This window comes from Devosia sp. Root436 (assembly GCF_001426345.1).
Classification (GTDB): domain Bacteria; phylum Pseudomonadota; class Alphaproteobacteria; order Rhizobiales; family Devosiaceae; genus Devosia.
Genome location: NZ_LMEM01000012.1, coordinates 1 through 56,472 on the forward strand (window position 1 = coordinate 1; position 56,472 = coordinate 56,472).

At 63.5% G+C, this 56,472-nt stretch carries 54 protein-coding genes (1 of these 54 only partly in view); 23 read left to right on the top strand and 31 right to left on the bottom strand.

The genetic code is table 11. The features are described from left to right. Positions 1 to 110: 110 nt before the first annotated feature. Complete coding sequence (locus ASD04_RS13035; RefSeq protein WP_156461245.1) at positions 111 to 797, bottom strand: alpha/beta fold hydrolase; 687 nt, start codon at positions 795 to 797, stop codon at positions 111 to 113. A gap of 234 nt (positions 798 to 1,031) precedes the next feature. On the opposite strand from ASD04_RS13035, the gene rpsU reads away from it, so the two are divergent. Beyond that, a complete protein-coding gene (gene rpsU, locus ASD04_RS13040; protein ID WP_056257641.1) occupies positions 1,032 to 1,304 on the top strand; it encodes a 30S ribosomal protein S21 in 273 nt (90 codons plus the stop codon). Positions 1,305 to 1,425: 121 nt separating this feature from the next. Here rpsU and ASD04_RS13045 read toward each other — a convergent pair whose 3' ends face one another. The 3 genes from ASD04_RS13045 to ASD04_RS13055 form a co-directional block, all read right to left on the bottom strand. Next, on the bottom strand, positions 1,426 to 2,235 hold the full coding sequence (locus tag ASD04_RS13045; RefSeq protein ID WP_056257644.1) for an alpha/beta hydrolase: 810 nt from the start codon (positions 2,233 to 2,235) through the stop codon (positions 1,426 to 1,428). 103 nt (positions 2,236 to 2,338) lie between these two features. Next, a complete protein-coding gene (locus ASD04_RS13050; protein ID WP_162245132.1) occupies positions 2,339 to 2,977 on the bottom strand; it encodes a DsbA family oxidoreductase in 639 nt (212 codons plus the stop codon). Between the two features lie 157 nt (positions 2,978 to 3,134). Beyond that, entirely contained in the window at positions 3,135 to 3,677 is a 543-nt protein-coding gene (locus ASD04_RS13055) for a hypothetical protein (protein ID WP_056257645.1), read from the bottom strand. Between the two features lie 135 nt (positions 3,678 to 3,812). Between ASD04_RS13055 and ASD04_RS13060 the strand changes: the two genes are divergently transcribed. After that, positions 3,813 to 4,028, top strand: a complete 216-nt coding sequence (locus ASD04_RS13060; protein ID WP_056257647.1) for a SlyX family protein — start codon at positions 3,813 to 3,815, stop codon at positions 4,026 to 4,028. A gap of 56 nt (positions 4,029 to 4,084) precedes the next feature. Here the strand turns inward: ASD04_RS13060 and ASD04_RS13065 are convergent, their stop codons facing one another. From ASD04_RS13065 to ASD04_RS13090, 7 genes are all read right to left on the bottom strand, one after another. Beyond that, entirely contained in the window at positions 4,085 to 5,488 is a 1,404-nt protein-coding gene (locus ASD04_RS13065) for an NAD(P)(+) transhydrogenase (Re/Si-specific) subunit beta (protein ID WP_056258429.1), read from the bottom strand. A 7-nt stretch (positions 5,489 to 5,495) separates the two neighbouring features. Continuing rightward, positions 5,496 to 5,858: a proton-translocating transhydrogenase family protein gene (locus ASD04_RS13070; protein WP_056235726.1), complete on the bottom strand. Its 363-nt coding sequence runs from the start codon at positions 5,856 to 5,858 to the stop codon at positions 5,496 to 5,498. Then, positions 5,859 to 7,385: a Re/Si-specific NAD(P)(+) transhydrogenase subunit alpha gene (locus ASD04_RS13075; protein WP_056257650.1), complete on the bottom strand. Its 1,527-nt coding sequence runs from the start codon at positions 7,383 to 7,385 to the stop codon at positions 5,859 to 5,861. It abuts the gene before it with no gap. 64 nt (positions 7,386 to 7,449) lie between these two features. Beyond that, entirely contained in the window at positions 7,450 to 7,617 is a 168-nt protein-coding gene (locus ASD04_RS19195) for an aa3-type cytochrome c oxidase subunit IV (protein WP_082531207.1), read from the bottom strand. A gap of 50 nt (positions 7,618 to 7,667) precedes the next feature. Further along, positions 7,668 to 9,470 (bottom strand): M3 family oligoendopeptidase, encoded by a 1,803-nt coding sequence (locus ASD04_RS13080; protein ID WP_056257653.1) that lies wholly within the window; start codon positions 9,468 to 9,470, stop codon positions 7,668 to 7,670. A gap of 78 nt (positions 9,471 to 9,548) precedes the next feature. Further along, positions 9,549 to 10,532: an ABC transporter substrate-binding protein gene (locus ASD04_RS13085; protein ID WP_162245133.1), complete on the bottom strand. Its 984-nt coding sequence runs from the start codon at positions 10,530 to 10,532 to the stop codon at positions 9,549 to 9,551. A gap of 145 nt (positions 10,533 to 10,677) precedes the next feature. After that, complete coding sequence (locus ASD04_RS13090; RefSeq protein ID WP_056257655.1) at positions 10,678 to 10,860, bottom strand: hypothetical protein; 183 nt, start codon at positions 10,858 to 10,860, stop codon at positions 10,678 to 10,680. Between the two features lie 169 nt (positions 10,861 to 11,029). Here ASD04_RS13090 and ASD04_RS13095 point away from each other — a divergent pair, with 169 nt between their 5' ends. From ASD04_RS13095 to dxs, 8 genes are all read left to right on the top strand, one after another. Beyond that, positions 11,030 to 12,514, top strand: coding sequence for a sigma-54 dependent transcriptional regulator (locus ASD04_RS13095; RefSeq protein WP_056257658.1), 1,485 nt, complete (start codon positions 11,030 to 11,032; stop codon positions 12,512 to 12,514). 53 nt (positions 12,515 to 12,567) lie between these two features. Further along, entirely contained in the window at positions 12,568 to 13,569 is a 1,002-nt protein-coding gene (locus tag ASD04_RS13100; protein WP_056257660.1) for an ATP-binding cassette domain-containing protein, read from the top strand. Further along, on the top strand, positions 13,566 to 14,360 hold the full coding sequence (locus ASD04_RS13105; RefSeq protein WP_056257663.1) for an ABC-2 family transporter protein: 795 nt from the start codon (positions 13,566 to 13,568) through the stop codon (positions 14,358 to 14,360). The genes ASD04_RS13100 and ASD04_RS13105 overlap by 4 nt, the downstream gene beginning before the upstream one ends. A 3-nt stretch (positions 14,361 to 14,363) precedes the next feature. Then, positions 14,364 to 15,164 (top strand): ABC-2 family transporter protein, encoded by an 801-nt coding sequence (locus tag ASD04_RS13110; RefSeq protein ID WP_056257667.1) that lies wholly within the window; start codon positions 14,364 to 14,366, stop codon positions 15,162 to 15,164. Between the two features lie 110 nt (positions 15,165 to 15,274). Continuing rightward, the gene (locus ASD04_RS13115) at positions 15,275 to 15,526 is read left to right on the top strand and encodes a hypothetical protein (RefSeq protein WP_156461247.1); all 252 of its coding nucleotides are present in this window, start codon (positions 15,275 to 15,277) and stop codon (positions 15,524 to 15,526) included. 168 nt (positions 15,527 to 15,694) lie between these two features. Next, entirely contained in the window at positions 15,695 to 17,395 is a 1,701-nt protein-coding gene (locus ASD04_RS13120; protein ID WP_056257673.1) for a L,D-transpeptidase family protein, read from the top strand. A 372-nt stretch (positions 17,396 to 17,767) separates the two neighbouring features. Beyond that, the gene (locus ASD04_RS19880) at positions 17,768 to 19,378 is read left to right on the top strand and encodes a DUF882 domain-containing protein (protein ID WP_056257677.1); all 1,611 of its coding nucleotides are present in this window, start codon (positions 17,768 to 17,770) and stop codon (positions 19,376 to 19,378) included. 296 nt (positions 19,379 to 19,674) lie between these two features. Next, positions 19,675 to 21,606 carry a 1-deoxy-D-xylulose-5-phosphate synthase gene (dxs, locus tag ASD04_RS13130; protein WP_082531209.1) on the top strand — a complete coding sequence of 644 codons (1,932 nt, stop codon included), beginning with the start codon at positions 19,675 to 19,677 and terminating at the stop codon, positions 21,604 to 21,606. 135 nt (positions 21,607 to 21,741) lie between these two features. Here the strand turns inward: dxs and ASD04_RS13135 are convergent, their stop codons facing one another. Together ASD04_RS13135 and ASD04_RS13140 are read right to left on the bottom strand one after the other, a co-directional pair. Beyond that, the gene (locus tag ASD04_RS13135) at positions 21,742 to 23,274 is read right to left on the bottom strand and encodes a cache domain-containing protein (protein WP_082531210.1); all 1,533 of its coding nucleotides are present in this window, start codon (positions 23,272 to 23,274) and stop codon (positions 21,742 to 21,744) included. 97 nt (positions 23,275 to 23,371) lie between these two features. Next, the gene (locus ASD04_RS13140; RefSeq protein WP_056258440.1) at positions 23,372 to 23,836 is read right to left on the bottom strand and encodes an Lrp/AsnC family transcriptional regulator; all 465 of its coding nucleotides are present in this window, start codon (positions 23,834 to 23,836) and stop codon (positions 23,372 to 23,374) included. 158 nt (positions 23,837 to 23,994) lie between these two features. Between ASD04_RS13140 and ASD04_RS13145 the strand changes: the two genes are divergently transcribed. After that, complete coding sequence (locus ASD04_RS13145) at positions 23,995 to 24,705, top strand: aspartate/glutamate racemase family protein (RefSeq protein ID WP_056257682.1); 711 nt, start codon at positions 23,995 to 23,997, stop codon at positions 24,703 to 24,705. A 1-nt stretch (position 24,706) separates the two neighbouring features. Beyond that, positions 24,707 to 25,477 (top strand): class II glutamine amidotransferase, encoded by a 771-nt coding sequence (locus tag ASD04_RS13150; protein WP_056257685.1) that lies wholly within the window; start codon positions 24,707 to 24,709, stop codon positions 25,475 to 25,477. A gap of 23 nt (positions 25,478 to 25,500) precedes the next feature. Here ASD04_RS13150 and ASD04_RS13155 read toward each other — a convergent pair whose 3' ends face one another. Together ASD04_RS13155 and ugpC are read right to left on the bottom strand one after the other, a co-directional pair. Continuing rightward, positions 25,501 to 26,244, bottom strand: a complete 744-nt coding sequence (locus tag ASD04_RS13155; protein WP_056257689.1) for an aminoglycoside phosphotransferase family protein — start codon at positions 26,242 to 26,244, stop codon at positions 25,501 to 25,503. Between the two features lie 47 nt (positions 26,245 to 26,291). Next, entirely contained in the window at positions 26,292 to 27,350 is a 1,059-nt protein-coding gene (ugpC, locus tag ASD04_RS13160; protein WP_056257692.1) for a sn-glycerol-3-phosphate ABC transporter ATP-binding protein UgpC, read from the bottom strand. Positions 27,351 to 27,650: 300 nt separating this feature from the next. Here ugpC and ASD04_RS13165 point away from each other — a divergent pair, with 300 nt between their 5' ends. From ASD04_RS13165 to ASD04_RS13180, 4 genes are all read left to right on the top strand, one after another. Then, complete coding sequence (locus tag ASD04_RS13165) at positions 27,651 to 29,051, top strand: extracellular solute-binding protein (RefSeq protein WP_082531211.1); 1,401 nt, start codon at positions 27,651 to 27,653, stop codon at positions 29,049 to 29,051. Positions 29,052 to 29,176: 125 nt separating this feature from the next. Continuing rightward, entirely contained in the window at positions 29,177 to 31,129 is a 1,953-nt protein-coding gene (locus ASD04_RS13170) for an ABC transporter permease subunit (protein WP_056257698.1), read from the top strand. 32 nt (positions 31,130 to 31,161) lie between these two features. Continuing rightward, entirely contained in the window at positions 31,162 to 31,875 is a 714-nt protein-coding gene (locus tag ASD04_RS13175; protein ID WP_162245134.1) for an FCD domain-containing protein, read from the top strand. 78 nt (positions 31,876 to 31,953) lie between these two features. Continuing rightward, positions 31,954 to 33,108 carry a mandelate racemase/muconate lactonizing enzyme family protein gene (locus ASD04_RS13180; protein ID WP_056257700.1) on the top strand — a complete coding sequence of 385 codons (1,155 nt, stop codon included), beginning with the start codon at positions 31,954 to 31,956 and terminating at the stop codon, positions 33,106 to 33,108. 106 nt (positions 33,109 to 33,214) lie between these two features. Here ASD04_RS13180 and ASD04_RS13185 read toward each other — a convergent pair whose 3' ends face one another. Further along, on the bottom strand, positions 33,215 to 33,478 hold the full coding sequence (locus ASD04_RS13185) for a DUF2312 domain-containing protein (protein WP_056257703.1): 264 nt from the start codon (positions 33,476 to 33,478) through the stop codon (positions 33,215 to 33,217). A 174-nt stretch (positions 33,479 to 33,652) separates the two neighbouring features. Between ASD04_RS13185 and ASD04_RS13190 the strand changes: the two genes are divergently transcribed. Both ASD04_RS13190 and pyk read left to right on the top strand, forming a co-directional pair. After that, on the top strand, positions 33,653 to 34,222 hold the full coding sequence (locus ASD04_RS13190) for a DUF1036 domain-containing protein (protein ID WP_156461249.1): 570 nt from the start codon (positions 33,653 to 33,655) through the stop codon (positions 34,220 to 34,222). Beyond that, positions 34,219 to 35,658 (top strand): pyruvate kinase, encoded by a 1,440-nt coding sequence (pyk, locus tag ASD04_RS13195; RefSeq protein ID WP_056257706.1) that lies wholly within the window; start codon positions 34,219 to 34,221, stop codon positions 35,656 to 35,658. The genes ASD04_RS13190 and pyk overlap by 4 nt, the downstream gene beginning before the upstream one ends. 61 nt (positions 35,659 to 35,719) lie before the next feature. Here pyk and ASD04_RS13200 read toward each other — a convergent pair whose 3' ends face one another. Further along, entirely contained in the window at positions 35,720 to 37,111 is a 1,392-nt protein-coding gene (locus ASD04_RS13200) for a PLP-dependent aminotransferase family protein (RefSeq protein WP_056257709.1), read from the bottom strand. 87 nt (positions 37,112 to 37,198) lie between these two features. On the opposite strand from ASD04_RS13200, the gene ASD04_RS13205 reads away from it, so the two are divergent. Then, on the top strand, positions 37,199 to 37,435 hold the full coding sequence (locus ASD04_RS13205; RefSeq protein ID WP_056257711.1) for a hypothetical protein: 237 nt from the start codon (positions 37,199 to 37,201) through the stop codon (positions 37,433 to 37,435). A 63-nt stretch (positions 37,436 to 37,498) separates the two neighbouring features. Beyond that, entirely contained in the window at positions 37,499 to 37,861 is a 363-nt protein-coding gene (locus tag ASD04_RS13210; protein WP_056257713.1) for an antibiotic biosynthesis monooxygenase family protein, read from the top strand. A 52-nt stretch (positions 37,862 to 37,913) separates the two neighbouring features. Here ASD04_RS13210 and ASD04_RS13215 read toward each other — a convergent pair whose 3' ends face one another. From ASD04_RS13215 to ykgO, 3 genes are all read right to left on the bottom strand, one after another. After that, positions 37,914 to 38,312, bottom strand: coding sequence for an SRPBCC family protein (locus ASD04_RS13215; RefSeq protein WP_056257715.1), 399 nt, complete (start codon positions 38,310 to 38,312; stop codon positions 37,914 to 37,916). A gap of 85 nt (positions 38,313 to 38,397) precedes the next feature. Further along, positions 38,398 to 38,805: a hypothetical protein gene (locus ASD04_RS13220; protein ID WP_056257718.1), complete on the bottom strand. Its 408-nt coding sequence runs from the start codon at positions 38,803 to 38,805 to the stop codon at positions 38,398 to 38,400. 87 nt (positions 38,806 to 38,892) lie between these two features. Next, positions 38,893 to 39,018, bottom strand: coding sequence for a type B 50S ribosomal protein L36 (gene ykgO / locus ASD04_RS13225; protein ID WP_046105532.1), 126 nt, complete (start codon positions 39,016 to 39,018; stop codon positions 38,893 to 38,895). A gap of 226 nt (positions 39,019 to 39,244) precedes the next feature. On the opposite strand from ykgO, the gene ASD04_RS13230 reads away from it, so the two are divergent. Further along, positions 39,245 to 39,745, top strand: a complete 501-nt coding sequence (locus ASD04_RS13230; RefSeq protein ID WP_056257721.1) for a response regulator — start codon at positions 39,245 to 39,247, stop codon at positions 39,743 to 39,745. A gap of 188 nt (positions 39,746 to 39,933) precedes the next feature. Here ASD04_RS13230 and ASD04_RS13235 read toward each other — a convergent pair whose 3' ends face one another. From ASD04_RS13235 to ASD04_RS13270, 9 genes are all read right to left on the bottom strand, one after another. Continuing rightward, positions 39,934 to 40,950, bottom strand: coding sequence for a dipeptide ABC transporter ATP-binding protein (locus ASD04_RS13235; protein WP_056257724.1), 1,017 nt, complete (start codon positions 40,948 to 40,950; stop codon positions 39,934 to 39,936). Continuing rightward, entirely contained in the window at positions 40,950 to 41,933 is a 984-nt protein-coding gene (locus ASD04_RS13240) for an ABC transporter ATP-binding protein (protein WP_056257727.1), read from the bottom strand. Before ASD04_RS13240 ends, ASD04_RS13235 begins: the two co-directional genes overlap by 1 nt. Position 41,934: 1 nt before the next feature. Further along, positions 41,935 to 42,855, bottom strand: coding sequence for an ABC transporter permease subunit (locus tag ASD04_RS13245; RefSeq protein ID WP_056257731.1), 921 nt, complete (start codon positions 42,853 to 42,855; stop codon positions 41,935 to 41,937). After that, positions 42,855 to 43,778 (bottom strand): ABC transporter permease subunit, encoded by a 924-nt coding sequence (locus ASD04_RS13250; protein WP_056257733.1) that lies wholly within the window; start codon positions 43,776 to 43,778, stop codon positions 42,855 to 42,857. The genes ASD04_RS13245 and ASD04_RS13250 overlap by 1 nt, the downstream gene beginning before the upstream one ends. Before the next feature lie 107 nt (positions 43,779 to 43,885). Next, on the bottom strand, positions 43,886 to 45,502 hold the full coding sequence (locus ASD04_RS13255) for a peptide ABC transporter substrate-binding protein (protein WP_056257737.1): 1,617 nt from the start codon (positions 45,500 to 45,502) through the stop codon (positions 43,886 to 43,888). Between the two features lie 255 nt (positions 45,503 to 45,757). Further along, complete coding sequence (locus tag ASD04_RS19460) at positions 45,758 to 45,913, bottom strand: hypothetical protein (RefSeq protein WP_156461250.1); 156 nt, start codon at positions 45,911 to 45,913, stop codon at positions 45,758 to 45,760. After that, positions 45,910 to 47,193, bottom strand: a complete 1,284-nt coding sequence (locus tag ASD04_RS13260) for an acetyl-CoA C-acetyltransferase (protein ID WP_056257740.1) — start codon at positions 47,191 to 47,193, stop codon at positions 45,910 to 45,912. The genes ASD04_RS19460 and ASD04_RS13260 overlap by 4 nt, the downstream gene beginning before the upstream one ends. Before the next feature lies 1 nt (position 47,194). Further along, on the bottom strand, positions 47,195 to 49,156 hold the full coding sequence (locus tag ASD04_RS13265; protein WP_056257743.1) for a 3-hydroxyacyl-CoA dehydrogenase NAD-binding domain-containing protein: 1,962 nt from the start codon (positions 49,154 to 49,156) through the stop codon (positions 47,195 to 47,197). A gap of 145 nt (positions 49,157 to 49,301) precedes the next feature. Next, entirely contained in the window at positions 49,302 to 51,770 is a 2,469-nt protein-coding gene (locus ASD04_RS13270; protein ID WP_056257747.1) for an acyl-CoA dehydrogenase, read from the bottom strand. Between the two features lie 466 nt (positions 51,771 to 52,236). Between ASD04_RS13270 and ASD04_RS13275 the strand changes: the two genes are divergently transcribed. Further along, on the top strand, positions 52,237 to 53,949 hold the full coding sequence (locus tag ASD04_RS13275) for a long-chain fatty acid--CoA ligase (RefSeq protein WP_056257750.1): 1,713 nt from the start codon (positions 52,237 to 52,239) through the stop codon (positions 53,947 to 53,949). Further along, a complete protein-coding gene (locus ASD04_RS13280) occupies positions 53,946 to 54,338 on the top strand; it encodes a MerR family DNA-binding protein (RefSeq protein ID WP_056257753.1) in 393 nt (130 codons plus the stop codon). The genes ASD04_RS13275 and ASD04_RS13280 overlap by 4 nt, the downstream gene beginning before the upstream one ends. Before the next feature lie 139 nt (positions 54,339 to 54,477). On the opposite strand, the gene ASD04_RS13285 is transcribed toward ASD04_RS13280, so the two are convergent. Together ASD04_RS13285 and ASD04_RS13290 are read right to left on the bottom strand one after the other, a co-directional pair. Then, complete coding sequence (locus tag ASD04_RS13285; RefSeq protein ID WP_082531214.1) at positions 54,478 to 54,765, bottom strand: UvrB/UvrC motif-containing protein; 288 nt, start codon at positions 54,763 to 54,765, stop codon at positions 54,478 to 54,480. Positions 54,766 to 54,905: 140 nt separating this feature from the next. Beyond that, positions 54,906 to 56,472: the 3' portion of a cisplatin damage response ATP-dependent DNA ligase gene (locus ASD04_RS13290; protein WP_056257755.1), read on the bottom strand. Its footprint extends 8 nt past the window's final position; the window shows 1,567 of its 1,575 coding nt (coding positions 9-1,575); the start codon falls outside the window, past its right edge; the stop codon is at positions 54,906 to 54,908.

Genomic DNA, 56,472 nt, shown 5'->3' on the forward strand with positions numbered 1-56,472 from the left:
ACACGGTCCTGCAAAGAGACAAGCCATGGACCGCATCACTTAATGGTTGCTCATGGTGAGGTGCGAGTTCTTCACGAGCCTCGAACCACGAGGGCGTGGCACAACCGCCCCTACCTTCCCAGCCACCTCACCATCGCCGCCACCACCGCCCTCGGATTCTCCATCGTCGGCAAATGCGCACTGTCGGCAAACCGCACCAGTTCCGCACCCGCAATCCCGGCCGCCATCTCCTCGGCCAGTTCCGGCGGCGTCATCTTGTCCATCTCGCCCACGCCCACCAGCACCGGCACCTTGATCGCGCCAAGGCCCGGCCGCGAATCCACGCGCCCCATGATCGCCACCTGCTGCCGGACATAGGCCGCCTGGCCCACGCGCTCGGACATGGCCTGCACGTCCCTCGCCACCTCGGTTCCCATATGCTGCGGCGCGATCAGGCTCCCCAGCAATCCGCGCGACACGCCGATGAACTTGCCCTGCCCCACCATCTCGATACCCTTGCGCCGCGTCTCCCGGCGCGCTTCGTCATCGGCCCGCGCCGAGGTATCGAGCAGCGCCAGATGCGTCACCCGCTCGGGCGCCTGCCGCATGATCTCCAGCGCCACATAGCCGCCCATGGAGAGCCCGGCCAGCGCGAATCGGGCCGGCGCCGCGGCCAGCGCGCGCGCCGCCATGGCTGCGATCGAGTCGTCCTGCGTCAGGTCGGCCACCGAGCATCGCGCGGTGAGCCCAGTTATCACGTCGCGCCACAGCCGCGCGTCGCAGATCAGCCCCGGCAACAGCACCAGCTCGCTTGTCATTCTCATCTCCCGGCGGCAAAATCATCGAGCGCGACTGTTTCGCCCGGCACGCCCGAGGGCAAGGCCGCACCGGCCAAATCCGCGGTTTTTCTCATCGGCACAGTGGACAAGCCTACGGCGCTGGGCTATAGAGCGGCCCACGGTGACTGGCTCTGCTGGTCGGCGACGGTGTTTTTTGGCTCCGGCGCTCTCATCCAAACCCACATGTCTAAGCTTCGAAAGGGCGGTTGACCTTTGCAAGTAGTCGTTCGCGATAACAATGTTGACCAGGCGCTGCGCGCGCTCAAGAAAAAGCTGCAGCGCGAAGGCGTCTTCCGCGAGATGAAGCTGCGCAATTACTACGAGAAGCCCTCTGAGAAGAAGGCTCGCCAGAAGGCCGAGGCCGTTCGTCGCGCCCGCAAGCTGGCTCGCAAGCGCGCCCAGCGCGAAGGCGGCCTGCCCGCTCCGACGCCGACCGCGCGTCCCGGCCAGCCCGGTCGTCCTGCAGCCGCTACTCCGCGCACCTGAGCGCCGGCTGCCATCAGTTTCGAAAACGCCGTCCTTCGGGGCGGCGTTTTTGTTTAGCTTATAGGCTCAGTGGATTCACGCGAGCCAAGCGTCAATGCTAACAGTCTGCTAACCAATTTCGTCAGTCCGCCATGGCCCGCTCGAAGAACGGCTCGGCATGGCTCCAGATCCCGCGATCCCACAGATCGCTATGCCCGGCCCCCGGTTCGATCCACAATTCATCCTTGTTGGGCACGAGCTGGTAGAGCCGTTCACCATTGCTGACATCGATGGTCACATCGCCAGTGCCATGCGCCACCAGCACCGGCTCGCTCACATCGACGATCCATTCATTCACCGGAAACTGGTCCTGCATCACCAGCCCCACCGGCAGGAAAGGATAGCGTTCCCACGCCACTGTCACCGCGGACAGGAACGGCGTTTCGAGCAGCAGCGCCTCGGCATCGCGCACGCTGGCGACATAGGTGCTCGGCCCCGAACCCAGCGAGCGGCCCCAGATCACCAGCGGAAAGCCCTTGGCCGCCGCCCAGTCGAACATGGTGGTGGCGTCGTCCAGGATGCCCTGCTGGCTGATCACCCCCGGCGAGGCGGGAAAGCCGCGATAGTCGAAGGCCACGAAGCCATAGCCATCGGCCACGAACTGCTCGTAGCGCTCATGTTCCTTGGTGAAACTGCCCGAATTGCCCTTGTAGTAGACGATGACAGGTTTGCCGGCGCGCGGCGCCTGATACCAACCATTGACCACCCCATCGCCCGACGGCACGGCAATATCCTCGGCCCCGCTCAACGCCGTGTCGGCCAGAGCGGTCACCTCGCCCTGCGCATCATATTGCAGCGCGCGCTGGTTGAAATACATGTAGCCGACCGCCCCGGCATAGGCGAAGGCCACGAGGACGACAAGGGCAAGCAGAACACGACGCAGGAGCTTCACGGGACTGACCTCGGCAGGGGATTCGAGGTGAGACTACACCACATCTCCATCCGCCGCGTCATTCCCGCGAAAGCGGGAATGATGGCGTGGGTAATGAAACCGATCAGAGCTCCCCGATCGTCTGCGCCAGCGCCCGTTCGAACACCTCGTCCGGCTGCGCGCCGGACAGCGCATATTTCTCGCCGAACACGAAGAACGGCACGCCGCGAATACCCTGCGCTGCCGCATCGTTGGCCAGCTGTTCGGTAATCGCCAACTCGTTCTCGTCGTTCATCGCATCGATGGCGTCGCCGCGGTCGAACCCGAACTCGGCCGCGATATCGGCCAGCACGTTGTCGTCGTTGATCTGGCGGTGTTCGAGGAAATAGGCATTGGCGATGGCATTGGCCAACTCGTGCTGGATGCCCAGGGGCTTGGCCAGCCGGGTAATCGTATGCGCCTTCTTGGTCGGGAACATGCGCGGCTGCCGGCTGAGATCGAGCTCCACCCCGGCCTTCCTGGCCTCGCCCTCGACGCGAGCCCACATCTCGCTGGGCTCCTTGCCATATTTTTCGCGCAGCATGTCGGCCACCACAACGCCTTCGGCAGGCGTATTGGGATCGAGATAGAAGGGATGGTTTTCCACCACCACCTCCACGTCATCGGGCAGCTCGGCGAGAGCCTTATCGAGCCGCGCCGACCCCACCAGGCACCACGGGCACACGACATCGGTGAACACGTCGATCTTGAGCAATTTGGTCATGCCAAAGTCCTTGGGCAATTGTCTTGCCCCTGACATGGCGTGGAAACGCCCGGCCCGCAAGGACGCACGTCGAGGTAACTAGGGCATGTCTCCCAAAAGTGGCTCCGGTTTTGGGACAAAGACATGCCGAAAACGAAAGCCTAAAGCGCGTCGTGCTTTAGGCCCCGCCCTGGCTGTTGGTTACCGCAAAGGGCGGCGACCAGCCAGCGGCAAAGCTCAGGCCGACAAAGGCGCTGAACCCCATCCAGGCCATGCCCGGCGCCATTACCATCGCCGCCTTGGGATAGACCGTGCCGGCCCGCGCCATGGCGCCCAGCCCGACCACGAGCAGGGCAAGCGCCACAAGGCTCAGCAGCAGGGAATCGAGCGGCGCCACCACGAAGGGGAAGGCGATCGTCCCGGCCATTAGCGCCACGATCCACCAGCCGGCGCGCCGTCCGGCATCGCCGCGCCCCGCCACCATCCAGCGCGCCGCGCCAAACAGCGGCAAGGCGCCCAGATGCAGCGCCGCACCCACCCAGCCCGGCAGGCTGAGCGGCGAAAAGAACAGCGGCAGCATGCCATTGATCTCGGCCACGCCATTGGCGATGACGAATACGGCCAGCGGCAGCGCGGCGCTCAGCACCAGGCCGAGCCCATCGTGCCGATCCACGTCGAAAACCGAAAAAGCAGATTTTGAAACCGCCGAAATGGTCGCCATTTTCTGGCTCCCGTTCTTGTCATTGCCTGCCAGAGCAACAGCGCAAACGGCAAAAGGGTTCCGTTTACGTCAACAAGCGGGACGCTGTGCTTTGCCGCCGCCTTGCGCTAGAACCGACCAAAAATGGAGCCCGTCATGCCCATAATGCCCGATCTGGCCGCCCGAATCGAAGCCCTGGAAACCCGTATCGCCTTCCAGGATCAGACCATCGAAGAGCTGAACACCACCATCACTGCGCAATGGCGCCAGATCGACCTGCTGACCCGCAAGCTCGACACGGTCGAAGAACAGGTGCGCTCAGGCGTCCATATCGCCGACCCGGCGACGGAACCACCGCCACCGCATTATTGAGCGGATACCCCACCAAAACAAAGGCCCGCCGAAGCGGGCCTTTCCATTCTCCAGCCTCAGTGCCCGAGCGCCTTGACGATATCCTCGGTCATCTTCTTGGCGTCGCCAAACAGCATCATCGTATTGTCCCGGTAGAACAACTCGTTCTGCACACCCGCATAGCCGGCCGCCATGCCGCGCTTGATGAACAGCACCGTGCCGGCGTCTTCGACGTTCAGCACCGGCATGCCGTAGATCGGCGAGGTCTTGTCGGTCTTGGCCGAGGGGTTGGTCACGTCGTTGGCGCCGATGACGAAGGCCACGTCGGACTGGGCGAATTCGGAATTGATATCCTCCAGCTCGAACACTTCGTCATAGGGCACATTGGCCTCGGCCAAGAGCACGTTCATATGCCCCGGCATGCGGCCGGCCACCGGATGGATGGCGTATTTGACCGTTACGCCTTCCTTCTTCAGCAGGTCGGCCATTTCGCGCAAAGCGTGCTGCGCCTGTGCCACAGCCATGCCATAGCCCGGCACGATGATGACCTTGCCGGCATTCTTCATCAGGAACGCCGCGTCTTCGGCTGCACCCTGCTTGACCGGACGGTCGTCTTCCGCCGCGGCGCTCGAAGCACCGCTGTCGCCGCCGAACCCACCCAGGATCACCGAGATGAAGCTACGATTCATCGCCTTGCACATGATGTAGCTCAGGATCGCGCCCGAGCTGCCCACCAATGCGCCGGTGATGATCAGCGCCGTATTGCCCAGCGTGAAGCCGATGCCCGCCGCCGCCCAGCCCGAATAGGAGTTGAGCATGGACACCACGACCGGCATGTCCGCGCCGCCGATCGGGATGATCATCAGCCCGCCCAGCACGAGGGCCAGGATGGTGATGGCCCAGAACAACCAAGGCTCTGCGGACGTGGTGAAGGCCCAGACCAGCAGCACGATGGCCACGCCCATCACGATATGGATGGCATGGCGCGCCGGCAATATGATCGGCTTGCCGCTCATATTGCCGTTGAGCTTGGCAAAGGCGATGACCGAACCGGTGAAGGTGAAGGCGCCGATGGCCACGCCGATCGACATTTCGACCAGCGCCTGCGCATGGATATCGCCCGGAATGCCGATGCCGAAAGCTTCCGGCGCATAGAGCGCCGCTGCCGCCACGAATACGGCCGCAAGGCCCACCAGTGAGTGGAACGCGGCCACCAACTGGGGCATGTCGGTCATCTTGACGGTACGGGCCATATAGGCGCCGATGCCGCCGCCAACGCCGATGCCGCCGACGATCAATGCCCAGCTGATCCAGTCGCTCGGCGCTGCCACGGCCAGAGTGGTGAGGATGGCGATGCCCATGCCCACCATGCCGAAGGTGTTGCCCCGGCGCGACGAGCTCGGGCTCGACAACCCGCGCAGTGCCAGGATGAACAGCACGCCCGAGACGAGATAGAGAAGGGCTGCAATATCTGCAGAAATCATCGGATCAACCCTTCTTCTTGTACATGGCCAGCATGCGCTGGGTGACGAGGAACCCGCCGAATATGTTGACGCTGGCAAAGACCAGCGCGATGAAGCCGAACACCTTGCTGACCCAGTTGGCATCGGCCGCCAGTTGCACGCCCACCGCGAGCAGTGCCCCCACCACGATCACCGAGGAGATCGCGTTGGTGACGCTCATCAGCGGGGTATGCAGCGCCGGGGTCACCGACCACACCACGAAATAGCCCACGAAGATCGCCAGCACGAAAATGGCGAGGCGGAAGGTGAAGGGGTCGATGGCGCCACCGATGGCCGCATGGGCCACCGCGCCGATCACATCGGCGGTCTGTTCTGCCGTTGCTTCCATTTACTTGGCTCCCTTGGGTGCTGCCGGCTTCTTGGCGGCGGGTTTCTTGGTGGCCGCCGGTTTTGGCGCCGCCGGCTTCCGGGCGGCAGGCGCCTTGGCAGCAGCAGGAACCGCAGCAGTGGCATCGATCACGGCAGCCGCCTTCCTGGTAGCGGCGCGCTTGGCCGGCGCCGCCGCTTCGGCAGCGGCAGGAACAGACTGCGCCACGCCCGGAGCGGCCTCCTTCGTCGCGTCGGCCATGGCCGCCACCACGGGCTTTTTGGCCGCCGGCTTCTTGGCAGGCGCTGCCTTGGTACTGGCGCCGGTCTTGGCCGGAGCAGCCTTGGCTTCGACAGTCTTGGCCTGTGCCTTGGGCGCGGCCTTGGCCGCCGCGGCCGGCTTAGCTTCTGCCGGAGCAGGCGCCGCAAAGTTCGGATGCACCACCTTGCCGTCGCGCGTCAGCACCGTCGCCTTGACCAGTTCGTCATCCCAGTTGATGGCGAGCCTCTTTTCCTTGGCATCGATCAGGGTGGTGAGGAAGGCCAGCAGGTTACGCGCATAGAGCTGGCTGGCCGTGGTCGGGATGCGGCCCTGCATATTGGTATAGCCGATGATCTTGACGCCGTTATGCTCGACGACCTTGCCCGGCACCGTCAGCTCGACATTGCCGCCGCGCTCGGCCGCCAGGTCGACGATCACCGAACCCGGCGCCATAGATTCGACCATCGCCTTGGTGATCAGCCGCGGCGCCGGGCGCCCCGGGATCAGCGCGGTGGTGATAACGATATCCTGCTTGGCGATATGGGTAGCGGTTAGTTCGGCCTGCTTGGCCTGGTATGCCGCGCTCATCTGCTTGGCATAGCCGCCGGCGGTTTCCGCCTGCTTGAATTCCTCGTCCTCGACGGCAATGAACTTGCCGCCCAGTGACTCGACCTGCTCCTTGGCCGCCGGCCGCACGTCGGTCGCCGATACCACGGCACCAAGGCGCTTGGCGGTGGCGATGGCCTGCAAGCCCGCTACGCCGGCACCCATCACGAACGCCTTTGCCGGCCGCACCGTGCCGGCCGCCGTCATCATCATCGGCAGCGCACGGTCGAATTCGGCCGCCGCTTCGACGACGCCCTGGTAGCCGGCGAGATTGGCCTGCGAGGAGAGGATATCCATCACCTGCGCGCGGGTGATGCGCGGCATGAACTCCATGGAAACCGCGGTGACGCCCGCCTTGGCGAGGGCCGCCACATCCTTGTCATTGCCGTAGGGATCGAGCGCGCCGATCACCAGCGCGCCCTTGGCCACGCCACCCAGCGAGGCCGCGGTGGGGCGGCGAACCGTCAGCACCACATCGGCGCCCTTGAGCGTCGCATCGGCGCTGGCCGCGATGGTCGCGCCAGCCGCCGTATAGTCCTTGTCGAGAATACGCGAGCCGAGGCCCGCGCCTTTTTCCACCGCAACGCTGGCACCCAGCGCAATCAGCTTGCCCACCGTTTCCGGGGTCGCCGCAACGCGGTTCTCTCCCTCGAAGCGTTCGCGGACGATCGCAATTTTCATGAAAGTCTCCTGCCCGCCTGCCCGACGGACAGGCTCGATTCAAGTGCCTGAATGCGTGTTTGCGTCAGGGTTTGACGAGGAAGTAGAGGATGATGGCGGTCACCGCCAGGCCGATGATCGACCATTTGATAGCGGTGAGGAAGCCATTGTAGGTGGCTTCGTGCTGGGCGTAGTCCATCGGCGATTCCAACTGCAGCTCGGCGTGGTGTTCGGGGCGGTGCTTAGTGGCCATATCGTCCTCTTCAGTCCAGTTATCTCAAAGTCTTATCGCCGAAAGTCGACTTAAGGCGAAGTCGCTTCCAGCTCGTCGATCAGCCCTTCGATCATCGACAGGCCCAGCGACCAGAATTGCGGGTCCTTGGCGTCCAGCCCGAAGGGCGCCAGCAACTCGGAATGGTGCTTGCTCCCCCCGGCCTTGAGCAGCTCGAAATAGCGCTCCGCAAAGCCCTCGCTGGACTTCTCATACTGTGCGTAGAGCGAGTTCACAAGGCAATCGCCGAAGGCATAGGCATAGACATAGAAAGGCGAATGGATGAAGTGGGGAATGTAGGCCCAGAAGATGTCGTAGCCCTCATTGGCGATGATGGCATCGCCCAGGGATTCCTTCTGCACATCGAGCCAGATCCGGTTGATTTCCTCGGTCCTGAGCTCCCCCTGCCGGCGCGCCGTATGGACCCGGCGTTCGAACGTATAGAAGGCGATCTGCCGCACCACCGTATTGAGCATGTCTTCCACCTTGGAAGACAGCAGTGCAAAGCGCTGCCTGGGGTCGGTGGTGGTGTTGAGCAGGTGCCGGAAGGTCAGCATTTCCCCGAACACGCTCGCCGTCTCGGCCAGTGTCAGCGGCGTATTGCTGAGGATCGGGCCCTGGTCCGCCGCCAGCCGCTGATGCACGCCATGGCCCAGCTCATGCGCCAGCGTCATGATATCGCGCGAACGCCCGAGATAGTTGAGCATGAGATAGGGATGCGCACTCGGCACCGTCGGATGGGCAAAGGCGCCCGATAGCTTGCCGTCTCCGGTGGGCGCATCGATCCAGCCCGAATTGAAGAACGGCGCGGCGACCTCCGCCAGCTTGGGCGAGAACTTGCCATAGGCCTCCATCACCGTCGAGACTGCTGTATCCCAGTCCCAGGTCCGCTCGTCGCTGGTCGGCAGCGGTGCATTGCGGTCCCAGGCATTGAGCCGGTCCTTGCCGAACCACTTGGCCTTCATCTTGTAGTAGCGGTGGCTGAGCCGCGGGTAGGCGTCCTCGACCGCCTTTTGCAGCGCATCGACCACCTCGCGCTCCACCGAATTGGCCATATGCCTGGAATCGGCAATATCTTCATAGCCGCGCCAGCGGTCCGAGATTTCCTTGTCCTTGGCCAGGACATTGGTGATGTGCGTGAACAGGCGGCTATTGGCCGCCAGCGTCTTGCCCAGCGCCTTGAACGCGCTTTCGCGCTTCTTCTCGTCCTTTTCGCTGAGCAGGTGCAGCGTCGATTCCATGTTGAGCGTCTCGCCATCCACCTCGAATTGCAGGCTCGACAGCGTCTCGTCGAACAGCCGGTTCCACGCCGAATAGGCGGTGACCGACTTGTCGTGGAACAGTTCCTCCAGCTTGTCGTCGAGCTGGTATGGCTTGGCCTTGCGCAGTTCGGCAAACCAGGTGCGATAGCGCGCCAGCTCGGCATCCCTGGCGAAGGCGGCTTCGAGGTCTTCATCCTCGATCCGGTTCAGCTCCAGCTCGAAGAACAATACCTTGGTCGAGAGGTTGGTCAGCGCCTCATTGGTATCGCCCATGAACTTGGCGCGGTCCGGATCGGTCGATTTCTGCGCATATTGCAGGAATGCGAACGAACCGATGCGGCCGCTGAGATCGCCCAGCTTTTCGCTGTCCTTGATCGCCTCGACCAGTTGCCCGGCCTTGGTCAGCGCCACCAGCTTGCCCTTGTAGTCGGCCTCGAATTTGCTCGCCAGCGCCTTGGCTTCCTCCAGCCCCGCTTTGAATTGGGGGCTGTCCTTGCCGGGATAAAGGTCCGAAAGATCCCATACCGGGAGCGCCCCGAATTCGTTGTGGCCCTTCTGTGCGGCGGCGGTCATGGCATGTCTCCGGCTGGTCAAGTGCGGCGGACCTTAGCCAGACAGGATCGCCCTGTGAAGGACGATCCTCTCATTTCGTCAGTCCAGCAGACCGGCTGCGGCCGAGGTTTCGACCACGGTCGAAGGATCGCCATCCACTGCCACTTCGATCAGTGGCACCAGCCGGTCCAGCATGTAGTTGAGGCTCAATGGCGTCGCGAAGGAGAACGCGCCCGAAAGCAGGAAGTCCGCCACCACTTCGCGGCCCTGCGCGGCCGCGTCCAGATGGTCGCGCATGGGCATGCCGGCGATTCTCGCCGGGTCGCCCGCGCCGACGATCCACACCACCAGGTCGGTATCCAGCAGCGCCATCTGTTCTTCCGATAGTGGCACCCAGAACGCGTCGGGCTCGCCCGTCGCATCGATCGCAGCCGGCGTCTTGAAACCGAGCTGGCCGAGAATTTGTGCCCGCGTGTCGATAGAGTGATAGACGCCGAACTCGGTGACATTGAACGCCACCGCCGCTTCCATCCCGGCCCAGTCGGGATGGCTGGCCGCCACATCGGTAAAGCGCTGTTCCAGTGCCGAAACAATGGCATCGGCTCTGTCTGCCTCCCCGACAATGCGGCCAACAGTACGCGCCCGCACGGCCCAGGGCGTGCTGTAGTCGGTATATTGCGCTTCCGCCGCTATGGTCGGCGCGATCTTGGACAGTTCGACATACTGCTCCTCGGTCATCCCCGAACCGATGCCCTCGATGACGTCGGGTTCCAGCGCCGCAATCTGTTCATAGGAGATATCCTTGAACAGCACCGGCTGGCCGTCGCCCAGCACTTCCTGCGCCCATGGCCAGGCAGCATAGGGGAAATCGCCGTACCAGTCGCGCGTTCCGACCGGCTTCACGCCCAACGCCAGGTAATGATCCTGCCCGCTGAATGTGAGGGTGACGACCCGTTCCGGTCTGGTTTCCAGCGTGGTTGAGCCGAAACGGTGCTCGAAGACCTGCGGAAACTCCTGGGCAAACACGCTGCCCACGCCCCCCAGCATGGCGATCAGCACGGTCATACCGCGAAGCAATGACATCGAATTCTCCATCAACAGCGGCGCTGCCCTCCAGCCCGCTGTCGATGCCGATATCTAATATGACACAGATTATCAAGTTATATCGACGCCAAATCGCCGGGAGACCGCGCTGTCCGGCGCGGCCTCCCCTAAACCTGTCGCCGGCCTATTGCGTCGCCGACGCCTCCACGGCCGGCGCCTGGTCGGCTGCCGGGGCAGCGTTTGCCAGCCGTCCATTGCCCATCATCACCAGCCCGCCGACCAGCAGCGCCCCGATGATCCACAATGCCCCCGCCAGCAGCGAAAAGCCCTCCATGAATTCCAGTCCCGTATAGGCGCGATGCTCCATAGGCAGGGTCCTCCTTTGCCCTCTGAAACCCAGACTCCTCCGCCCGGGTTCCCCATCCTACCGCTTCTTGCGGATTTCCCTATGATTAATCCCCCCTTAACACCCCCCGCGCATGCTCTTCCCAAAACGGCACACGATTCGATGCCGCACCAAAAAGACTGGAGCTGGGATGACGCGTGTTCTGGTAGTGGATGATGATCCGGTTCAGTTGCGCCTCACGGCCGAGGTTGCCAACCGCGCCGGTTTCAAGCCGCTGACCGCCACCGGTGGCGAACAGGCGCTCTCCATCCTGCGCGAGGATCGCAATATCGGCGCCATGATCCTCGATCTGGTCATGCCCGATCTCGACGGTATGGGCGTGATGGACGCCATGCGCCGCGAGGGCCTCACCACCCCGGTCATCATCCAGACCGCCAATGCCTCGCTCGAAACCGTCATCTCGGCCATGCGCAACGGCGCCGCCGACTATTTCGTCAAGCCCGTCGCGCCCGAACGTCTCATCATCTCCCTGCGCAATGCCATGAAGCTCGATGCGCTCGAAGCCGCTATCCGCTCCGAACGCGCCCGCAAGGCCGGCACATTCGCCGTCAGCGACATGATCGCCAAGGCCCCCGCCATGGCCCGCGTGCTGGCGCTATGCGGCAAAGCCGGCAAATCGACCATTCCGGTGCTGATCGAAGGCGAGACCGGGGTCGGCAAGGAGCTGATCGCCCGCATCATCCAGGGCTCAGGCGATCGCGCCGGCAAGCCCTTCGTCACCGTCAATTGCGGCGCCATCCCGCCCAATCTCGTCGAATCCGTCCTCTTCGGGCACAAGAAGGGTGCCTTTACCGGCGCCGTGGCCGACCAGCCGGGCAAATTCGCCGAGGCCCATAACGGCACCCTGTTCCTCGACGAGGTCGGCGAACTACCGCTCGACACCCAGGTAAAGCTCCTCCGCGCCCTGCAGGAAGGCGAGATCGAGCCCGTCGGTGCGTCGAAACCCGAACGCGTCAATGTCCGCGTCATCTCCGCCACCAATCGCCGCCTGCTCAACCTGGCCAAGACGGGCGAATTCCGCGAGGACCTCTACTACCGCCTCAATGTCTTCCCCATCTACGTGCCGCCTTTGCGCGAGCGCATGGAAGACGTGGCCGAACTGGTCGCCATGTTCATCGCCCGCTTCTCGGCCGAAGCCGGCAAGCGCGTGCTCGGGATATCGCCCGCCGCCCTGGATCTGCTGATGGCCTATGATTGGCCCGGCAATGTCCGCCAGCTTGAAAACGCCGTCTATCGCGCCATCGTCCTGACCGACGGCGCCTTCCTCGAATCGGTGGATTTCCCGCAGATCGTCGCCCAGTCGGCCGGTCGCGACAGCGCCATCCGGGCCATCGAGCAGGTTCCGGTGCCATCCGCACCCACCCATATCGACACCGCCCCGGCCCGCCAGCGCGCTGCCACGGAGCAACCTTCGGCACCGGACCGCTTCCTCGACACATCCGGGGAAGTGGCCGCCCTCGCCGAGATCGAGCGCGCCGCCATCGTCTTCGCCATCGCCCATCATGGCGGCCGCATGTCGCGCGTCGCCAGGGCGCTGAAGATCGGCCGCTCCACGCTCTACCGCAAGCTGCACGAATATGGCCTCGCCGAAGAGCTGATCAACGACGCCGCCTGATCGGCATTCATGACGAATCGGCTACTCTCCCCTTCCGGGGGTAGGAGCCTTTCATGACAGCGTTGATCGAGGCACGGGGCGTTTCCAAGCGCTTCCGGCAACACAAGCGGTTTCCTGGTCTCCTGGGCGCCTTCAAGACGTTGGTGACCTCCGAATATACCGAAGTCACCGCCGTCTCCGATATCAGCTTCGACATCGCCGCCGGCGAGGCGGTAGGGTATCTCGGCCCCAATGGTGCCGGCAAATCCACCATGATCAAGATGATGACCGGTATCCTGGTGCCGTCAGCCGGCACACTTTCTGTGCTCGGCCGCACGCCGCACGAGCAGCGCATGGCCAATGCCCGCCAGATCGGCGTCGTCTTCGGCCAGCGCAGCCAGCTCTGGTGGGATTTGCCTGTCATCGACAGCTTCACCCTGCATCAGCGCATCTACGACATTCCCCAGGCCCGCTACGCCGACAACCTCAAGCGGTTCAGCGCCCTGCTCGACCTGACGCCGTTCCTCGACCGCGCCGTGCGCCAGCTCAGCCTGGGCCAGCGCATGCGCGCCGAGATCGTCATGTCGCTGCTGCACGATCCCAAAATCCTGTTCCTCGACGAACCCACCATCGGCCTGGACGTTGTCGCCAAGGATGCGGTGCGCAAATTCCTCGCCGAGATCAACCGCGAGCGTGGTGTCACCATCATCCTCACCACCCATGACCTGCAGGATATCGAGACCATCTGTCCGCGCCTCATCATGGTCGATCACAGCCGGCTGATCTTCGACGGCGAACTGGGCCGCCTGCGCGCCGCGCTCGGCTCGGCCCGCCGGCTGACCCTCGAATTTTCCGCCGATCCGGGGCCCATGGCCCTGGATAGCGCTACGCTGACCGCCGACGAAGGCTTGCGCAAGCACTACCTGCTCGAGCGCGAGGACGTATCGCTGGTGCAAATCCTGGGCGAAGTCGGCAGCGATCGCGGCCTCAAGGATGTCGCCCTGCACGAGCCCGATATCGAGGAGGTCATCCGCACCTTCTACCAGCGGCGCAACGCCGCCCCGGTCGCGCCATGATGGCCTATGCCGCCTTCGCCCGCAGCGGCTTTCTCACCAGCCTGGCCTATCGCAACGAGGTCTGGGCCAACATCTTCGGCAAGCTGGTGCAGGTCTTTGCCCGCGTCGCCATCTGGCTGGCCGTCTATGCCGGCGTTACAGCGGTGGACGGTATCGGCATCAAGGATATGATCACCTATGCCCTGCTGGGCGGCGTGGTCATGGGGACCACGCGCTACGAGCGCATCGTCCATCAGGTGGGCAAGGCCCTCAAGACCGGCGATGTCGCCATATGGCTGCTCAAGCCGGTCCACTATCCGCTCTACCTGCTGGCGGTCGAGGCCGGCATGTCGCTCTACACCTTCCTGCTTGCCGTCGTGCCGACTATCATCGTCGTGGCGTCGGTTTACGGCATGCTGCCGCCGGCCAGCCTGTTCCACGGCGTCATGTTCCTTCCCTTCTGCCTGCTGGGCTTCACCATCCACTTCCTCTGCGCGGCCATATTCGGCGTGCTGGCCTTCTGGCTGATGACCATCTTTTCGCTGGAATGGCTGCTGCAGAGCCTGATCACCCTGCTGTCCGGCCTGCTGGTGCCATTCTGGTTCTTCCCCGAGCCGTTCGGCACAATTGCCAGCCACCAGCCGCTCGCCTGGCTGGTTTACTACCCGTCCGCGGTGTGGCTGGGCCAGCTGGATGTCGGCGGAACCCTGCTCCATTTCGGCCTCGGCCTGGCCTGGGCGGCCCTGCTCGCGCTGGCCCTGGCACTGCTCTGGCGGCGTGCGTCCTCCCGCATCACCGTGCAGGGAGGCTGATCGATGCGGAACCGCCTCGCCATTCTGCCGCTGCTGATCCGGATGCATGTCAAGTCGCAGATGGAATATCGCGGCGCCTTCTGGCTCGATCGGCTGGCCCAGATCATCTCCTACGGCGCCGTGCTGCTCATTCTGTGGATCCTTCTGCAGAAGTTCCATCAGCTCGGCGGCTGGAACTGGCCCGAGCTTGCGCTGCTGTTTTCCTTCCAGCTCCTCGCCTATTCCCTGGGTGCCTCGATGAGTTTCACCCAGCTGCGCGAGCTTGAGGAACTGGTGCGTCTCGGCGCCATCGACACGCTCCTGACCAAGCCCGTCAACACCTGGGCCTATCTGATCTTTTCGGGTCTCAACATCGGCTATGTCGGACACATCATCCTGGCCATCCCGGTCCTCGTCTGGGCACTCCTGGCTGCGCAGGTGGAGTGGTCGGTCGGCACTGCGCTATTTTTCATCTTCAGCCTGTTGAGCGCGACCATGGTCACCGGCGCCCTGATGACCATGATCGGCGCCACGGCCCTGATCTGGGTGCGCTCCAATCATCTCTTCTCGATCTTCTTCGGCTTCTGGGAACTGACCCGCTATCCCCTCGGCATCTTCCCCACCGGTCTGCAGGTGGTGATGTTGACCATCGTGCCGCTGGGCTACATCAGCTCGGTCCCCGTGGCGGTACTGCTGGGCAAACCCGTCCCCCTGCTCGGCGACCTCGCCGCGCCCGTTACCCTGCTGGCCGGCCCCTGCCTTGTATTCATCGCCATCATCCACTGGCGCTATGCCCTGAACCGCTATCAAGGCGCAGGCGGCTGATAGGAAAAACCAGGAAACACGCCGCAGGCGTAGCGCCCCGCATGGGACTTGTCCCAATTGTGGCCGCCGACGGGCTGACTCATCTTGCGGGCCATTCGGGTGGGGGCACCATGAAATCCAGCTATCAGTTCAGGATCGACCAGGAGTTGCACAAGCAGGTCGAGCTTGAACACGAGCACGAGACGCTTGTGGTGCGCATCGCCTATCGTGTCGGCAATTCGGTCAGGAGCGATGAAACCCGCATCGCCGTTGTCGGCGTGCCCCGTTCGGAGCCCGGCGCGCAGGGCGTGACCGTCGTCTATCGCGAACGGCCGTTCCGCATGCTTCCCTGGCTGACCATCAGGCGCTCACGCTTTTTCTGACCGCTTGGGGCGTTGCACCGGCACCACAAAATACGCTCACAACTTTGCGAGCGATTGCACCCGTTAAGGTTTGCAGAGTATTGAGTTTTCGTGCGGAGCGGCCCCGCCGAGTCTGGTGCAAGACCAAGGTGGAGTGGCCGTCACAGCGTTGCCGTGCATGGAGCTCAGATGAACAAGATCGTGGTCTGCCTGGTCGCCGCCCTTGCCGGTATCGGGGGTGCGTGGCCCGCCGCGGCGCAGGATATTGCGGCCCTGGCTGCCGGCCCGGTGATCATCGCGCCGCCTCAGACGCCGTTGGCCCAGACCATCAAGTCCGGCCTGAGCGCGGTCTATTACAGCGCCTCCAGGGACAGCGCGACCTATACCGAGGCCCAGAAGCTCTATTTCTTCTATGGCAGCCGTCATTTCGAACCCATCTGGCTCGACGAGGCCGCCAATGGCGAAGTGGTGTTCTCCGAACCCGCCCGCAAGATTCTGAAGCTGTTCGAAAGCGCCGCCAGCGAGGGTCTGCGCCCATCCGATTACCTGACGCCTGATCTCGATCCAGCCGGCGCCCAGGGCGACCCCATCAAGATGGCGGCGCTCGAAACCGCCTTCTCCACTGCCGCCTTGCGCTATGCCAGCCATATCTACAATGGCCGCATCAGGCCGCAATCGGTCAGCGAAAATCTCGATATCGCGCCCAAGCCGCTCGACACCGCGTCGCTGCTGGTCGAACTGGCCTCCAGCCCCGATCCGGTTGCCGTGCTCGCCGCGCTGGAGCCTGTTCATCCCGAATTCCTGGCCCTCAAGGCGGCCCTTGCCAGCTTCGACGAAACCAGTCTCGATCGCCCCACGCCCATCGCCGAAGGCCCGACGCTGCGTCCGGGGATGAGCGATCCGCGCGTTCCCCTGCTGCGCACCCGCCTTGGCGTGCCGGCCACCGATGGCCTGGTCTATGACGATGTGCTGGTCGATGCCATGAAGGCCTTCCAGGGCACGCTCGATCTCGACGTCGATGGCGTCATGGGTCCGGCAACGCTCGCCGCCCTCAATGGCGGCGTGCCCGTCACCCGCGCCGATATCCTGGCCAATATGGAACGCTGGCGCTGGATGCCGCGCGAGCTGGGCCAGTTCAACGTCCTGGTCAACATCCCCGAATTCCGCCTGGCCATCGTCAGAGACGGCGTCGAGGAATACACTACCCGCGTCGTCGTCGGCACCACCAAGAATCAGACGCCGATTTTCTCGGACAATATCCGCCACATCGTGGTGAACCCCTATTGGAACGTGCCCAGCTCCATCATCAAGGGCGAGGTGGCGCCGGCCGTCCTGCGCAACCCGGGCTATGTCGAAAACCAGAATATGGACCTGCTCTACAACGGCACGCCGGTCAGCCCCTGGCAGGTCGACTGGAGCCAGGTTTCGACCTCGAATTTCCCGTTCCGCGTGCGCCAGCGCCCCGGTCCGGGCAATGCCCTGGGGCAGATCAAGTTCCTCTTCCCCAACAAGCACGACGTCTATCTCCACGACACGCCGTCCAAGTCGCTGTTTGCCCGCGCCTTCCGCGCCTACAGCCATGGCTGCGTGCGGGTGCAGAACCCGATGGAGTTTGCCGATGCGCTGATGGCCAATGAGCCCAATATCAGCCGCGCCTCGCTCGAAGCCATGTTCGGCCCCTCCGAGCGCTGGGTGAACCCGGAACACCAGATTCCGGTCCACATCACCTATTTCACCATCCGCGTCGATTCTGATGGCTCACTGCGCTCCTTCGGCGACGTCTATGGCCACAACGCCAGGCTGATCGCGGCGATGGGCCTCGACCAGCCCGAACTCGCTCCCGAAATCGTCGCCGACGCTGAACCGGTTGTTAACGAGTTGTCGCCCTGAGCGTCTTCACCTCTCCCTTCGGGGGAGAGGTCGACCCGTCTTCGGGTCGGGTGAGGGGGCCTTCCCCACGCACCTCACCCAGTAAAGGCCCCCTCACCCGGCGCTTCGCGCCGACCTCTCCCCCAAGGGAGAGGTGGGAGCCCTTAACCCCCCGTTTACAATTTCGCCTTGGTTGCGCCCGCTTTTGCCCGTAATAATCGCCTTGTGAGGGGTCCGGCTCTGTGTGGTTGTGATCTCGTTAGCGTTAATCAATTCGACGATTTTTCGCGCTAACGTCCGACGACAACTGGCAATTACCGGGCAGAGTTTGGCGTGACGGGGACTTACCTTTTGATACGGCACCATATCGTGCGGCTTTTCGCAGCTGCCCTTATGAGCATTATCGTCATCCTGCCGCAGGCTATCGTGCCGGCGGCCGCCGCCACCGAGCGCGCGCTCTACCTCTATTATACCCATACCAAGGAGACGGCCCGCATCGTCTTCAAGCGCAATGGGCAATATGTCCAGTCGGGCCTCAACGAGCTTAACCAGTTCCTGCGCGACTGGCGCCGCAACGAGCCCACCAAGATGGACCCCCGCCTGTTCGACCTGGTCTGGGAAGTTTACCAGGAAGTCGGCGCCAGCCAGCCGATCAATGTGGTTTCCGCTTACCGCTCCCCAGCCACCAATGCCATGCTGGCTGCCAAGTCGTCCGGCGTCGCCGATAATTCCCAGCATATGCGCGGCACCGCCATGGATTTCTTCATCCCCGGCATTTCGCTCAGCAAGCTGCGCGCCACCGCCATGCGCAAGCAGGTCGGCGGCGTCGGCTACTACCCCACCTCGGGCAGTCCCTTCGTCCACCTCGATGTCGGCTCCGTCCGGGCCTGGCCGCGCATGACCAAGGCGCAGCTCCAGGAAATCTTCCCCGACGGCAAGACCATGCACCTGCCCACCGACGGCAAGCCGCTGTCGCAGGCCGGCTACCAGGTCGCCCTGGCCGAATGGAAGAAGTGCCACGCCTATCCCTGCAACGGGTCGTCGGGCGGCACCCAGGTCGCCGAAAGCGGCGGCAGCGGCCGCACGCTGATGGATCTGTTCTTCGGCGGCGACAACGGTCAGCCGGCTTCTGCCGCAGCCGCGGCCCCGGTCCAGGTCGCCTCGGTCGCGCCGCAACCCGCAACCCCGCAGGTTGCGCCCATGCCCGTTTTGCGCCCCGCCTCCCTGGGTGGCATAGCCGCCCCGGTCGACGTCGCGTCCGCGCCCGCCGCCATTCCCTTCTCGACCACCGGCAGCGCCCCACTCGATCCATCCGAACTGACCACCGCCCTGGTGGCCCCGATGCCGGCGATGAAGTCGCAGACCCTGCAACTGGCCACCGCTACCGCCTTGCCGGCCACCGACGCCGTTACCGCTCTCGCAGCCTTGACCGCCCCGGTGCCGCAGCCCCGCCTCATCATGACCGATCAGCCCGCGACCATGACCGCCTACCTGCCGTCCGCCCCGCAGGATCCCGAGGCCCAGCGCGCGCTCGAAATGATCATCCAGCGCGAGACCACGGCCACCACTCCGCCATCGCCGACCACGCGCCTGCCCATCCTGCCGCCGCTGACATCAGCTACCGGCCTGCGTACCGCCTCGCTCGGCGGCCAGCCGATCAACGCCCTGGCGGGCCTGTTCAGCGGCACCTTCGGCGCCGCCCAGCAGGATGAACCCGTCGCCGCCGCTTTGGCCGAACACATCGCCAAACGCCCGGCCCCCGGCGCCATGCGCAATCCCGACCTGATCGCGCCCGATCTCGAACATATCGCCGAGGTCTTCATCACCCCCGCGGTCATGACCTCGTCCCACTTCGCCGTCATCTGGGATCACGACGAAGCCGACTTCGACCCCACCGCCGAAATGGGCCGCTATGTCACCGTCATGGGCGTCGGCGATGTCCCCAAGGGCCTGTCGCACACCCGCTTCGTCACCGCCACGCCCGTCGCGCTGGCCTCGAACTAGCCTACTCCCCAAGTTATGGGCTCTAGCCCACCCTCCCCCTTGAGGGGAGGGTAGCGCCGCTAGGCCCAAAGGGCCGTAGCAAAGCTGGGGAGGGGGTTCTTCAGCGAAGGCCATCCAAACGACCTGCCCCACAGGGCAGGATGGCGATAGGCCCGAAGCGCGCCCGCCTCAATTCAGTCCCCTTGCGCCCCTAGCACACCCCTGCCGCAATTCGGCGCAGGTGGTATTGTTGCAAAGCACCGCCCCGAGGCCTAAAGAATTCAAGTCAAAGCCGTTTTTGGCAAAGGATCGCCCGCTTGGCCGACAAGCCCTCCACGCCCCTGCTCGATACTATCCAGTCCCCGGCCGACCTGCGCGCCATGCCGCGCGAGAACCTTCGGCAACTGGCCGACGAGCTGCGTGCCGAGATGATCGATGCCGTCTCGGTCACCGGCGGCCATCTGGGCGCCGGCCTCGGCGTGGTCGAATTGACCGTGGCACTGCATGCCGTCTTCGATACCCCGCATGACCGCATCATCTGGGATGTCGGCCACCAGGCCTATCCGCACAAGATCCTCACCGGCCGCCGCGACCGCATTCGCACCCTGCGCCAGAAGGATGGACTGTCCGGTTTCACCCGCCGCGCCGAAAGCGAATATGACCCCTTCGGCGCCGGCCATTCCTCCACCTCGATTTCCGCCGGCCTCGGCATGGCCGTCGCCAGCCAGTTGCAGGACAAGCCGCGCAATGTCGTTGCCGTCATCGGCGATGGCGCCATGTCGGCCGGCATGGCCTATGAGGCCATGAACAATGCTGGCGCCATGGATGCCCGCCTCATCGTCGTGCTCAACGACAACGACATGTCGATCGCGCCCCCCACTGGCGCGCTGCGCACGTATCTTGCCCGCCTCGTTTCCGGCCCGGTCTACCGCGGCACGCGGGAAGCGGCCAGGAATGTCGTGAGCAAGCTCCCCACATTCCTCTACGAACCAGCGAGAAAAACCGAGGAATTCGCCCGGTCTTTCTTCACCGGCGGTACGCTGTTCGAGGAGCTCGGCTTCTACTATGTCGGCCCCGTCGATGGGCATGACCTGGAAAATCTGCTCCCCATCCTCGACAATGTCCGCGACGCCGCCGAAGGGCCGATCCTGGTCCATCTGGTCACCCAGAAGGGCAAGGGCTATGCTCCCGCCGAGCATTCCGCCGACAAGTATCATGGCGTGTCCAAATTCAACGTCATCACCGGCGCCCAGGCCAAACCCGCCTCCAACGCGCCCTCCTACACCTCGGTCTTTGCCGAGAGCCTGATCGCCGAAGCCAATGACGATCCGCGCATCGTCGCCATCACCGCCGCCATGCCCTCGGGCACCGGCCTCGACAAATTCGCCGAAATCCACCCCAGCCGCATCTTCGATGTCGGCATTGCCGAACAGCACGCCGTGACCTTCGCGGCCGGCCTCGCCAGCGAGGGCATGCGCCCCTTCTGCGCCATCTATTCCACCTTCCTGCAGCGCGCCTATGACCAGGTCGTGCATGACGTGGCCATCCAGCATCTGCCGGTGCGCTTCGCCATCGATCGCGCCGGTTATGTCGGCGCCGACGGCCCCACCCATGCCGGCAATTACGACGCCGCCTATCTCGGCGCTATCCCCGGCATCGTGCAGATGGCCGCCGCCGACGAGGCCGAATTGCGCCACATGGTGGCCACCGCCGCTGCCTATGACAACGGCCCCATCGCCTTCCGCTATCCGCGCGGCGATGGCATGGGCGTCGACATGCCCGCCCGCGGCGAAAAGCTCGCCATCGGCAAGGGCCGCATCGTCAGGCAGGGCGCCACCATCGCCATCCTCAGCTACGGCACGCGCCTGGGCGAAGTGCTCGCCGCCGCCGACAAACTGGCCGCCCTGGGCCTTAACCCCACCGTGGCCGATGCCCGCTTTTTGAAGCCGCTCGATGAGGAGCTGATCGCCAGACTGGCTTCAACCCATGACGTGCTGCTCACCACCGAGGAAGGCGCCATTGGCGGCTTCGGCAGCCACGTCGCCACCTTCCTCGCCAGCAATGGCCTGCTCGATGGCAAGCTGCGCTTCCGCCCGCTGATGATCCCGGACCACTTCGTCGAACATGCCAGCCAGGCCGACATGTATGCCGAAGCCGGGCTCGACCGCGCGGGCATCGTCGCCACGGCCCTCACCACCCTCGGCTATGACGAAGCCGCCATGGCCAAGGCCCTGGGCGTGATCAGCTAGGTCGAGTATCGTCTGTCCTTGCCGCGGACCTGCGGCACTACCCCCTCGATCGCCCCGCCCCGGATCGTCACCCTCGGGTCAAGCCCCGGGGGCGACGTGCGGTGGGGTTCTTCGCCCTTGTAGCAGATACACCCCTCACCCGTTCCTCGCCTCCGTCGACAGCGCGATATCCGCTTCAAATACCGTCCCGCCCGCGCTGCGGAATTCATACGTCCCATCCATTTGCGCCACGACGCCCTTGATGAGCCGCATGCCCATGCTGCCGCCGGTCGTGCGATCCGGGTCGATTCCCTGACCATTGTCGCTCACCGTGAGCGTCGCCCGGCCATTCTTGCCCTCGGCCAGAACTATGGTCACCGTTCCCGGCTGGTCTTCGGCGAAGGCGTATTTGCAGGCATTGGTCACCAATTCGCTCAACAGCAGCGCCAGCGGGGTCGCGTGGTCCCGGTCCACCGGAATGTGGTCGACGTCATAGTCCACCACCGCATTCGCGCCATAGGCCACCATGACCTCCTCGACCACCGCGGGGATGAATTCATGCGCATCGATATCGGCATAGCGATCGTGTTGGTAGATATGCTGGTGCATCGCCGCCATCGCCGCGAACCGGCTTTGCAGGTCGAGCTTGGCCGCCTGCGGAATATCCTGCATCCGCACCAGCGACTGCACCGATTGCAGGTTGTTCTTCACCCGGTGGTGGATTTCGCGAAACAGCATCGTATTGGCTTCCACCGATGCGTGCAGCGCCCGCGCCTGTGCCGCGTCGCGATAGAGCAGCCGCACGATCCAGGCGCAGCCCAGCACCAGCCCCAGGATGATCGGCGAGACGATGATGAACACGGCCGTCACCGCGCCGTTGAAGCCGGCCCAGACCTGCGACGAGCCCACCGAGGCCAGCGCGATGATATCGGTGCCCGGCACCCGGCGATAGCTGACGGTACGGGCGATGCCGTCGACGGGCGAGCTGCCCGAATTGTAGGTTCCCACCTCGGCATCGGGCAGATATTGGGTAAAAAGCGGCAACCCGCTCAGGTCCATCGGCTCCTCGGATGGCGGATACCGGGCGATGAGTTGGCCATCGTCGCGCACCAGGCTGATGGTCGAGGTGTTTTCGAAATCGAGATTCCGCCACAGCTCCTCGAGCAGCGATTCGGGGAACGACACCATGATCGCGCCGGCAAAGGCCCCATCGCGCTGCACCCGCTTGCTGAACACGAAAATGCGGTCGCCGGTGAGCCGGCTGACCAGCAGTGGCGAGGTGTAGAAAGGCGCACCCGCCTTCACGGCGATGAAATAGTCGCGGTCTGCGACCGAAACATTGTTGGCGCCGGGCACCGTCGCATAGATCGTATTGGCCTGGGCGTCGATGATGTAGACCTCGGTCAGCAGCGGCAGCCCTTCGAGCACCGGTCCCAGGTCGTCGGCATTGCCCGACATGGTCGGTCCCAGCGCCGCATCGACGCGCCGCAGGGTTTGCTGCGCCAGCTCCGCGATCCAGAAGGCATTGGTCGATACCACCTGCGATGCGGCGCTCGAGCGTTCCACCAGCCGCTCTTCGGTCTGCCTGATGCCGATGACGAGGAAATAGCCGAAAATAGCCGCAAACAGCGCCAGAAAGACCAGCATGAGCCCGATAGCCGCAGGAATAGCCGACACGGTTCTTCGCATGCTAGGTCTCTTCACCAGTTCGGCCTCCCCCAATGGCCGGAGACCGGCTCGTCTCCTGCAATGCTAGCAACGTCTCGCCCCCTCGACCAGTTGCCCCCTATTCGATGTATTTCGTCGGCACGCCCGTCGCCAGCTTCACCGTCTCCATCGAGATATAGGCCGACATGTCGAACAGCTCGACCCGGCCCACCAGTTGACGATAGATCACGTCGTAATGCTCCACATTGGGCAGCACCAGCTTGAGGATATAGTCGAAGTTCCCGGTCAGCCGATGAACCTCGACGATTTCGGGGATGGTGCTCACCGCCGCATGGAAATCCTCCAGCCACCCCGCCTCGTGCTTGCCCGTCCGCACGATGACGAAGACCGTCGTCGGCAGCCCCGCCTTCCGGCGATCCAGCACGGCTACGCTGCGGGCAATATAACCCTCCTCGCGCAGCCGGGCGATCCGCCGCGAACAGGCCGAAGCCGATAGGGCCACCGCGTCGGCAATGTCGTTCACCGCCAGTTCGCCATTGGCCTGCATCAGGTCGAGAATTTTGCGGTCGCGCTCATCAAGCATGGGCCATTTCTGCATGATTTTTTGCGTCTACGCAATCTTTCCGCGCAATTGTGGCCATAAACGCCGTTTGGCCTGCACTTCGATTCCGCTCCAAACCCAACTTCGCATGCCGCTTGCACGCGACCTGCAGCACACTGGTCGCCAGCAGGAGCATATCCATGAAGACCATCGGCCTCATCGGCGGCATGAGCTGGGAATCCACCGCCACTTATTATCGGCTCATCAACGAGGCGGTTCGCCGTCAGTGCGGCGGGCTCCACTCCGCCGAGATCGCCATGCGCTCGCTCGATTTTGTCAGCGTCGTCGAACTGCAGAAGGCCGGTCGCTGGGACGAGGCCGGGCGTCTGCTGGGCGAAGCCGGCGCCGGTCTTGCCCGCTCCGGCGCCGCCTGCGTGCTCATCTGCACCAACACCATGCACCTGGTCGCCGAGCCGGTTGCCGCCATGAGCGGCGTGCCGCTGATCGATATCATCGACGAGACCGCCCGCACCCTGCGCGCCGATGGACGCCGCAAGCCCCTGCTGCTGGCCACCCGCTACACCATGGAACACGGCTTCTATACCGAGCGCATGGCCCGCCATGGCCTCGAAGTCGTCACCCCCGCAAGCGAGGATCGCGGTGTGGTGCATGACGTCATCTTCAACGAACTCTGCCAGGGCCAGGTCCGCGACGCCTCGCGCGGCCGCTACCTCGCCATCATCGAGGCGGCCCGCAGCCAGGGCATCGATTCCGTCATCCTGGGCTGCACCGAAATCTCCCTGCTGGTCGATCCGGCTGGCCTGCCGCTGCCTGGCTACGATTCCACCGCCATCCATGCCGATGCGGCGGTGCGCTTTGCCCTTGCCGACGACATGGAGCGGGCCGCCTGATATGTGCCGCTTCCTGGCTTACACCGGGGAGCCTGTCTTCCTCGATACGCTGCTGATCGAGCCGGATTCATCGCTGGTCAGCCAGTCCCTCGCCGCCCGCGAAGCCAAGACCCAGGTCAATGGCGATGGCTGCGGCGTCGGCTGGTATGGCGCCCGCCCCGAGCCCGGCGTCTATCGTGGCACCCTGCCCGCCTGGTCCGACGCCAATCTCGCCTCGCTCTGCCATCAGGTCGAGGCGCCGATGTTCCTCGCCCATGTGCGCTCGGCCACCTCGGGCGAAGTCTCCATGGCCAATTGCCACCCCTTTGCCGCCGGGCGGCACCTGTTCATGCACAATGGCCAGATCGGCGGCTATGATCGCATCCGCCGCTCGGTCGAGGCCATGATCCCTGACGATCTCTATGCCCGCCGCCGCGGCAATGGCGACAGCGAAGCCATCTTCCTTGCCGCGCTCGGCCATGGTCTCGATGCCGACCCGGTCGCCGCTCTCGCGCGGACGCTGGCCGTCTGCCTGCGCGTCATGCATGCCAATGCCATTGAGCCGGCCCTGCGTTTCACCGCCATCCTGGCCGATGGCAAACGCCTTTTCGCCATCCGCTGGGCCAGCGACAACCAGCCGCCCTCGCTCTACTGGCGCCGGCTCGACGCCGGCATCGCCATCGCCTCCGAACCCTTCGGCGACACTGGCGACACCTGGCAGCCAGTGCCACCAGGCAGCGTCATGACCGCCGCCCGCGGCGAGGTGGCATTCAACGATTTCGCCGTGGAATGATGCCTGTCCCGCGGGGGCCCAACCTACAGGCGTCGCGCCATCTCCATGAGTTCGTCCCGATCATCCATCACGCCTTCGGCCAGCCGGGCAGCGGCGACGAATGGAGACCAGGCCAGGACGTCTCTGCGAGACGTCAGTCCCCGCGCCTCGCAGGCGGCGAGATAGGCCTCGGCCAGCTGCGGCACCCGCGGCTTCATCAGCACATAGCTGCGGCAGATATCGGCCTCGGGAGGGCCCGAACAGGCATCGAGCCAATCGACCACTATGGCCTGGTGGGGTGACCCTAGAATGTTCCACGGGTGGAAATCGCCGTGACACAGCCGGCCCCCTCCGGGGCGCTCCCGCAACGCGTCCAGCAGCCGCTTGCGCTCCCCTTCGCCGAGGCCGGGCGCCCTGCCGATATTGCTCGAGAGTCGTGCCGATAGGCTTGTCTGCCAGGTTCCCGGCTGGCTGAGGATGCGTGCGTGCAACCCGGCCATGGCTCCGAGATAGTCCGGAACCAGTTCCACCTGCCGCAGCATGACGGCACCAAAGGACTCCCCCGGCGCCATGGTCATCAGCACGCCCCAGCGGTCGCCGCGCTGGACGACACCCAGTGGCGCCGGCGCCGGCAATCCAAGCGCCTCGACGATGGCGAGATTGGCGGCTTCGCGAAACGCCGCTGCCTTGGAAGCGCCGGCCCGGCTGAGCTTGAGGACGTGATCTCCCTGCCGGTAGACCTCCGCCTCCTTGCCGCTGCCGAGCAGGTCTCCGTATTCACCGTCCATCCACAATGCACTCCACGCCCGCGCAGGTGACGCAGGGGCCTTCGCCGTCAGCGGGGGATACGCTGTCCCGTGTCGACGTCGAACAGGTGCAGCAGGCTGCTGTCGAAGGCAACGCCGATCCGCTGGCCAGGCCCCGCATTGATGCGCTCGCGGAATACGCCGACGAGGTCCTGCCCGCCCAGGCTGAGGGTCACCTGGGTCTCCGAGCCCGTCGGTTCGATGACGACAACCTCCGCCATGGTTCCGGCCGGGTCGAGACGCAAATGCTCGGGGCGCACGCCCAGGGTGATAGGACCATCCTTCACCGCGGGCGGCAAGGCTCCCAGATCGATGCTCGTACCATCGGCAAAGCGGAACGCGGACCCTTCTATCGCGCCGCCGATGATATTCATGGCCGGTGAACCGATGAAGCCCGCCACGAAAAGGTTCGCCGGATGATCGTAGAGCTCCAGCGGCGTGCCGATCTGTTCGATATTGCCCGAATGCATGACCACGATGCGATCGGCCATGGTCATCGCTTCGATCTGGTCATGGGTGACATAGACCGTGGTGGTCTTGAGGCGCTGGTGATTGAGCTTGATTTCGCTGCGCATCTGCACCCGCAGCTTGGCGTCGAGATTGCTCAGCGGCTCGTCGAACAGGAATACCCGTGGATTGCGCACGATGGCCCGGCCCATGGCGACCCGCTGCCTTTGCCCGCCGGACAAGTGCCGCGGATAGCGTTCCAGGTAAGTATCGAGGCCCAGGATCACCGCGGCATTGGCCACGCGGCGCTTGATTTCATCCTTCGGCACCCGGGCGAGGCGCAGCGAGAACGCCATATTCTCTTCCACCGTCATATGCGGATAAAGCGCGTAGGACTGGAAGACCATGGCGATATCGCGGTCCTTGGGCGCGAGGTCATTGACCACGGTTCCGGCAATTTCAATCTCGCCGCCGGTAATATCCTCGAGGCCCGCGATCATCCGCAGCAAGGTGGATTTGCCACACCCGGACGGCCCGACCAGGATGACGAATTCGCCATCGGCGATGTCTATGGATACCCCATGCAGGACTTCCAGGCTGCCGTAGTTCTTTCGCACGTCTCGGATCGTCACCGCGCCCATGAGTTCCTCCCTATGGTGCCCGCTGCCCTCCCTGGCAGATCGAACCCTCTTGGGTTTAGAGCGACAGCACAGCCCCATCAAGTCTTTTGTAGGACAAAAGATTGACTCATCGGTCATTTGAGTCCTAATTCATGCCTGTTCGCCGACAATGATAGGACAAAAGTCCACTTGGTGGGTGGAGTATAGGAAGGGGCGAGGAGGCTCCTTCACTCGGAGGGCGCGGCGCATCGCGACAGTTTTTGACGCTTACCCGAAGGGTCGGCGAGCGCTCAGCTATGTTCAACAGGAGGAGATGGACGTATGACGTCGAATAAATTTAATCGCCGCGACATTCTAAGAACTGGCGGTGCCGCGGGTATTGGCCTTTGGGCCGCAAGCAATGGTTTTCCGGCGTTTGCGCAGGATGCTGCTCCCGAGATGGACCTGCCCGAAGGTGCAGCCGGCAAGCTGACCGTAATCCACCGCACGGAATATTTCGAAGCGGCGCAGAACCTGTTCCGCGACACGGTGACCAATTTCGCCAGTGCCAACAATGTCGAGCTCGATATCTCGACTACCAACCCGGAATCGTTCGGCGATTTCCTGGGCAAGATGTCTGCCGCGGTTAAGGCCGGCAACCCGCCTGACCTCGCCTATACCAGCAACGTCTCGGTGCCGYAGATGCACCTGCTGGGCCTGCTCGAAGACGTCAATGACGTCGTTGAAGAGGCCATCGGCAAGTATGGCAACGTCATGCGGGGCATCAATGCCGAAAGCATCGGCAAGATCGACGGCCGCTGGCGGGCGATCCCCTTTATCGCCAACACCACCGGCACATTCTTCCGTGGCGACAAGCTGGCGGAGAAGGGGATCGATCCGCAGACCCTGGATACTTGGGAAAAGCGGCGTGAGGCGGCTCTCGCCATCTCCGATCCCGACAACGAATTCTGGGGCTGGGGCGTCACCGTCAATCAGTCGGGTGACGGCTGGGGTATAGCGTCAGGCATCCTGAATGCCTTTGGCGGCCACTTTACAGATGCAACCGGCACCAAGGTCGAGTTCGACTCGCCCGAAACGGTCGCGGCCTTTGAATTCGTCCGCGAAACCTACGACCGCAACGGCAAATATGCCGCCATGCTGCCGCCAGGCGTCGAAAGCTGGGGCGACACCTCCAACAACGAGGCCTATCTCGCCGGCAATATCGGCTATACGCACAACGCCTTCTCGGTCTACGCAGCGGCCAAGCGCGACAACAACCCGGTATTCCCGGGCACCGTGCTGTTGCGCCAGCCCAATGCCAACAATGGCGACAGCCGCGATGGCGGTGCCGTTGGCGGCTGGCTGACGATCTTCAAGGGTGCGCCCAATGTCGATCTTGCCAGGAAACTTGCCCTCGATCTGCTCGATCCGGCCAATTTCACCCCGATGTCCGCGGTCGCCGGCGGCCTGTTCATGCCCGCCTACGAGAATCTGTGGACTGACGAGCTGATCGCGGCCGATCCCAACTACGCGATCATCAAGGATCAGGTCAGCGTTCCCGAACCCTTCATCGGACCATCCTGGCCTGCTCAGCCGGCCGCCCAGATCGACGCCATCCGCGCCCAGGGCGTGCTGGAACAGTCCATGGGCAATGTGATCGCCGGCCGCATGACCTCCCAGGAAGCGGTGACCGACGCCCACAACAAGATCGTCCAGATCTTTGAAGAAGGCGGCATCCTCTAGCTGTCGTGGACAACGCGACGGGGTGGCATCCACCGCCCCGTCGCGTGCCATTTGACCGACCGGCCGGCGCCGCGGCCGATTTTTACCGCGCCTGATCCCGATGGAGAGTTGGCATGGAAGATCGAATGACCTTGACGTTGGGAACGACAACAGCACGACCCGTCACCCGCAGGAAGCTCCTGGAGAACCTTTTCGGACGCGACTGGAAGGTCGGCTATCTGTTCGTGCTCCCCATGGTTCTCGTCATGGCGCTCCTGATCTTCTGGCCATTCGTGAGCGCCATTTTCATCAGCACGACCTCGCTCAATTTCCTGACGGGCGAAACCACCGATGTCGGCTTGCGCAACTACCAGCGTCTCTGGACCAACAGCGATTTCCTGCAGGCCATGCAGAACACGATCCAGTTCACCTTCTGGTCGCTGTCGCTGAAATTCGTCATCGGCATGACGGTTGCTCTCATCCTGAACAGCCGCCTGCCCTTCCGCAATCTGCTCAGCGGCATCATGCTCCTGCCCTGGATCGTTCCGGAAATCGTCACGGCCCTGGCCTGGAAAAGCATCTACGATCCGATGTTCGGCGGCCTCAATCCCATCCTGCAGGGCGTCGGAATCATCGATCGCCCGCTGGGTTGGCTGTCCGACCCCGACATGGCCATGGGCAGCGTCATCTCGGTCAATGTCTGGAAAGGCATACCCTTCTATGTCCTGCTGCTGCTGGCCGGACTCAAGGCCGTCGATCGCGAGCAGATCGAGGCCGCGCAGGTCGATGGCGCCAATGCCATCCAGCGTTTCCGCAACGTCACGCTGCCTGGCCTGCGCTACGTGATCGTGGTCACCCTGCTGCTCTCGTTCATCTCCACCTTCAATCAGTTCGGCCTGCCCTTCCTCATGACGGGCGGCGGGCCGAGCGGCGCCACCAAACTCTATTCCATCCTGGCCTATGAAAAGGCGCTTGGTTCGCTGCAATACGGGCCGGGCATTGCCATCGCCTTCAGCGTCGCGCCCCTCATGGCCATCCTGATCTGGCTGCTGGCGCGTTTCATGCGCCACGACGACAAGCGAGACGGCATCTCCGAGCGCGGCCCTGGCATAGCCGACCGGCTGCTGGCCGGCGGCACCTGGCTGGTCAACATCATCATCGACCTGGCCTTCCTGCCGATCCAACTGGTGTTCGCCGGGCTTGAATGGGCCGTGCGCAAGGTTCGCGTCGCTACCGGCCGGTCGGCCCTGCAACCGATTTTCAGGCAATCGTCACGATCCAATGCCGGCGCGCTGGCGCGACTGCTGGTGCTTGTCCCGCTTCTGGTCTTTGTGATCTTTCCTTTCTACTGGATCATTACCACCTCGTTGAAGACGACATCCCAGATCAGCGAGCGCCGGTCGATCTTCTGGCCCGAACCGGCCACGACCGAGCAATATACCTCCCTGCTGCAGGACACCCCATTCCTGACCTGGCTGCTGAACTCGGTCTTCGTCGCCGCCCTGAGCACGCTTGTTTCCGTGGCCCTGGCATCGCTGGCGGCCTATGCGCTGTCGCGGCTGCGCTTCCGTGGCGCGTCGCTGCTGACCACGCTGCTGCTCATCACCTACCTGCTGCCCGGCACGCTGCTGTTCATCCCGCTCTACCAGACCCTGACGACGATGGGCGTGATCAACACCCACACCGCGCTGATCCTGACCTACCCCACATTTCTGTTGCCCTTCGCGACCTGGGTGCTAATGGGATATTTCAGGTCTATTCCAGTCGAGCTCGAGGAAGCGGCGCGGATCGATGGCGCCAGCCGGCTCTACATCTTCTGGCGGATCACCCTGCCGCTTGCCGCCCCTGCCATCCTGTCGGTGACTCTCTTTGCCTTTACCAACGCCTGGAACGAATTCCTGTTCGCTTTCGTCTTCATCACCAGTGAGTCGCTGCGCACCCTGCCGATCGGGCTGCAATCGCTGGTGGTCGGCGACATCCTGCCTTGGGGAAAGCTGATGGCGGCATCCTTGCTGACCGCCATTCCGGTGGCCGTCCTCTATGTCTACGCCCAGCGCTTCCTCTCCGAAGGCCTCACCGTTGGGGCCGTCAAGGGATGAGTGGTTCGTCGCGGATCAAGGGGCGCAGCGCGTTGAACGCATCGATCGTGCGCAGCTCCATCCCGTCCGCGGTCGACGCCATGGTGCTCAATATCCGGGGTCTCATTTCCGAAGGACGGTTGGGCGTAGGCGACAACCTCCCCACCGAACGGGAGCTGTGCGACCGCTTCCAGGCCAGCCGCAATACCGTGCGCGAAGCCATGCGGATCATGAAGGCCTATGGGATCGTATCCGTACGCCCCAAGATCGGCGCCATCATCGTCGATGACCGGATGGAGCGGGCGCTTGACCTGTTCTCATTCGATACGCTGGATATTTCCCGCCGCACGTTCAACGATATCCAGGGGTTCCGCAAGTTCATCGAGGTTGGTTCGGTCGATACCATTTTCGAGCAGATGCGGCCCGACGATATCGCCGAGATGCGCGACATCAACGAACAGCTGCGCGTGGCGGGGTCTATCCCGGCGGCGTCGGAAGTGGATTTCCGCTTCCACCTCCGGCTTGTTACCATCCTGGACAACCGCGCCATCTGCGACGTCTATCGCATCATGAAGCCGGTCATCATCCGCATCATGGAGCGGGCCAAGGAACTCCGCGACTTTACCACGGACACCTATGAGCAGCATGCCGCCGTCGTGGACGCCTTGGCGGCCAGGGATCGCATTCGCTACCAATATGCCTTGCAGTCGCACCTGCATGTTGGCGTCAAGGCATTCCAGGATCCCGAGAAGTCCGCTCCGGCATGAACTCTGCCTGCGCCACCCATCGCAGCCGCGCGCGGCAAAAATGCGCCGGATATGGGCTCGATTCCTGAGGGGGACCAATTGAAGATCACATCAGTCAAGACGGCGGCGACGAGCGGCCATTGCATGCATTTGTGGGTCCGCATCGAAACCGATGCCGGGATCACCGGCCTGGGCGAATGCGTCCACGGGGGTCATCAGGCCATCGCCATCATCCGCGAACTGGCTGACAGGCTGGTCGGCCGCGATCCATTCGCCATCGACGCCATCTTCGAGGAGCTGCGCCGCAGCCTGGTCTTCGAGGGCGGCTTCGCCGGCGCGCTGATCACCGCGCTGACCGGCATCGAGATCGCGCTCTGGGATTTGAAGGGCAAGGCCCTGAACGTGCCGATCTACGAATTGCTCGGCGGCAAGTTCCGCGACGACATCCGCGTCTACTGCGACTGCGAAGTCTCCCCCGGCATGAATATGGACGAGGTGCAGGCCGAGGTGGACCAGGTTCTGGCGGCGGGGTTCACCGCCCTCAAGGTCGACCTTGATATTCGCGCCTATGGCCATACCGGCACGGAAACCGGCTGGTACAAAAAGGATGGTTTCAACATGACCCCCAACAAGTGGGAGCATGACCGCATGGTGCAACTGGCCGAGATGGTAGTGAAAGCAGCCGGCAAGGAGGTGGAGGTTGCCTGCGACCTGCATACGCGGCTCGACAAGCACAGCGCTATCCGGCTGGCGCGCGATCTCGAACATCTCCAGCTGATGTGGCTGGAAGAACCGGTCCCGCCCGAAAATATCGATGTCATGGCCGAGATCACGCGCAGCACGTCTACCCCGATCTGCGCCGGCGAAAATCTCTACCTGCGCCACGGCTTCCGCAAGCTGCTCGAACAGCAGGCGGTCGACATCATCATGCCCGACATTCCCAAATGTGGCGGACTTTCGGAATGCCGCAAGATCGCCGAGATGGCCGATCTCTATTCAATCCCGTTCGCGCCGCACAATGTCTCTTCTCCCATCGGCACCATGGCCTCGGCCCAGGTCTGCGCCACCATCCCCAATTTCCTGGTGCTGGAATTCCACTGGTTCCATCGCGACTACTGGTCGACCATCACCGATGGCGGCGAGATCATCAGGAACGGCAAGATCGCCTTGAGCGACAGGCCGGGCATCGGACTCGAACTCAACGAAGACGTCGCCAGGGCCCACCAATATCCCGGAACCACCTGGTTCGAGTAGCCTTGGCGGTGGACCCGGCGCCAGCTCCACCCAAGGAAAACCCTCGCTAGCCCCATTGGCCGGCGAGGGTTCCTATACCCAAAGCGGGGATGACTCAGTGGATGGATCAATCCTCGGCAGGCGCCGCCACCATGCCGAGTGCGGCCATATACAGCTCCAGCAGCGCTTCCTGCTCCATGCGCTCATTGGCGTCCTGCTTGCGGATACCGACAATCTTGCGCAGGATCTTGGTGTCGAAGCCGTTGCCCTTGGCCTCGGCGTAGATTTCCTTGATATCGGCTGATATCGCGGCCTTTTCTTCTTCCATGCGCTCGATGCGCTCGATGAACGCCCTGAGCTGATCCTGGGCAACGCTGTCTTCGACGGCCATGGCATAGTCCTTTAAGTTTGCTGGCCCCGTTCAATCGTACCCGGGGGCGCCATTCAACCCCTTTGTCCGCCAATCCACATGGCTGCGCCGCTGCATGGCCGCAATTCCGTCAAATCGCCCCTTTTGCCATTGACCAATGCGTCACCATGGGCTCAAAGAAGGCACGTTTTCCCGATGATTTCCGGCACGCTTTTGCACACCACCCGTCTCGGCATGACCCTGATCGGCGCGATGCTCGCAAGTCTCGCGTTTTTCGCCACGCCCGCTCATGCCGACCTGCGCATCTGCAACGAGACATCCAACCTGGTCTCGGTGTCCCTGGGCTATCGCGCCGAGCGCGGCTGGATGAGCGAAGGCTGGTGGCAGACCCCGCCGGGCGATTGCCGCGTGCTCTATCAGGGGGACCTCGAAAAGCGCTTCTATTATATCTTCGCGGTGGACGATATCGGCGGCGGCGCCTGGGACGGCTCGGTCTTCATGTGCACGCGTGACGAAACCTTCACAATATTCGGGGTTGAGGATTGCCTCGCCCGCGGTTATGAGCGCACCGGCTTCTTTGAAATCGATACACAGAACCGCACCGACTGGACCTTGCAGCTCACCGAGAGCGCCGACGGCCCCGCTATCGTCGGTCCTGATGCCAGCGAAGATCTCGAAGACCCCACATTCCTTGTCGACCCCGACGACGTCACCATCGATGTCCCGCAGGACGACATAAATACGCAAGAAACGGACACGCAATGAGACGCATGCGACGCGCGAAGATCATCGCCACCCTCGGGCCCGCCAGCCACGAAGAAAAGATGATCGAGGAGTTGGCCAAGGCCGGCGCGGACGTGTTCCGCATCAATATGAGCCATGCCAGCCACGACCTGCTCAAGCAGACCGTCGAGCGCATCCGCAATGTCGAAAAGCGCCTCAACCATCCCCTCGGCGTGCTGGTCGACCTGCAGGGCCCCAAGCTGCGCGTGTGGAAATTCGCCGAGGGGTCGGTCAACCTCGTAGCCGGGCAGAAATTCACCCTCGACAGCCAGCAGAATGACAACGGCAATGCCGAGCGCGTCTACCTGCCCCATCCCGAAATCATCGAGAACGTTTCGGTGGGCGATCGCCTGTTGCTCGACGACGGCAAGCTGGCCCTCAAGGCTGTCAAAGTCGGCAATGGCGCCATCGAGACCGAGGTCATCTATGGCGGCAAGCTGAGCGACAAGAAGGGCGTTTCCCTGCCCGATACGCTGCTGCCCACCGGCGCGCTGACCGAAAAGGATCACGCCGATCTGCTCGCCGGCCTCGCCGCCGATGCCGACTGGATCGCCCTTTCCTTCGTGCAGCGCCCCGAAGACATCATCGACGTCCGCAAGATCGTGCAGGGCCGCGCCGGCGTCATGGCCAAGATCGAAAAGCCGCAGGCCATCGATCGCCTCGAAGAAATCGTCAAGCTCTGCGACGCCATCATGGTGGCCCGCGGCGATCTCGGCGTCGAGCTCCCGCTTGAAACCGTGCCGGGCCTGCAGAAGCGCATGATCCGCATGTGCCGTCGCTATGGCAAGCCGGTGGTCGTGGCCACCCAGATGCTGGAATCGATGATCTCGGCCCCGGTCCCCACCCGCGCCGAAGTGTCCGACGTCTCCATCGCCGTCTTCGAAGGCGCCGACGCCATCATGCTTTCGGCCGAGAGCGCCTCCGGCCAGTATCCGGTCGAGGCCGTCGCTACCATGAACAAGGTGGCCGTGGCGGTCGAGGGCGATGCCAATTATCGCGGCATCATCCGCGCCGCCCAGACCGAGCCGGAAGCCACCGCCGCCGACGCCATTTCGGCCGCGACGCGCCAGGTTGCCGAAACGCTCGACCTTGCCGCCATCGTCACCTACACCGCCTCGGGCTCCACCGGCATCCGCGCCGCCCGCGAGCGGCCCAGCAAGCCCATCATCGTGCTGTCGCCCAATAAGCGCACCATCCGCCGCATGTCGGTGGTCTGGGGCGTCCATTGCGTGCAGACCGAAGATGCCGTCAGCCTCGAGGACATGGTCGATCGCGCCTGCGTCATCGCCTATCAGGAAGGCTTTGCCCGCCCCGGCGACCGCATCGCCATCACCGCCGGCATTCCCCTTGGCACCCCCGGCGCCACCAATATGCTGCGCATCGCCTTCGTCCGCCAGGACGGCGCCGGCTCCAGCTGATCTCGACCTGACGTCACAACGACAAAGGGCCCGCGCGAGCGGGCCTTTTTGCCGACGCCAGCTAGTCGTTGAGCAGCGTGACCAGTGTGCGAAAGGCCGCGCGGAGCGCCGCCTCGGGCATATTGGCGTAGCTTAGAAGCAACGTGCTCTCCTCCGGCGCGGCACCGAGATAATGCCGGCGCAAAAAGGTGAGGCCTATGTCGCGCTTGTGCGCACGCGCGACGATGGCGGCTTCGTTGAGGCGCCGGGAGAAGCGGACGCTAGCGTGCAGGCCGGCCGATATGCCGCTGACTTCGACCTCCGGCAGATCTGACCTGATCACCCCGAGCAGGGCCTCACGGCGATCGCGGTACACGGCGCGCATCTTGCGCAGGTGCCGGTCGTAATCGCCGGTCCTGATGAAATGCGCCAGCGCGAACTGATCGATCCGGCTGCGGCCATAGTCCAGTCGCTGCAGTTCGCTTTCGAGCGCCAGCAGCAGGTCAGGCGGTACCACCATCCAGCCCAGCCTCAGTGCAGGAGCCATCGTCTTGCTCGTCGTGCCCGCATAAACCACATGGTCAGGTGCAAGGCCCTGCAGTGCGCCGATTGGCGCACGGTCGTAGCGGAACTCACCATCGTAGTCGTCCTCGATCGCAACGGCCTTGCAGTCCCGCAACCACGTCGCCAGCGCCAGCCGGCGCGCCCCGCTCATCACCACGCCGGTCGGCGATTGATGCGCCGGCGTCAGCAGCACCGCCTGCGCTCCGCTCCGGGCCAGCGCCGCCACGTCGATGCCGTCTTCGTCGACAGCGACGGGGATCAATGTCAGACCGGCATCGAGCCAGACATGCCTGTCGGTGTAACCAGGCTCCTCAACCGCGAGTTGGCTTACGCCACGGCGCCTCAGGGCCTGCGCAAGAAAGCTCCTTGCCTGCTCGAAGCCACCGGTGACCAGGATTTGCCGCGGATCGGCGCTGACACCCCGCACGCGCCCGAGATAGTCGGCCAGCGCCTGGCGCAGCGGCCAGATGCCGAAGCGCTGCCCGTAGCCGAAGTCATTGGGCACCATCGTCTTGAGTGCCGCCTCGACTGCCTTGAGCCAGCGTGCTGAAGGAAAGGTCGACAGATCCGGAATGCCTGGCCGGAAGTCGTAGCGGAAGAAGGTGGTCGTGAAGCTCTCGGGCGGAAACACCCACACCTGCTGCCGCGGCGCGGTATTCGCCACGCGCGGCGCCGCCCCCTGGCGCAGGGCCAGGTAGCCTTCGGCCGCCAGTTGGGCGTATGCCTCCATAACCAGCGGCCGCGAAATACCGAGACGCTTCGCCAGGGCGCGGGTCGATGGCACCTCGCTTCCCGGCCGCAGGGTGCCGCTGCGGATGGCGTCGCGAAATTGCCGCTCCACCTGCGCGTGCAGGGCCTCCGGACCGTGGCGATCCACCGATATCAGCAGTTCGACCTCGTAACTGGACAACTATTTCTGCTTCAACTGGTCATTAAATTACTGTCCAGCTTGCCATAGCTTTGCATCTGTCCGCTAGCCACGGTTGGAGAAAACCAGATGATCTTCATCGATGTCTTTACCCATCAGCCCGCCCGCTCTCCGATTGTCGGAGTGCTTCATGACATCGCCGGATGGATGGTTGATGCCAAGGCCAGGCGGAAACGAACGGCAGCTTTGCAGGATTTGCTCTTCATGCCGGAGCATCGTCTGCGCGATCTGGGCCTTCGCCGCGAGGACGTGCGCGAAGCTCTGGTGCGTGGCGCGCGTCCCGCTGGACCGGACCAGTTCAACTGACGGACTGCAACCGTCGTCTAACCAGGGCCGGTACCGGCCAGTCACTTCAAAAGGATAGTCACCATGGATGAAATCAAGGGAATCGCCCGGGCCAGGATTCGCCCCGGCAAGCTGGACGAGTACAAGCGCCTGTGCGAACAGGCCATGGAGATCGTGCGCACCCAGGATCGCGGCACGCTTCAGTACGAGATCTTCTTCAACGACGATGAAAGTGAGGCGATCGTGTTCGAGCGCTACCGCGACATCGACGCGGCCATGGAGCATTTCGCCAATATCGGTCACCTGATGCAGCCGCTCATGGCAACGGCCGACGTCGGTGGCGAAGTGCTGGGGACGCCCAGTCCGAAGATGCAACTCGGCAGCGGCGGCCCCAACCTCTACACCCCGTGGCAGGCGTTCCAGCATCCCGCTTCGGGCGCAAAATGACCGCAGGCCTCGCGCAGCCCGACCGGCGGCGCGGGGCCTTGGCCGCGCAGCCCTACTTTTCCATCAGCGTCTTGAGCACCAGCAGGTCCGACAGCATCCATTCCTCTTCCGAGGCAAACATGGCGTCCGACACCAGTGGCTGCTGCACCGACGTATGGGTGAGGGCCGCCCCCGCGCCATTGCGGATCACCCGCACATGCGCCGCGTGGATCACCTGCGGCCCCACCTGCATGCGATAGTCGAGTACGAAATAGGGGTTGGCCGGGGTGAAATGCACGATCACCATGCCGCGCGGGCCGTCATAGGCCCAGCTATCCGGCCCCGCCGCTGGATGCGGCCGGCCGTTCTTCACCAGCGTCCAACTCGCCAGATTGGCCGGATCGACCAGGAAATTATAGATGTCTTCGGCCGGACGGGCGATCTCGACCGTCAGCGTACGCGCCTGGAGCACAGATGCACCTCTTACTCAGCGGCGGCACACTTGCGCAATCATCCTGTGATATCAAGACCTTCCGGGGGGTATCCCGGCGCAGTGCTTAACGCCGCAGCGCTTCCAGCAGGCTCTTGAGTGTCAGGAAGTCGGTGGTGATCCATTCGATGGCGGAGGCGAACTCTTCCTCGCCCATGCCCGGTCGCTGGTAGAAGGTGAAGGTTAGTTCCGTCCCCTCCTCGTTGGGCATGACGCGCATCGGCGTCCATAGCAGCTTTTCGCCCGGCACGAAGATGGCATGGTCGAGCACGCCGAAGGCGTTGACCGGCGTGAACCGGAAATGCCTGATTCCGCCGAAATTGGTCATCGCCTCCCAGTCGCCATTCTCAAGCGGCCGATAGCTGGCCTTGTCCACCGCGGCCCATTCACCATAGTTCAGCGGATTGGCAAGGAAGCGGTAAGCGGCATCGTAGGGATAGTCGATATACAGGGAGATCGTGTGGGAACGCCGCATCTGGTTCTGTCTTCCCGCAACGACCTGATTGAAAAACAAAAGCCCGCTTTCGCGGGCTTGAGTCAACAATCTGGATGTAAAACGGGCTCAGCCCTGGCGGGCCTTGAAGCGCTTGTCCACCTTGTTGATGATGTAAACCCGGCCGCGACGGCGGACGAGCTTGTTCGCGCGGTGGCGAGTCATCAGCGCCTTCAGCGAGTTGCGGATCTTCATCGGTCTATCCTCAGTCAAACAAAATGGGCGCCTGCGCGCCCGGAAACTTGGGGGCATACATATGGAAATTGCCCTCACCTGTCAACGCGCAACGACAGGTGAAATTGCCCCCATGTCGGGCTTTCCCCTGGCCGCTTGCCGGCCGTCCGGTTAACACGCTGTATCGAAAGCTAAGCTATTGTCTCCGCTGTCGATCTGGGGCGCTTCAGGACAAGCGGGAACTGGCATGGCCAACGAGGAAATCACCAAGCGCGGCGTACTGATTGCCGATCACAGCCAGAACATGGCCTCGCTTGTCGCCGTGATGCTGCGCAATCTGGGCCGCAAGGATATCCGCGAGGCCTATGACGCCAACAAGGCCATGACCGAGCTCAAGCGCCGCGTCTTCGACGTGCTCATCATCGACGACGACCTCGACGGCATGGATGGCGTGGCCTTCACCAAAAAGCTGCGCACCGCCGCCGATTGCCAGAACCGCTACGTGCCCATCATCATGATGAGCGCCGCTCCCGATGCCAGGCGCATTGCCGAGGCCCGCGACGCCGGCGTCACCGAATTCCTGCGCAAGCCCTTCGCCGCCAACCACCTGCAGGCCCGCCTCACCAGCATCGAAGCCCATCCCCGCGGCTTCATCGAAGCCGACCAGTATAGCGGCCCCGACCGCCGCCGCCGCACCGTGGGTGTCGGCGAGGAACGGCGAGCGGGCAAGAAAAACAAGGCGAGTTAGCAGATATCGAGTGGAGCCCAAGTCACCTCTCCCCTGAGGGGAGAGGTCGACCCGAAGGGTCGGGTGAGGGGTTCAGCGCCGCGTCGGGCACCGCACCTTTCACCAGCCTTGAACCCCTCACCCACCCAAGGTGTCCCCCTCAGTGGAACCGCTGAAAAAAGGCCCGCCAAAGCGGGCCTTTCCATGTCCTACGCCCCCAGCACCGCTTCTTCTGGCACCTCGATTTCGCGCCAGCGGTGGCAGGCCACCAGCCTGCCGTCCTCGATCATTTCCAGCGGCGGCCGCGTCTCGGCGCAGAACGGCTTGGCAAACCGGCAGCGCGTGCGGAACGTGCAGCCCGAGGGCGGATTGATCGGCGAGGGAATTTCCCCCTTGAGCGCGTCGATATTGCGCTGCCGCGCCAGCTTCGGATCGGGGATCGGCACCGCCGTCAGCAAGGCCCGCGTATAGGGATGCCTGGGATCGTCGTAGATCTCGTCACCCGTCGCCAGCTCGACGATCCGTCCCAGATAGAGCACCAGGATGCGGTCGGACACATGCCGCACCACACTCAGATTGTGCGAGATGAAGATCAGCGTCAGCCCGAACTCGTCCTTGAGCTCGGCCAGCAGGTTGAGAATTTGCGCCTGGATCGATACGTCCAGCGCCGAAACCGGCTCGTCGCAGACGATCAGCTTGGGCTCGGTGATCAGCGCCCGTGCAATACCGATACGCTGCGCCTGCCCGCCCGAGAATTCGTGCGGATAGCGGTTGATCATCTCCGGCAGCAGCCCCACCGCTTCCATGATCTTGAGCACGCGGGCGCGGCGCTCTTCCTTGTTCATTTCCGGCCGCAGCGTGCGCAAGGGATCGGCGATGATCTCGCCCACCGTCATGCGCGGATTGAGCGAGGCCAGCGGATCCTGGAAGATGATCTGCAGGTCCGCCCGGCGCTTGCGCATCTCCTCCGCCGGCAGGCGGGTCAGATCCTGCCCCAGCCACAGCACCTGGCCTTCGTCGGGCGTCAGCAACTGCAGGATGCAGCGGCCCAGGGTGGACTTGCCACAGCCGCTTTCGCCTACAATGCCCAGCGTCTCGCCCTGGCGGATGTTGAAGTTGATGTTTTCGAGCGCCGTCAGCGTCAGCTGGCGGAACAGGCCGCCCGAGATCGAGAAGGTCTTCTTGAGATCCTTGATTTCGAGCAGGTTGATCGGGGTCTGGTCCATCAGGCGACCTTTCCATAGGCCATCGGGCCTTCGTAGAAACACGCCTTTTCGCGGCCATTGCCGGTATCGGCCAGCGGCGGCCTTTCGGCCAGGCACCGATCGAAGGCAAAGGCGCAGCGCGGGTTGAACGAGCAGCCCTTGGGCAGGTGTTCGAGACTCGGCGGCAGGCCCTGGATCGGGTCGAGCCGCGCCGTGCGATGAGCGATATGCGGCGTCGAATGCAGCAGGCCCAGCGTATAGGGATGGCGCGGATCGTAGAACAGGTCGTCGACCGTGCCCTTTTCCACCGCCCGGCCGCCATACATCACCATCATGCGATCGGCGACACCAGCCACCACGCCCAGGTCATGGGTAATCAGCACCAGCGACGTGCCGAAATCATCGGTCAGTGTCTTGAACAGATCGAGCATCTGCGCCTGCACCGTCACGTCCAGCGCCGTGGTCGGCTCATCCGCGATCAGGATTTTGGGTTGGCACAGCAAAGCCATGGCGATCATCACGCGCTGCCGCATGCCGCCCGACAATTCGTGCGGATAGGCATTGGCGCGCTTCACCGGTTCGGGGATGCCGACCCGCTCCAGCATTTCCACCGCGGCCATCGTCGCCTTCCGCTGATCGAAGCCGCGATGCTTGACCAGCACCTCGCTGAGCTGCGTCTTGACCTTGAGCGTCGGATTGAGCGACGTCATTGGATCCTGGAAGATCATCGCGATGTCCTTGCCGCGATGGGTATCGAGCTGGCGCGGCGCCATGCCGATGAGGTTGATATCCCCCATCATCGCCCGGCCGCCGGCCTGGCCGTTCTTGGCCAGCAGCCCCATGATGGCGAGGAAGGCCTGGCTCTTTCCCGATCCCGATTCACCGACCACCGCCAGCGTTTCGCCCTCGGACAGCGAGAAGTTCATCTCGCGCACGGCGTGAACTTCGCTCTGGTGCAGGGCGAAGGTCACCGACATGTCCTCGACGGACAACACAGTTTTCATCTTATCGATCCTTGGGGTCGAGCGCGTCACGCAGGCCGTCACCGATATAGGTCAGCGCCAGCAGCAGGCTCACGAGGACTACGGCGGGGCCGATCAGCATCCAGGGCAGCGTCTCCGCCACCGGCGAGCCGAATGAGATCAGCGTGCCGAGCGAGGTTTGCGGTTCCTGCACGCCGAGCCCCAGATAGGACAGGAAGCTCTCGGTGAGGATGATCTCTGGGATGGTGAGCGTAGAATAGATCACCACCGGGCCGGTGAGGTTGGGCACGATATGCCGCGTGATGATGGTCCAGGGCTTGGCCCCGCCCGCCTTGGCAGCCTCGACGAATTCGCGTTCCTTGATCGACAGCGTCTGCCCGCGCACGATACGCGCCATGGTCAGCCATTCGAGACACCCGATGCCCACGAACAGCAGCACCGGATTGCGCCCGAACATCACCACCAGAATGATGACAAACAGGATATAGGGCAGCGCATACATGATATCGACGAAGCGCATCATCACAGCGTCGACCTTGCCGCCGAAATAGCCGGCGACCGCGCCGTAGATGATGCCGATACACACCGAAACCAGCGTCGCCACACCCGCCACGATCAGGCTCATCTGCGTGCCCTGCATGATGCGAGCCAGCATGTCGCGGCCATTCTGGTCGGTGCCGACAAAGTGCCCGGCCTCGAAATTGGGCGGCTTGCGAATACCGGTCCAGTCGATCTTGTCATAGGTCCAGGGCAGGAAATACGGCCCGACGAATGCGAACAGGATGATGAACACGACCACGAAGATCGACACCACCGCCGCCTTGTTGCGCGCCAGGCGCCGCACGGCATCCTGGGTCAGCGAACGGCCCTTGGGGGCGTCGAGCGTTTCGAGCCTCTGCGCATACTCGGTGAGTACGGCGTCCTTGCCAGTAATGCCGGCCATCAGCTGTACCTCACCTTGGGATCGAGCCAGGCATAGATGATATCGACGAGCAGGTTCACCGCCAGGATGATGAACATGTACAAAATGGTCGTCCCCAGCACGAGACCATAGTCCCGGTTGAGTGCCGCGCTGATGAAGTATTTGCCGATCCCCGGCAGGGCGAACACCTGCTCCACCACCAGCGAGCCGGTGAGCAGATAGCTCAGCCCCGGCCCGAGATAGGACACAACCGGCAGCAAGGCCGGCTTGATCGCATGCCGCGCCAGGATGAGTCTCTGGCCGAGGCCCTTGGACTTGGCGGTGCGCACATAATTGGTGCCCAGCACTTCGATCATCGAGCCGCGCATCAGCCGCGCCGTGCGCCCGGCATGGGGCAGCACCAGCACCGTGATCGGCAGCACCAGATGCGGGATCGACCCCGCCTGCCAGCCGCCGGCGGGGAACCAGTCGAGATAGACGCCGAACACCAGTTGCATGATGGCGGCCATCAGGAAGTTGGGCACCACCAGCCCGATCATCACCAGCAGCACCAGCACATAGTCCGGCCACTTGTTCTGGTTGACGGCGCTGAGCGCCCCGGCGACAAGCCCGACAATCGTGCCGATGATGAAGGCCGAAAAGCCCAGCATCAGGGTGAAGGGCAGGCCGATCCACAGCATCTCGGCCACGGTAAAGTCATTATAGACCATCGAGGGGCCGAAATCGCCCTGCAGCAGCCGCCAGACATAGATGAAATACTGCTGGATCAGCGGCAGGTCGAGATTGTAGTGCGCCCGCAGGTTCGCCAGCGTCGTGGGCGGCAGCGCGCGTTCACCGTCAAAGGGACCGCCAGGCGCCAGCCGCAGAATGAAGAAACAGGCAGTCACGGCAATCAGCGCTATCGGAATCGCCGACAGCACGCGCCGTGTCACATATCCAAACATGAATTCGGACCTTTCACATCCACCGCGCCACAAGCCTGGGGCCAACCGGGTGGATAAAATAACGGCGCCGCCCCTCCCAAGGGGCGACGCCGCAGGTTTCTAGGCGACTACTCGGACTTCGAGAGCCAACGCGTACGGTGGATATCCGAGGCGTTGCTGACGAAACCGGTGACCTTGGGCGAGACCACGTTCTGAGCGATGTACCAGTAGATCGGGAACGCGGCGGTTTCATCCATCGCGATCTTTTCGGCCTGGCCCAGCAGCTTGGCGCGGGCGGCCAGATCCTGCTCGGTGGTGGCCTGGTCCATCAGCGCGTCGAACTCTTCGTTCGAATAGCGGCCGTAGTTGTTGCCCCAGTTCATCTGGCCGTCCTGCATGATGCCGGTACGCAGCAGGTCGAGCGTGTTGGACGGGTCGGAATAGTCCAGCAGCCAGCCGGCACGACCGATATCGAAGTCACCGGCGCGCAGGGCGTCGTAGTGCACCGCGGTTTCGGAGTTGAACAGCTCGGTCTTCACGCCAATCTGTTCCCACATGGCCGAGATCGCCACGGCGATGCGCTGGTGGTTGTCATTGGTGTTGTACTTGAGCTGGACCGGCAGCGGGGAAGCCGAGGTATAGCCCAGGCCTTCCATGATCGACTTGGCTTCCGCCACGCGCTCTTCATAGGAGAGGCCGATCCATTCGGGCTGGTAGGGTTCCACGCCTTCATAGTTGGCAGTGCCTTCCGGCACCCAGCCATAGGCCGGTAGTTCGCCGGTGCCCAGCACGTCGGGGCCGATCACGTCGCGGTTGATCGCCATGGACAGGGCCTTGCGCACGTCGGCATTGTCGAAGGGCGCCTTTTCCTGGTTGATCACGTAGTAGTAGATGCCCAGGAACGGGGCGAAATAGTCCTGGCCCGGCAGGTTGGTCTTGATCCACTCGGCCTGGTCCGACGGAATATCGGTCAGGATGTCGTATTCGCCGGCGCGGTAGCGCGACAGGGCGGCAGCCAGGTCGTCCTGCACGAAGTAGTTCACTTCATCGATCTGGACATTGGCGGCATCCCAGTAGGTCTCGGACTTGACCGACTTGATATAGCTGCCCGGCACCCACTCGGTGGGGGTATAGGGGCCGTTCGACACGATGTTCTCGACCTTGGTCCAGTCATCGCCGACCTTGTCGATCACGTGCTTCGGCACGGGATAGGCGGTGTAGTGGGTCAGCGCCTGCAGGAAGAACGGAGTGGGGCCTTCGAGGGTGATCTCGACGGTCTTGTCGTCGAGCGCCTTGACGCCCAATTCATTGAAGTCGGTCACGGTGCCTTCGGCGATTTCCGAACCGTTCTTGATCGGGAACTGCAGGTAGGCATAGTCCGAAGCGGTCTTGGGATCGAACAGGCGCTGGAAGGCAAACACGAAGTCTTCAGCAGTCACCGGAACGCCGTCCGACCACTGGATGCCGTCACGCAGCTTGAATGTATAGACCAGGCCGTCGTCGGAAATGGTGAAGCTCTCGGCCTGGCCGGGAATGGCTTCGGCATTGGCGTCTTCCGCCATCAGGCCTTCGATATAGTCGCCGATGATGCGGTTTTCCCAATCGCCCGACGCCTGATGCGGGTCGATCGAGCCGGGCTCGGAGCCGTTCATCATGTTGAGCGTAACGGCCGAAGCAGCGCTGGTCATCAACACCGCCATCAGGCCGGCAGTCGCTACCGCAGTCAGGGTTTGCGTGATTTTCATTCTCGTCCCATCTCCTTGTGGAATTCCCGAAATCGTCTTTTTCCCGCAGTCGTAGGTGCTGCGGAGTTCAAAAGCTCTTGCGGCCGGCGGATTTTACCCCCCGGTCAAGATTGCTGGACGGTATTACGCAATTCCGTCCACTGACAAGCAAAACATTGACCTAAGCGTCAAGGCTGGCCGAATTATTAACACACTGTGCATACCCGCAAACCCGCAACGGCTTTGCTCCACGATCACGATCGGGGGAACGATGTGCTACAGCCAGCCGACCTGCTGGGCGCCATAGATCGCGATGGCCAGCACGACGAGCCCCAGCCAAGGCACCCAGCCGGGCAGCGGCCCGCGCGGCTTCTTCCCCGGCGGCTCCGGCTTCTTTTCCGGGCGGCGAAATTTGAGGACATTTTCGTTCATGCGGCGCTTTCGACAATGGCCGCGACACCCATGCCGCCGGCCGTACAGACGCTCAACAAAGCGCGTTTTCCCGGCGCCGTCGAGAGCATCTTGGCGGTCAGCCCCAAGATGCGCGCACCGGTCGCGGCGAAGGGATGCCCATAGGCCAGGCTCGATCCCTTGACGTTGATCTTTGCCGGATCGACCGGGCCGAGCACGCTGTCGCGCCCCAGCACGGTCTTGCAGTATTCCGGGTCGTCCCACGCCTTGAGGGTACACAGAACCTGCGCCGCAAACGCTTCATGCAACTCGAAAAAATCGATATCGGCAAAGCTTAGGCTATGCCGCGCCAGCATTTCGCTGACCGCAATGGTCGGGGCCATCAGCAGCCCCTCGCCATGCGCGAAATCATTGCCCGCCACCCGGCCGGTGGTGAGATAAGCCAAAACCGGCAGGCCGCGCGCCCTGGCCCATTCTTCGCTCGCCAGCAGCACCGAGGAGGCGCCATCGGTCAGTGGCGTCGAATTGCCCGCCGTCAGCGTACCATGGCCGGAATTCTTGTCGAAGGCCGGCTTCAGGGTCGCCATTTTCTCGATATTGGCGTCGGCACGCACGTTATTATCGCGCACGAGGCCTGCGCATTGCACGAGCAGATCATCGTGGAAGCCTTCATCGTAGGCCTTGGCGGCATTGCGATGGCTGGCCACCGCCAATTCATCCTGCGCCTGCCGCGTAATGCCCCATTCGCGCGCCATCAGCTCGCAATGCTGGCCCATCGACATCCCGGTGCGCGGCTCGTTGACCGAAGGTGCCACCGGCGTCAGCTCGCCAAACGAAAATCCCTTGAATGCCCGGAGCTTCTCGCCGCCGCTCCGCGCCTTGTTCACATCGAGCAGCCTGTGCTGGAACTTGTTGCCAAAGACGATGGGGCTATCGCTCACCGTGTCCGAGCCGGCGGCAATGCCGCTGTCGATCTCGCCCGAGGCGATCTTGGCTGCCAGCACCAGCGCCGCCTGCAGGCTCGTGCCACAGGCGATCTGCATCGTCGTTCCCGGCGTGCGCGGCGAAAATCCGGCATCCAGCGTCGCCTCGCGGGCAATATTGAAATCCCTGGAATGATTGATGACGGCCCCCGCCATCACCTCATCGATCTTCTCGCCTTTGAGCCCATATTTGTCCGCCAGCCCGCCCAGCACCGTGCCCAGCATGGAGAGGTTGGTCTCCTCGACATAGGCGGTATTGCCCCGCGCGAAGGGAATGCGCGCCGAACCGACGATCGCGACTTTCCGAAGTTCAGCCATGTTACGCTTTCCCGTCCTTGCGCGCCTTCATCGGCCCGCCCAGGAACGGCGCAAAGCCCGTCCCCATGATCACCCCGATATCGGCCAATCCGTCATTGGCGACAACGCCTTCGGCCACCACCACCTCGGTCATGTCGACCAGCGGTTTCACCAGTTCACGCCCCAGCCCGGCCAGATCGCCATGCGGAGGCGTGGGGCCCTTCTGCGCCTTGCCATCGATCCACTTGTAGAAGCCCTCGCCGGTCTTGCGACCGAGCTTGCCCTCCTTGACCAGCGTATCGAACCGGCTGCCCTCGGGCACGGCATGCCCCAGCTCCGTCGCCACCGACTTGCCGACATCGAGCCCGACCGTGTCCATCAGCTCGATCAGCCCCATCGGCATGCCGAAGGCCACCGCCGCGGCATCGAGCAATTCCTTGCTCTCGCCGGCCTCCACCCTTTGCACCGCGCCCAGCATGTAGGGCATCAGCACCCGGTTGACCAGGAAGCCCGGCGCCGACTTGACCACCACCGGCGACTTGCCGATGGCCAGCGCAAACGCCGCGCCCTTGCCGATTTCGGCATCGGTATTGAATGTCGACCGGATCACCTCCACCAGCGGCAATTGCGCCACCGGATTGAAGAAATGCAGCCCGATCAGCCGCTCCGGCTGCTTGAGCTTTTCGGCAATGCGTTCCAGTTCGATGGACGAGGTATTGGTGGCCAGGATCGCCCCCGGCTTGAGCTTGTCTTCCAGCCCGCCAAAGATCGCCTGCTTGACCTCGAGCTTTTCCACCACCGCCTCGATGATCACATCGGCCCGGCCGACGCCCTTGCCTGCAGGGTCGGCTTCCAGCCGCAGCACCGCCGCGTCGACCTCATGCTTCTTCTTGAGCCGCTTCTTGAACAGCTTCCTGCCGCGATCCAGCGCCGGCTGGATGCGCTCCATGTCGAGATCCTGCAGCGTCACGCTCATGCCGCGCAAGGCGCACCAGGCCGCGATATCGCCACCCATCACCCCCGCCCCGATCACATGCACCCGGGCAAATTTGGCGCCCTTGCTGCCCTGCTTCTTCAGCGCCTCGGAGGCAAAGAACACCCGCCGCAGATTGGTCGCCGTATCGCTGCCCATCAGCGGCACGAAGGCGTCGATTTCCCCGCGGATCATCGCCTGCCAGTCATTGCCGTGCTTTTCGAACAGGTCGATCAGCGCAAATGGCGCCGGATAGTGTTCCACCCGCGCCTTCTTGCCGGCCTGGTCGCGCATCTTGCCGACCACATAGCTGCGCAGCGGCCCCATCGCCATGACGCGCTTGGTAAAGCCCGCTTCGCTCGATTTGCGCTTCTGCAGCACCGCCTTGCGCGCTTCCCAGCGCAGGATATCGCGGTGGCGCACCAGCTTGTCGACGAGGTTCATCCCCCGCGCTGCGCCGGCCTTGAGCATGCGCCCGGTGAGCATGATGCCCATGGCATCGACCGGCCCCGCCTGGCGGATCGACCGCCCGGTGCCGCCAAAGCCGGGAAATATCCCCAGATTGACTTCCGGAAAGCCGATGCGCGTCTTGTCGTCATTGACCGCCACCCGATAGTGGCAAGCCAGCGCCAGTTCCAGCCCGCCGCCGAGGCAGAAGCCGTGAATGCCCGCCACGACAGGAATTTTCAGCGCCTCGATCCGCGCGAACAAGGCATGCGTGCGCTTCAGCGCCTCGGGCAGCACCGAGAAATCGCTCATCGCATCGAATTCGGAAACATCGGCCCCGGCGATGAAGCCGCTATCCTTGCCCGAAAGCAGGATCACCCCCGCCAGTTCCCCGGTCTGCGCCAGCTCCTCGAACCGCTCCACGAGCTGTTCCAGCTCCATGATGGCTTCGCGGCTCAGCGTATTCACCGGCGCACCGGGCGTATCGATGGTGAGCCAGCCCAGATTCTCCACATCGCGGTGGAAACGCCAGTTCCGGGTCTCGGGCATTTGCGGCTGGATCATGCTGTCTCCTCTAGCCACGCCCTCGTGGTTCGAGGGTCGCTACGCTCCCGCCTCACCATGAGGGCTACTGGGAACGCCGTTTCAAAGTAGCCCTCATGGTGAGGTGCGAGCTCTTCGCGAGCCTCGAACCACGAGGGCGTGGCACCTACTCCGCCGCCACCTTGTGCTTTCCCTCTGCAGCCAACTCATCCATCGCGAAATCGTTCACCGCCACGGCCCTGTTGGTAGCCTCGTCGGCCGCCCGCATGATGCCGGCCTCGTTGCCGTTGAGCACGCCCGCCGCCACCGCATCGTCGATGGCGTCGCGGTCCAGCCGCCTTTCGATGACGCCCTTGCGGGCCGCCTTGACGAACTTGGCCTCGACATCCTCGGCTTCCGTCACCTTGAGGAACGCGTCTTCCAGTACGCCCGTCACGTCATTGGGATCGAAAGACACATAGGTTCCCGTCGTCAGCCGGTCGCGGAAAGCGCCCGGACGCAGCACCGCCCGCACGAAGCGATAGTTGATGCGATCGCTGGCCGGCTTGGCATGCCGCCCCAATGGGAAACACAGCAGCCGCATGGCCCAGGCGAAGAACGGATTGGGGAAATTGGCGAAGACCTCGTCGAATGTCCGCTCCATCGACGCCACCCGGTCGGCCATGATGGCGTCGACCAATTCGCGATCCTCGGCAATGCGGCCTTCATCCTCGAAGCGGCGCAGGGTCGCCGACATCATGTAGAGGTCGCCCAGGATATCGGCCATGCGGCCGCTGATCTTCTGCTTGCGCTTGAGCGCACCGCCCAGGAACACCGTGGTCCAGTCCGCCACCAATGCGAAATCCTGGCTGTAGCGGTGCAGCCGGCGATACCAGCGCGCCATCGGCCCCTGGCTGGGCGTCGAGGCGAAGGCGCCATTGCTCAGTCCATGCAGCAGGCTCGCCACGATATTGCGCAGCATGAATTTGGTATGCCCGCCAAACGCGGCGTCGAACTGGTCGAGCCCCTGCTTTTTGTCCTTGTTCTGCGCCGCCTGCACTTCGCGCAGCAGATAGGGATGCGCCCGCAGCACGCCCTGCGCAAAGGTCATCAGCGTGCGGGTGAGAATATTGGCGCCTTCCACCGTAATGGCCACCGGCATGCTCATATAGGCGCCGAACAGGTAGTTGCCCGGCCCATCCTGGATGGCGCGCCCGCCATGAATGTCGAAGGCATCGTCCATGCTGTCGCGCATGGCCTCGGTCGCGGTATATTTGAGCAGGCCTGCAATAACCGCCGGGCGCTGCCCCTCGTCGACCATCGACGCCGTCAGCCGCCGCGCCGCTTCGAACGTATAGGCGCGCTTGACCATCTCGCCGAGCGGCTCGGCCACGCCCTCCATGATACCCACCGGAATACCGAACTGCCGCCGCACCCGCGCATAGGCCGAGGTGGCGCGCAGGGTCTGCTTGATCGAGATCGAGCCGATGGCGGGCAGCGAAATGGCGCGTCCGGTCGACAGGCACTCCATCAGCATACGCCAGCCCTGCCCGGCATATTCGGTGCCCCCGATCAGGAAATCCATCGGGATGAACATATCCTTGCCACGCACCGGCCCGTTCATGAATGCCTGTCTCGCCGGAAAATGCCTTCGGCCGATATCCATGCCCGGATGGTCATGCGGCACCAGCGCCAGCGTGATGCCGATCTCGGGCCCGCGGCCCAGCAGGTTGTCGGGGTCCTTGAGGATGAAGGCCAGTCCCACCAGCGTCGCGATCGGCGCCAGCGTGATATAGCGCTTGTCGAAGTTCAGCCGCACGCCGAGCACTTCCTTGCCCTGATACGTGCCCTTGGTGACGATGCCGATATCGCGCATGCCGCCGGCATCCGAGCCCGAATGCACGCCCGTCAGCGCGAAGCATGGCACTTCGAGCCCCTTGGCCAACCGGCCGAGATACTTTTCCTTTTGGGTCTGCGTGCCGTATTTTTCCAGCAATTCGCCCGGCCCGAGCGAATTGGGCACCATGACGGTGATGCCCGCCGCCACCGAACGGCTGGCGATCTTGGAGACGATCATCGACTGCGCCTGCGCGGAAAAACCCCGCCCGCCATGCTCCTTGGCGATCAGCATCCCCAGGAACCCTTCGTCCTTGAGATATTGCCAGAGCTCGGGCGACAGGTCCGCGCGATTGTTGCGGATGTCCCAGTCGTCGATCATCTTGCAGGCGGTCTCGGTCTGGTTGTCGAGAAAGGCCTGCTCGTCCGCGGTCAGTGTCAGCGGCCTTATGCCATTGAGCTTGCTCCAGTCCGGGCGGCCCGAAAACAGCTCGGCGTCCCAGCCTACCGTGCCGGCATCGAGCGCTTCCTGCTCGGTGCGGCTCACCTTGGGCAGGATGGATTTGACGGCGCCATAGATCGGCGTGATCAGCACCAGCTTGCGGATGGCCGCGACGCTCAGCAGCAGGAACACCGCGCCACCGGCCAGCAACACCCAGCTGCCCGCGCCCAGCCCATAGCCGATCCCGCTTTCGAGGAAGGAAACCCCCGACAGCAATCCGATGGCCAGCAGCGCCACCCCCCATTGCCACAACGGGCTTTCCCGCACGGCCAGAACGGCGAAGACGACAAGGCTGATGGCGATAAGCGCAAAGGTCACGGCATGCCCTCCATGGCGTCGCTCGCACCACCAAGGGCAAGCAACTCGATCCCCAGAACGTCAGGCCAGTCGCCGAATCGTTCGGCTGTCATTGGGTCCGCCGCGCCGGGATCATAGCGCGGGCCGCCCCTATTGTTGAGGCCAGTCTAGCAAGGTTTACGTATACGTCAACTTAGTGCCGTTTACGTCGATATTTCTTCACCTCTCCCTTCGGGGGAGAGGTCGACTTGCAAAGCAAGGCGGGTGAGGGGGCCTTCCCCAAACACTGCACCCGGTAAAGGCCCCCTCACCCGGCCTGCGGCCGACCTCTCCCCCAAAGGGAGAGGTAAGAAACTGCCCCATACGTCCAACGCCCAACTCCTCCACAAGTTCGGGCACCCCTTTGACGCTAACGTAAAGCCATGAAATATTCGTCACACCAATCGGGCAGCAAGCCCGCGCCGTATCAGGCACTCCGGAGGAAACCATGGCCACGACGACAGCTGCTGCCGCCCCGCTTCGCCCCTGGATATCCAGCTATCCTGACGGCATCGTCTGGGATGCCTCGATCGATACGCGCCCGGTGCACGAGCAGGTGCTGGCCGCCTGCGCCAAGAACCCCTCCGCCATCGCCCTCGATTTCCTCGGCGGCACCACCACCTTCGGCGACCTCGCCAGGAAGATCATCGCCTTCGCCGGCGCCCTGCAGCACCAGTTCGGCATCAAGAAGGGCTCCCGCGTCGCCCTGATGCTGCCCAACACGCCCTTTTACCCCATCGCCTATTACGCCGTGCTGCGCGCCGGCGGCATCGTGGTCAATTGCAACCCGCTCTATACCGTGGCCGAACTCAGCCACATCACCTCCAATGCCGGCGCCGACGTCATGGTGACGCTCGACCTGCAGCAGATTTACGAAAAAGCCGAAAAGCTGGTCCAGGCCGGCCGCATCAAGTCGCTGGTGGTTTGCCATTTCCCCGATGCGCTGCCGCTGGTGAAGAAAATTCTCTTCTCCGTCGCCAAGCGCAGGGATTTGGCAAAGCTCGGTCGCGCGCCCATTGCCGACCGCATCGCCCATTTCCACGACATGATCGCGCGCAATGAAACGCCCGACGCCGTGGTCATCGATCCGCTCAAGGACGTCGCCGTCCAGCAATATACCGGCGGCACGACAGGTATTCCCAAGGGCGCCCTGCTCACCCACGCCAATATCGCGGCCAATATGAGCCAGATCGACAATTGGGGTTGTGGCCTGTTCTACCCGCCCTCCAAGGTCATCGCCGTCCTGCCCTTCTTCCACATCTTCGCCATGACGGTCTGCATGAACGTGCCGCTCTGCAACGGCACCCAGGTCGTCATGCTGCCGCGCTTCGAGCTCAAGGCCCTGCTCAACCTGCTCACCCGCACGCGCGCCAATGTCCTGCCCGCCGTGCCCACTCTGCTCAATGCCATTGCCCGCGCCGACAGCGTCACGCCGGAACAGCTGGCGAGCCTCGATGTCGCCATTTCCGGCGGCGCCGCCCTGCCCGACGAAGTCCGCGCCGCCTTCGGCAAGAAATCCAAAGCCATCCTGGCCGAAGGCTACGGCCTCACCGAAGCCTCCCCCGTCGTCTGCTGCGCCGCCTTGCGCGTCGCCAGCAAGCCTATGTCCATCGGCCTGCCCCTCCCCGGCACCGATATCCGCTTCGTCGATATCGACAGCGGCAAACCCGTCGGCATTGGCGAAGACGGCGAATTGCAGGTCAAGGGCCCGCAGGTCATGGCCGGCTACTACGACAATGACGAAGCCACCAAGGAGGCCTTCATGGAGGGCTGGCTGCGCACCGGCGATGTCGGCCACATGGACGAGGACGGCTATGTGTTCCTCGTCGACCGCATCAAGGACCTCATCATCTGCTCGGGCTTCAACGTCTATCCGCGCACCATCGAGGAAGCACTGATGACCCATGAAGCGGTCGAGGAAACCAACGTCATCGGCGTACCCGACGAATATCGCGGCGAGGCGCCAGTCGCCTATGTCAAGCTCCGGGCTGGCCATGATGTCACCGAGGATGCGCTGCGGAAATTTCTTGCCACCCGCCTCAACAAGATCGAAATGCCCAAGGAGATTATCTTCAAGGATGCCCTCCCCAAGACCCTCATCGGCAAGCTCAGCAAGAAAGAGCTGCGTGAGGAATACGCCCAGACAAGAGCCAAGAAGTGAACCGTTCCGTCACCGAAAGCCGCGACCTCTTCGCCATTGCCGATCTCGCCCGCGAGTTCGACATTTCGACGCGCGCCATCCGCTTCTATGAAGCCAAGGGCCTGCTGTCGCCCGAACGTGTCGGCGCCACCCGCATCTTCCGCCGCCGCGACCGCGCCCGGCTCATCCTCATCCTCCGCGGCAAGCGCCTCGGCTTCTCCCTGCGCGACATTTCCGACTATCTCAGCCTCTACGACGCCAACCGCTCCCAGCAGGTCCACCTGCTCACCGCCAAGGTCGACGAGAGACTGGCCTCGCTCGAGGCGCAGCTGCAGGACCTGCAGACCACCATCGCCGAACTGAAAGAAATCCGGAAACTGGCAGACGAGCGCCTGGACAAGGCGGGCTGAGGCGGCGCGCCCTCGTGGTTCGAGGGTCGCTGCGCTCCCACCTCACCATGAGGGCTACTCTTGGTGCGGTGCCTCAGTAGCCCTCATGGTGAGGTGCGAGTTCTTCACGAGCCTCGAACCACGAGGGCGTGGCAGGATGCTACCTCCGCCCCTTCCCACCCTTCGTCATAAAATCCGGCTTCTTCGGCTTCACCCACCCCTTGGGTGGCTGCCGCACCGGCACCTGCGTCCCCAGCCCCATCGCCCCCGGCGGCGGCTGGCTGACCGTCACCGTATCGGGATCGCCCTCCTGCACCGGCGCCTCTCCCTTGATCCGCGCCATCTCGTTGCGCAGCCGCGTGGCCTTTTCAAAATCCATCTCCGCTGCAGCCGCTTCCATCTGCTTCTGCAACGCCAGCAATTTCTCGTTGATCGACCGCGATGACATCTCAAACCTCCACAACCACCGCGCTCACCCTCCCCCTTGCGGGGAGGGTAGCGACGCTAGGCCTTTGGGCCGTAGCAGAGCTAGGGTGGGGGTACGATAGCCCATATCATGGCCAAACACCCACCCTTGATCCTCCCCACCTAAGTCGCCCCGATAAACACCGCCATATCCTCCAGCGTCGCCGCCTCCGCCGCCGGCTTGTCCCATCGAATCCGGCTGATCCGCGGAAACCGCAGCGCCACCCCGGACTTGTGCCGCGTACTCTCCTGCGCCGAGTCGAACGCCACCTCGAACACCAGCTCCTTCTTCACCTCGCGCACCGGCCCGAATGCCGCCGTGGTATTGGCCCTGATCCATTTGTCGAGCAGCTTCAGTTCCTCATCTGTAAAGCCGAAATAGGCCTTGCCGATGGGCACGATCTCATTCCCCTTCCACACGCCGAACGTATAGTCCGAATAAAAGCTCGACCGCTTGCCATGCCCGCGCTGCGCATACATCAGCACCGCATCCACCACATTGGGATCCCGCTTCCACTTGAACCAATACCCCTTGGGCCGCCCCGGCACATAGGGCGAGCTTTGCAGCTTGATCATCACCCCCTCATGACCATGGCTTTCCGCCCCCTGCCGCCGCTGCCGGCCAAGGTCATCCCAACCGCTGAACCGCAGCACTTCCGACAGGTCCAGCCGGCTCTGCGGATTGGCGGCAAGCCACGCCTCCAGCCGCCTGCGCCGCTCGGTCCATTCCAGCGCCCTGATATCCTCGCGCCCATCGAACAGCATGTCATAGACCCGGATAAAGGCCGGCGACTCCCTGAGATGCTTGGGCGACGCCACGCGTCTGTTCAGCCGCTGTTGCAACGCGTTGAAACTGCCAGCCTCGAAGTCCCGCCCCACCAGCAATTCGCCATCCAGCACGCCCAGCCCATGCACATTCTCGACCACGTCGGGAAAGGCCGCCGCAATGTCGTCCCCCGTGCGCGAAAACAGCGACACCGTGCCCCCGCCCAGCACCAGTTGTACCCGGATGCCGTCCCACTTCCACTCCGCCGAAAACTCCCTCGGATCGAGCTTCTCGAAATCCCGGTCCTCGATCGGATTGCTCAGCATCAGCGGATGAAACCGCGCCGACTGGTCGATATCGGGCCGCCCCGCCTTGCCCTCGAGCCAGGCAAAGAGATCGAGATAGGGCACCTTGAGCCCATGCCACACTTCCTCGATCTCCTGCACATCGACGCCGCTCATCTCCGCCAAAGCCGTCTTGGCCAGCCGCGCCGAAACCCCGATGCGCAAGGCCCCCGTCGCCAGCTTCACCAGCGCCCATCGCTCGTTGATCCCCGCCTGCGTCAGCAGCCCCGCGATCAGCTTGGGCAAGTCGCTCTTGCTGGTCGTATTGAACAGCTCGATGAGGTCCGTCAGCGACGGCAAATCGCCCTCCGCGCCGTGATGCGGCCAGATCAGCGCAATCGTCTCGCCCAAATCCCCGACATAGTCATAGCTCATGGCAAACAGCGTCTCGTCCACCTCGGCCAGCACCGTCTCCTTGAGCAAAGCCGGCTTCACATTGCGGAAGGTCAGCGCCCCGGTCAGCACCGCCAGTGCATAGCCGCGATCGGGGTCCGGCACCTCGCGGAAATACTGCGTCAGCGCATTGAGCTTGCGTGTCCGCGACGGCGTCAGCGCCAGCAGCTCCAGCAATTGGGCAAAG

Bases quoted from the DNA above. Each gene is read 5' to 3' on its own strand.
- ASD04_RS13035 (WP_156461245.1), bottom strand. From the start codon at position 797: ATGACAAGCGAGCTGGTGCTGTTGCCGGGGCTGATCTGCGACGCGCGG.
- ASD04_RS13050 (WP_162245132.1), bottom strand. From the start codon at position 2,977: ATGACCAAATTGCTCAAGATCGACGTGTTCACCGATGTCGTGTGCCCG.
- ASD04_RS13055 (WP_056257645.1), bottom strand. From the start codon at position 3,677: ATGGCGACCATTTCGGCGGTTTCAAAATCTGCTTTTTCGGTTTTCGAC.
- ASD04_RS13060 (WP_056257647.1), top strand. From the start codon at position 3,813: ATGCCCATAATGCCCGATCTGGCCGCCCGAATCGAAGCCCTGGAAACC.
- ASD04_RS13070 (WP_056235726.1), bottom strand. From the start codon at position 5,858: ATGGAAGCAACGGCAGAACAGACCGCCGATGTGATCGGCGCGGTGGCC.
- ASD04_RS13075 (WP_056257650.1), bottom strand. From the start codon at position 7,385: ATGAAAATTGCGATCGTCCGCGAACGCTTCGAGGGAGAGAACCGCGTT.
- ASD04_RS19195 (WP_082531207.1), bottom strand. From the start codon at position 7,617: ATGGCCACTAAGCACCGCCCCGAACACCACGCCGAGCTGCAGTTGGAA.
- ASD04_RS13080 (WP_056257653.1), bottom strand. From the start codon at position 9,470: ATGACCGCCGCCGCACAGAAGGGCCACAACGAATTCGGGGCGCTCCCG.
- ASD04_RS13085 (WP_162245133.1), bottom strand. From the start codon at position 10,532: ATGTCATTGCTTCGCGGTATGACCGTGCTGATCGCCATGCTGGGGGGC.
- ASD04_RS13090 (WP_056257655.1), bottom strand. From the start codon at position 10,860: ATGGAGCATCGCGCCTATACGGGACTGGAATTCATGGAGGGCTTTTCG.
- ASD04_RS13095 (WP_056257658.1), top strand. From the start codon at position 11,030: ATGACGCGTGTTCTGGTAGTGGATGATGATCCGGTTCAGTTGCGCCTC.
- ASD04_RS13100 (WP_056257660.1), top strand. From the start codon at position 12,568: ATGACAGCGTTGATCGAGGCACGGGGCGTTTCCAAGCGCTTCCGGCAA.
- ASD04_RS13105 (WP_056257663.1), top strand. From the start codon at position 13,566: ATGATGGCCTATGCCGCCTTCGCCCGCAGCGGCTTTCTCACCAGCCTG.
- ASD04_RS13110 (WP_056257667.1), top strand. From the start codon at position 14,364: ATGCGGAACCGCCTCGCCATTCTGCCGCTGCTGATCCGGATGCATGTC.
- ASD04_RS13115 (WP_156461247.1), top strand. From the start codon at position 15,275: ATGAAATCCAGCTATCAGTTCAGGATCGACCAGGAGTTGCACAAGCAG.
- ASD04_RS13120 (WP_056257673.1), top strand. From the start codon at position 15,695: ATGAACAAGATCGTGGTCTGCCTGGTCGCCGCCCTTGCCGGTATCGGG.
- ASD04_RS19880 (WP_056257677.1), top strand. From the start codon at position 17,768: ATGAGCATTATCGTCATCCTGCCGCAGGCTATCGTGCCGGCGGCCGCC.
- ASD04_RS13135 (WP_082531210.1), bottom strand. From the start codon at position 23,274: ATGCGAAGAACCGTGTCGGCTATTCCTGCGGCTATCGGGCTCATGCTG.
- ASD04_RS13140 (WP_056258440.1), bottom strand. From the start codon at position 23,836: ATGCTTGATGAGCGCGACCGCAAAATTCTCGACCTGATGCAGGCCAAT.
- ASD04_RS13145 (WP_056257682.1), top strand. From the start codon at position 23,995: ATGAAGACCATCGGCCTCATCGGCGGCATGAGCTGGGAATCCACCGCC.
- ASD04_RS13150 (WP_056257685.1), top strand. From the start codon at position 24,707: ATGTGCCGCTTCCTGGCTTACACCGGGGAGCCTGTCTTCCTCGATACG.
- ASD04_RS13155 (WP_056257689.1), bottom strand. From the start codon at position 26,244: ATGGACGGTGAATACGGAGACCTGCTCGGCAGCGGCAAGGAGGCGGAG.
- ugpC (WP_056257692.1), bottom strand. From the start codon at position 27,350: ATGGGCGCGGTGACGATCCGAGACGTGCGAAAGAACTACGGCAGCCTG.
- ASD04_RS13170 (WP_056257698.1), top strand. From the start codon at position 29,177: ATGACCTTGACGTTGGGAACGACAACAGCACGACCCGTCACCCGCAGG.
- ASD04_RS13185 (WP_056257703.1), bottom strand. From the start codon at position 33,478: ATGGCCGTCGAAGACAGCGTTGCCCAGGATCAGCTCAGGGCGTTCATC.
- ASD04_RS13190 (WP_156461249.1), top strand. From the start codon at position 33,653: ATGATTTCCGGCACGCTTTTGCACACCACCCGTCTCGGCATGACCCTG.
- pyk (WP_056257706.1), top strand. From the start codon at position 34,219: ATGAGACGCATGCGACGCGCGAAGATCATCGCCACCCTCGGGCCCGCC.
- ASD04_RS13205 (WP_056257711.1), top strand. From the start codon at position 37,199: ATGATCTTCATCGATGTCTTTACCCATCAGCCCGCCCGCTCTCCGATT.
- ASD04_RS13210 (WP_056257713.1), top strand. From the start codon at position 37,499: ATGGATGAAATCAAGGGAATCGCCCGGGCCAGGATTCGCCCCGGCAAG.
- ASD04_RS13220 (WP_056257718.1), bottom strand. From the start codon at position 38,805: ATGCGGCGTTCCCACACGATCTCCCTGTATATCGACTATCCCTACGAT.
- ykgO (WP_046105532.1), bottom strand. From the start codon at position 39,018: ATGAAGATCCGCAACTCGCTGAAGGCGCTGATGACTCGCCACCGCGCG.
- ASD04_RS13230 (WP_056257721.1), top strand. From the start codon at position 39,245: ATGGCCAACGAGGAAATCACCAAGCGCGGCGTACTGATTGCCGATCAC.
- ASD04_RS13235 (WP_056257724.1), bottom strand. From the start codon at position 40,950: ATGGACCAGACCCCGATCAACCTGCTCGAAATCAAGGATCTCAAGAAG.
- ASD04_RS13240 (WP_056257727.1), bottom strand. From the start codon at position 41,933: ATGAAAACTGTGTTGTCCGTCGAGGACATGTCGGTGACCTTCGCCCTG.
- ASD04_RS13245 (WP_056257731.1), bottom strand. From the start codon at position 42,855: ATGGCCGGCATTACTGGCAAGGACGCCGTACTCACCGAGTATGCGCAG.
- ASD04_RS13250 (WP_056257733.1), bottom strand. From the start codon at position 43,778: ATGTTTGGATATGTGACACGGCGCGTGCTGTCGGCGATTCCGATAGCG.
- ASD04_RS13255 (WP_056257737.1), bottom strand. From the start codon at position 45,502: ATGAAAATCACGCAAACCCTGACTGCGGTAGCGACTGCCGGCCTGATG.
- ASD04_RS19460 (WP_156461250.1), bottom strand. From the start codon at position 45,913: ATGAACGAAAATGTCCTCAAATTTCGCCGCCCGGAAAAGAAGCCGGAG.
- ASD04_RS13260 (WP_056257740.1), bottom strand. From the start codon at position 47,193: ATGGCTGAACTTCGGAAAGTCGCGATCGTCGGTTCGGCGCGCATTCCC.
- ASD04_RS13265 (WP_056257743.1), bottom strand. From the start codon at position 49,156: ATGATCCAGCCGCAAATGCCCGAGACCCGGAACTGGCGTTTCCACCGC.
- ASD04_RS13275 (WP_056257750.1), top strand. From the start codon at position 52,237: ATGGCCACGACGACAGCTGCTGCCGCCCCGCTTCGCCCCTGGATATCC.
- ASD04_RS13285 (WP_082531214.1), bottom strand. From the start codon at position 54,765: ATGTCATCGCGGTCGATCAACGAGAAATTGCTGGCGTTGCAGAAGCAG.